The 55,484-nt window shown below is 66.7% G+C and carries 54 protein-coding genes and 1 tRNA gene (2 of these 55 running past the window's edge); 11 read left to right on the top strand and 44 right to left on the bottom strand.

Going from position 1 to position 55,484, the window contains the following annotated elements; translation table 11 throughout:
- The 19 genes from EPD82_RS04815 to EPD82_RS04725 all read right to left on the bottom strand — a co-directional run.
- A protein-coding gene (locus EPD82_RS04815) for a type II toxin-antitoxin system VapC family toxin (protein ID WP_141055841.1) crosses the window boundary here: on the bottom strand, positions 1–44 show its beginning. Its footprint begins 364 nt before the window's first position; 44 of the gene's 408 nt are visible here — the first part of the coding sequence; it begins with the start codon at positions 42–44; its stop codon lies beyond the left edge, outside the window.
- Positions 41–289, bottom strand: coding sequence for a DUF2281 domain-containing protein (locus tag EPD82_RS04810; RefSeq protein WP_141055839.1), 249 nt, complete (start codon positions 287–289; stop codon positions 41–43). The genes EPD82_RS04815 and EPD82_RS04810 overlap by 4 nt, the downstream gene beginning before the upstream one ends.
- A gap of 61 nt (positions 290–350) precedes the next feature.
- Positions 351–1,160 carry a TrmH family RNA methyltransferase gene (locus EPD82_RS04805; RefSeq protein WP_141055836.1) on the bottom strand — a complete coding sequence of 270 codons (810 nt, stop codon included), beginning with the start codon at positions 1,158–1,160 and terminating at the stop codon, positions 351–353.
- On the bottom strand, positions 1,157–1,735 hold the full coding sequence (gene rnhB, locus EPD82_RS04800; RefSeq protein ID WP_055423717.1) for a ribonuclease HII: 579 nt from the start codon (positions 1,733–1,735) through the stop codon (positions 1,157–1,159). Before rnhB ends, EPD82_RS04805 begins: the two co-directional genes overlap by 4 nt.
- Before the next feature lie 3 nt (positions 1,736–1,738).
- On the bottom strand, positions 1,739–2,905 hold the full coding sequence (gene lpxB / locus EPD82_RS04795) for a lipid-A-disaccharide synthase (protein ID WP_141055833.1): 1,167 nt from the start codon (positions 2,903–2,905) through the stop codon (positions 1,739–1,741).
- Positions 2,889–3,671, bottom strand: coding sequence for an acyl-ACP--UDP-N-acetylglucosamine O-acyltransferase (gene lpxA, locus EPD82_RS04790; protein WP_141055830.1), 783 nt, complete (start codon positions 3,669–3,671; stop codon positions 2,889–2,891). Before lpxA ends, lpxB begins: the two co-directional genes overlap by 17 nt.
- Positions 3,668–4,105 carry a 3-hydroxyacyl-ACP dehydratase FabZ gene (gene fabZ / locus EPD82_RS04785; protein ID WP_055423760.1) on the bottom strand — a complete coding sequence of 146 codons (438 nt, stop codon included), beginning with the start codon at positions 4,103–4,105 and terminating at the stop codon, positions 3,668–3,670. The genes lpxA and fabZ overlap by 4 nt, the downstream gene beginning before the upstream one ends.
- A 44-nt stretch (positions 4,106–4,149) precedes the next feature.
- The gene (lpxD, locus tag EPD82_RS04780; RefSeq protein ID WP_141055827.1) at positions 4,150–5,190 is read right to left on the bottom strand and encodes a UDP-3-O-(3-hydroxymyristoyl)glucosamine N-acyltransferase; all 1,041 of its coding nucleotides are present in this window, start codon (positions 5,188–5,190) and stop codon (positions 4,150–4,152) included.
- Positions 5,190–5,717 carry an OmpH/Skp family outer membrane protein gene (locus EPD82_RS04775; RefSeq protein WP_408646107.1) on the bottom strand — a complete coding sequence of 176 codons (528 nt, stop codon included), beginning with the start codon at positions 5,715–5,717 and terminating at the stop codon, positions 5,190–5,192. Before EPD82_RS04775 ends, lpxD begins: the two co-directional genes overlap by 1 nt.
- Positions 5,718–5,774: 57 nt before the next feature.
- Positions 5,775–8,087 (bottom strand): outer membrane protein assembly factor BamA, encoded by a 2,313-nt coding sequence (bamA, locus tag EPD82_RS04770; protein ID WP_141055824.1) that lies wholly within the window; start codon positions 8,085–8,087, stop codon positions 5,775–5,777.
- Positions 8,084–9,448 (bottom strand): RIP metalloprotease RseP, encoded by a 1,365-nt coding sequence (gene rseP, locus EPD82_RS04765; RefSeq protein ID WP_055423712.1) that lies wholly within the window; start codon positions 9,446–9,448, stop codon positions 8,084–8,086. The genes bamA and rseP overlap by 4 nt, the downstream gene beginning before the upstream one ends.
- Positions 9,445–10,635: a 1-deoxy-D-xylulose-5-phosphate reductoisomerase gene (gene ispC, locus EPD82_RS04760; protein ID WP_055423711.1), complete on the bottom strand. Its 1,191-nt coding sequence runs from the start codon at positions 10,633–10,635 to the stop codon at positions 9,445–9,447. The genes rseP and ispC overlap by 4 nt, the downstream gene beginning before the upstream one ends.
- The gene (locus tag EPD82_RS04755) at positions 10,632–11,465 is read right to left on the bottom strand and encodes a phosphatidate cytidylyltransferase (RefSeq protein WP_141055822.1); all 834 of its coding nucleotides are present in this window, start codon (positions 11,463–11,465) and stop codon (positions 10,632–10,634) included. Before EPD82_RS04755 ends, ispC begins: the two co-directional genes overlap by 4 nt.
- Positions 11,462–12,193 carry a polyprenyl diphosphate synthase gene (gene uppS, locus EPD82_RS04750; protein ID WP_055423709.1) on the bottom strand — a complete coding sequence of 244 codons (732 nt, stop codon included), beginning with the start codon at positions 12,191–12,193 and terminating at the stop codon, positions 11,462–11,464. The genes EPD82_RS04755 and uppS overlap by 4 nt, the downstream gene beginning before the upstream one ends.
- A gap of 72 nt (positions 12,194–12,265) precedes the next feature.
- The gene (gene frr, locus EPD82_RS04745) at positions 12,266–12,826 is read right to left on the bottom strand and encodes a ribosome recycling factor (protein WP_055423708.1); all 561 of its coding nucleotides are present in this window, start codon (positions 12,824–12,826) and stop codon (positions 12,266–12,268) included.
- 9 nt (positions 12,827–12,835) lie between these two features.
- Positions 12,836–13,552: a UMP kinase gene (gene pyrH / locus EPD82_RS04740; protein ID WP_055423707.1), complete on the bottom strand. Its 717-nt coding sequence runs from the start codon at positions 13,550–13,552 to the stop codon at positions 12,836–12,838.
- A 15-nt stretch (positions 13,553–13,567) separates the two neighbouring features.
- Complete coding sequence (tsf, locus tag EPD82_RS04735; protein ID WP_141055907.1) at positions 13,568–14,458, bottom strand: translation elongation factor Ts; 891 nt, start codon at positions 14,456–14,458, stop codon at positions 13,568–13,570.
- A 72-nt stretch (positions 14,459–14,530) separates the two neighbouring features.
- Positions 14,531–15,313, bottom strand: a complete 783-nt coding sequence (gene rpsB / locus EPD82_RS04730; protein WP_055423706.1) for a 30S ribosomal protein S2 — start codon at positions 15,311–15,313, stop codon at positions 14,531–14,533.
- Positions 15,314–15,489: 176 nt separating this feature from the next.
- Positions 15,490–16,728, bottom strand: a complete 1,239-nt coding sequence (locus tag EPD82_RS04725; RefSeq protein WP_055423705.1) for an aspartate kinase — start codon at positions 16,726–16,728, stop codon at positions 15,490–15,492.
- A gap of 246 nt (positions 16,729–16,974) precedes the next feature.
- Between EPD82_RS04725 and EPD82_RS04720 the strand changes: the two genes are divergently transcribed.
- The 3 genes from EPD82_RS04720 to EPD82_RS04710 all read left to right on the top strand — a co-directional run bounded on the left by EPD82_RS04720 (position 16,975) and on the right by EPD82_RS04710 (position 18,880).
- Complete coding sequence (locus EPD82_RS04720) at positions 16,975–17,313, top strand: helix-turn-helix domain-containing protein (RefSeq protein ID WP_055423704.1); 339 nt, start codon at positions 16,975–16,977, stop codon at positions 17,311–17,313.
- A 94-nt stretch (positions 17,314–17,407) separates the two neighbouring features.
- Entirely contained in the window at positions 17,408–17,851 is a 444-nt protein-coding gene (gene queD, locus EPD82_RS04715; protein WP_055423703.1) for a 6-carboxytetrahydropterin synthase QueD, read from the top strand.
- Between the two features lie 63 nt (positions 17,852–17,914).
- The gene (locus tag EPD82_RS04710; protein WP_141055818.1) at positions 17,915–18,880 is read left to right on the top strand and encodes an HDOD domain-containing protein; all 966 of its coding nucleotides are present in this window, start codon (positions 17,915–17,917) and stop codon (positions 18,878–18,880) included.
- 4 nt (positions 18,881–18,884) lie between these two features.
- Here the strand turns inward: EPD82_RS04710 and EPD82_RS04705 are convergent, their stop codons facing one another.
- The 8 genes from EPD82_RS04705 to EPD82_RS04670 all read right to left on the bottom strand — a co-directional run bounded on the left by EPD82_RS04705 (position 18,885) and on the right by EPD82_RS04670 (position 27,268).
- Positions 18,885–20,804, bottom strand: a complete 1,920-nt coding sequence (locus EPD82_RS04705; RefSeq protein ID WP_141055815.1) for an ATP-binding cassette domain-containing protein — start codon at positions 20,802–20,804, stop codon at positions 18,885–18,887.
- 21 nt (positions 20,805–20,825) lie between these two features.
- A tRNA-Arg gene (locus tag EPD82_RS04700) sits at positions 20,826–20,897 on the bottom strand.
- An 11-nt stretch (positions 20,898–20,908) separates the two neighbouring features.
- On the bottom strand, positions 20,909–22,237 hold the full coding sequence (rimO, locus tag EPD82_RS04695) for a 30S ribosomal protein S12 methylthiotransferase RimO (protein ID WP_141055812.1): 1,329 nt from the start codon (positions 22,235–22,237) through the stop codon (positions 20,909–20,911).
- Positions 22,227–22,826 (bottom strand): polyhydroxyalkanoate synthesis repressor PhaR, encoded by a 600-nt coding sequence (gene phaR / locus EPD82_RS04690; protein WP_141055809.1) that lies wholly within the window; start codon positions 22,824–22,826, stop codon positions 22,227–22,229. Before phaR ends, rimO begins: the two co-directional genes overlap by 11 nt.
- A gap of 167 nt (positions 22,827–22,993) precedes the next feature.
- Positions 22,994–23,737, bottom strand: a complete 744-nt coding sequence (phbB, locus tag EPD82_RS04685; RefSeq protein WP_141055806.1) for an acetoacetyl-CoA reductase — start codon at positions 23,735–23,737, stop codon at positions 22,994–22,996.
- 48 nt (positions 23,738–23,785) lie between these two features.
- Positions 23,786–25,489: a PHA/PHB synthase family protein gene (locus EPD82_RS04680; RefSeq protein WP_206202189.1), complete on the bottom strand. Its 1,704-nt coding sequence runs from the start codon at positions 25,487–25,489 to the stop codon at positions 23,786–23,788.
- Positions 25,490–25,508: 19 nt separating this feature from the next.
- Positions 25,509–26,297 (bottom strand): peptidoglycan editing factor PgeF, encoded by a 789-nt coding sequence (gene pgeF / locus EPD82_RS04675; RefSeq protein ID WP_141055800.1) that lies wholly within the window; start codon positions 26,295–26,297, stop codon positions 25,509–25,511.
- Complete coding sequence (locus EPD82_RS04670) at positions 26,294–27,268, bottom strand: RluA family pseudouridine synthase (RefSeq protein WP_141055904.1); 975 nt, start codon at positions 27,266–27,268, stop codon at positions 26,294–26,296. The genes pgeF and EPD82_RS04670 overlap by 4 nt, the downstream gene beginning before the upstream one ends.
- 19 nt (positions 27,269–27,287) lie before the next feature.
- Here EPD82_RS04670 and EPD82_RS04665 point away from each other — a divergent pair, with 19 nt between their 5' ends.
- The 4 genes from EPD82_RS04665 (at position 27,288) to EPD82_RS04650 (ending at position 30,751) form a co-directional block, all read left to right on the top strand.
- On the top strand, positions 27,288–28,088 hold the full coding sequence (locus tag EPD82_RS04665; RefSeq protein ID WP_141055798.1) for an outer membrane protein assembly factor BamD: 801 nt from the start codon (positions 27,288–27,290) through the stop codon (positions 28,086–28,088).
- Positions 28,089–28,206: 118 nt separating this feature from the next.
- On the top strand, positions 28,207–29,127 hold the full coding sequence (locus tag EPD82_RS04660; protein ID WP_055423693.1) for a branched-chain amino acid transaminase: 921 nt from the start codon (positions 28,207–28,209) through the stop codon (positions 29,125–29,127).
- Between the two features lie 11 nt (positions 29,128–29,138).
- Positions 29,139–29,354, top strand: coding sequence for a zinc-finger domain-containing protein (locus tag EPD82_RS04655; RefSeq protein WP_055423692.1), 216 nt, complete (start codon positions 29,139–29,141; stop codon positions 29,352–29,354).
- A 20-nt stretch (positions 29,355–29,374) separates the two neighbouring features.
- The gene (locus tag EPD82_RS04650; protein WP_055423691.1) at positions 29,375–30,751 is read left to right on the top strand and encodes a phosphomannomutase/phosphoglucomutase; all 1,377 of its coding nucleotides are present in this window, start codon (positions 29,375–29,377) and stop codon (positions 30,749–30,751) included.
- A gap of 3 nt (positions 30,752–30,754) precedes the next feature.
- On the opposite strand, the gene EPD82_RS04645 is transcribed toward EPD82_RS04650, so the two are convergent.
- The 8 genes from EPD82_RS04645 to EPD82_RS04610 all read right to left on the bottom strand — a co-directional run bounded on the left by EPD82_RS04645 (position 30,755) and on the right by EPD82_RS04610 (position 41,163).
- Positions 30,755–31,009: a hypothetical protein gene (locus EPD82_RS04645; protein WP_055423690.1), complete on the bottom strand. Its 255-nt coding sequence runs from the start codon at positions 31,007–31,009 to the stop codon at positions 30,755–30,757.
- Positions 31,006–31,308 (bottom strand): DUF4258 domain-containing protein, encoded by a 303-nt coding sequence (locus EPD82_RS04640; RefSeq protein ID WP_055423689.1) that lies wholly within the window; start codon positions 31,306–31,308, stop codon positions 31,006–31,008. The genes EPD82_RS04645 and EPD82_RS04640 overlap by 4 nt, the downstream gene beginning before the upstream one ends.
- Before the next feature lie 72 nt (positions 31,309–31,380).
- Positions 31,381–34,008 carry an alanine--tRNA ligase gene (gene alaS, locus EPD82_RS04635; protein WP_141055797.1) on the bottom strand — a complete coding sequence of 876 codons (2,628 nt, stop codon included), beginning with the start codon at positions 34,006–34,008 and terminating at the stop codon, positions 31,381–31,383.
- Positions 34,009–34,073: 65 nt separating this feature from the next.
- Positions 34,074–36,071 (bottom strand): sodium:solute symporter family protein, encoded by a 1,998-nt coding sequence (locus tag EPD82_RS04630; protein WP_141055796.1) that lies wholly within the window; start codon positions 36,069–36,071, stop codon positions 34,074–34,076.
- 13 nt (positions 36,072–36,084) lie between these two features.
- The gene (locus EPD82_RS04625) at positions 36,085–38,241 is read right to left on the bottom strand and encodes a 3'-5' exonuclease (RefSeq protein ID WP_141055794.1); all 2,157 of its coding nucleotides are present in this window, start codon (positions 38,239–38,241) and stop codon (positions 36,085–36,087) included.
- Positions 38,241–38,618 carry a response regulator gene (locus EPD82_RS04620; RefSeq protein ID WP_141055792.1) on the bottom strand — a complete coding sequence of 126 codons (378 nt, stop codon included), beginning with the start codon at positions 38,616–38,618 and terminating at the stop codon, positions 38,241–38,243. Before EPD82_RS04620 ends, EPD82_RS04625 begins: the two co-directional genes overlap by 1 nt.
- 36 nt (positions 38,619–38,654) lie before the next feature.
- Positions 38,655–40,100 carry a M48 family metalloprotease gene (locus EPD82_RS04615; protein WP_170210788.1) on the bottom strand — a complete coding sequence of 482 codons (1,446 nt, stop codon included), beginning with the start codon at positions 40,098–40,100 and terminating at the stop codon, positions 38,655–38,657.
- Positions 40,101–40,131: 31 nt separating this feature from the next.
- Positions 40,132–41,163, bottom strand: coding sequence for an NAD-dependent epimerase (locus EPD82_RS04610; protein WP_141055901.1), 1,032 nt, complete (start codon positions 41,161–41,163; stop codon positions 40,132–40,134).
- Positions 41,164–41,242: 79 nt separating this feature from the next.
- On the opposite strand from EPD82_RS04610, the gene aat reads away from it, so the two are divergent.
- The 3 genes from aat to EPD82_RS04595 are packed head-to-tail and all read left to right on the top strand — an operon-like array spanning position 41,243 to position 43,766.
- Complete coding sequence (aat, locus tag EPD82_RS04605) at positions 41,243–41,974, top strand: leucyl/phenylalanyl-tRNA--protein transferase (protein WP_055423682.1); 732 nt, start codon at positions 41,243–41,245, stop codon at positions 41,972–41,974.
- The gene (locus EPD82_RS04600; RefSeq protein WP_055423681.1) at positions 41,971–42,720 is read left to right on the top strand and encodes an arginyltransferase; all 750 of its coding nucleotides are present in this window, start codon (positions 41,971–41,973) and stop codon (positions 42,718–42,720) included. The genes aat and EPD82_RS04600 overlap by 4 nt, the downstream gene beginning before the upstream one ends.
- Positions 42,720–43,766 (top strand): quinone-dependent dihydroorotate dehydrogenase, encoded by a 1,047-nt coding sequence (locus EPD82_RS04595; RefSeq protein ID WP_055423757.1) that lies wholly within the window; start codon positions 42,720–42,722, stop codon positions 43,764–43,766. Before EPD82_RS04600 ends, EPD82_RS04595 begins: the two co-directional genes overlap by 1 nt.
- Here EPD82_RS04595 and motD read toward each other — a convergent pair.
- From motD to clpB, 8 genes are all read right to left on the bottom strand, one after another.
- Entirely contained in the window at positions 43,708–44,586 is an 879-nt protein-coding gene (motD, locus tag EPD82_RS04590; protein ID WP_055423680.1) for a flagellar motor protein MotD, read from the bottom strand. The genes EPD82_RS04595 and motD overlap by 59 nt on opposite strands.
- A gap of 13 nt (positions 44,587–44,599) precedes the next feature.
- A complete protein-coding gene (locus tag EPD82_RS04585; RefSeq protein ID WP_055423679.1) occupies positions 44,600–45,376 on the bottom strand; it encodes a flagellar motor protein in 777 nt (258 codons plus the stop codon).
- Complete coding sequence (locus EPD82_RS04580; protein WP_055423678.1) at positions 45,376–46,182, bottom strand: RNA polymerase sigma factor FliA; 807 nt, start codon at positions 46,180–46,182, stop codon at positions 45,376–45,378. Before EPD82_RS04580 ends, EPD82_RS04585 begins: the two co-directional genes overlap by 1 nt.
- A 116-nt stretch (positions 46,183–46,298) precedes the next feature.
- Entirely contained in the window at positions 46,299–47,084 is a 786-nt protein-coding gene (locus EPD82_RS04575; RefSeq protein ID WP_141055788.1) for a MinD/ParA family ATP-binding protein, read from the bottom strand.
- A gap of 14 nt (positions 47,085–47,098) precedes the next feature.
- Positions 47,099–48,547, bottom strand: coding sequence for a flagellar biosynthesis GTPase FlhF (gene flhF, locus EPD82_RS04570; protein ID WP_055423676.1), 1,449 nt, complete (start codon positions 48,545–48,547; stop codon positions 47,099–47,101).
- 133 nt (positions 48,548–48,680) lie between these two features.
- A complete protein-coding gene (gene flhA, locus EPD82_RS04565) occupies positions 48,681–50,792 on the bottom strand; it encodes a flagellar biosynthesis protein FlhA (RefSeq protein WP_055423675.1) in 2,112 nt (703 codons plus the stop codon).
- A gap of 24 nt (positions 50,793–50,816) precedes the next feature.
- Positions 50,817–51,986 (bottom strand): flagellar biosynthesis protein FlhB, encoded by a 1,170-nt coding sequence (gene flhB / locus EPD82_RS04560; RefSeq protein ID WP_055423674.1) that lies wholly within the window; start codon positions 51,984–51,986, stop codon positions 50,817–50,819.
- Positions 51,987–52,147: 161 nt separating this feature from the next.
- Positions 52,148–54,727: an ATP-dependent chaperone ClpB gene (gene clpB / locus EPD82_RS04555; protein WP_141055775.1), complete on the bottom strand. Its 2,580-nt coding sequence runs from the start codon at positions 54,725–54,727 to the stop codon at positions 52,148–52,150.
- 205 nt (positions 54,728–54,932) lie between these two features.
- On the opposite strand from clpB, the gene EPD82_RS11905 reads away from it, so the two are divergent.
- A complete protein-coding gene (locus EPD82_RS11905; RefSeq protein WP_170210786.1) occupies positions 54,933–55,454 on the top strand; it encodes a phasin family protein in 522 nt (173 codons plus the stop codon).
- Positions 55,455–55,481: 27 nt separating this feature from the next.
- Here the strand turns inward: EPD82_RS11905 and moaE are convergent, their stop codons facing one another.
- On the bottom strand, positions 55,482–55,484 hold the end of the coding sequence (gene moaE, locus EPD82_RS04545) for a molybdopterin synthase catalytic subunit MoaE (RefSeq protein ID WP_141055771.1). 435 nt of this gene lie beyond the right edge of the window; only the last 3 of its 438 coding nucleotides appear in the window; the start codon falls outside the window, past its right edge; its stop codon occupies positions 55,482–55,484.

The raw sequence follows: 55,484 nt of genomic DNA, 5'->3' as shown, positions 1-55,484 counted from the left end.
AGCAAGGCGATCCAGACGTTCGTATCCAAAAGGTAGCCGTTCATTCCAGAGGCTCGCGCGGCGTATCTGCGCCAAGATCGGCATCGTCGATGTCATCGGGGAAATCCTCCCCCAGACATCCTGCCATCTTCTCCAGAAAGACTTCGGTCCGCTGGGACACGGTCCGGGGCGGCTTGGGGAGACGCACCCCATGTCGCCGTTCGAGCCAGGAGATGAAATCCAGCGCCTCTTGCTGCAAGGGGGGCGGCAAGCGTTTCGCGTGATCGAAGATGATCTCGGACAAGTTCATGTGCATTTCTCCGGCGGGCACGGGGATCAGACATCCGGTCTGGCCGACTCCGACTCAAGAATTATGCGCGAATTCCCGCGCTGACGCGCTGCCGCACCGCCTCGAACAGGCACACGGCAGCCGCTGCGGCGACGTTGAGCGACTCCATCGCCCCTGGCATGGGGATGCGCACGCAGGCATCCGCCACGGCCAACCACTCGGGACGCACCCCGGCCCCTTCCGCACCGAAAAGCCACAGCGCCGGCGCTTTCAGACCGAGCGCGTAGAGCGGCACGGCCTTCTCGGCGAGCGCCGTGGCGAAAACCCGGCCGCGACGTGCGGCGAACCAGGGCTCGGGATCGTCGATCGCGGCAATCGGCAACACGAAGTGCGCGCCCATCGCTGCACGCAGCACTTTGGGCGCCCAATGATCGGCGCAGCCCGGCCCGAGCAGCACCGCGCCCACGCCCGCGGCGGCGGCGGTGCGCAGGATCGCGCCGACGTTGCCCGGCTCCTGCACCCCATCGAGCAGCACGAGATCGCGCCCGGCGAGTTCTTCCGGCGTGACTTCCAGTGTACGGCGTGCGAACCGCGCCACGATGCCAGACGGCGTCTCGGTGGCGGCAAGCGCGCGAAAAACCGGGGCAGCGACGCGAACACGCGCGCACGTGGGCGGCAGCGCCTCGAGCACGGCCGCGAAACGCGCTTCCCGTCCCTCCTCGACGAACACCGCCTCCGGCATCCAGCCGGCCTGCAGCGCCGCGGTGAGCAGGTGATCACCCTCGAGCACGAGCCACGGCTCGCGCCTGCGAAAGGATGCCTCGTTCAGCCAGCGCCGGATCGCGCGCACCTGCGGGTTGTCGCGCGAGCGGATCTCCTGCCAGGAACTCATCGCCCCATGCGCTCCAGCGCCGCACGTACCGGGGCGAAACTGCGACGATGCTCGGGACAGGGACCGAGCCGCGCGAGCGCCGCCAGATGCGCGGCCGTGCCATAGCCCTTGTGCCGGGCAAAGCCATACCCGGGATGGCGGGCTTCCAACGCCACGAGCCGCGCGTCGCGATGCGTCTTGGCAAGGATAGAGGCAGCCATGATGGCCGGTTCGAGGGCGTCGCCGCCGATGATCGTGCGCACCGGCACCTCCAGCGCCGGTGCCTGGTTGCCATCGACCAGCACCTCGTCGGGCGTCAAGGGCAATGCCGCCACGGCGCGCGCCATCGCCCGCAGCGTCGAGCGCAGGATGTTCCAGGCATCGATCTCCGCGGCCGACGCCTCGGCCACTGCCCAAGCGAGCGCGGTGGCGCGGATTTCCGCCGCAAGCCGCTCGCGCTGGCGCGGACTCAGTTTCTTCGAATCGTTCAGCCCTGAGAGCGACGTTCCGGGCGGCAGGATCACCGCCGCGGCCACCACCGGCCCGGCGAGCGGTCCGCGACCTGCCTCATCCACCCCGCAGGTGAGCGTCGACATCGTCTATCCCCTCCCGAGTTTCGGGCCGAACCGCGTCAGGATCGCCTCGCTTGCACGCTGGGCGGTGTCCTGGCGCAGCATGAGGTGCAGTTCGGTGAAGCGCTCGGCGAGCCGCGCACGCGCCGGTGCGTCTTCGAACCAGCGCAACACCGCCGCGGCCAGATCGGCGGGGTTCGCCTCGTCCTGCAGCAGCTCTGGCACCACCGTCTCGCACAGCAGGATGTTGGGCAAACCCACCCATGGCAGATAGGCCATGCGCCGCAGCAGGCGATATTGCCACGGATTCATGCGGTAGGCGATCACCATCGGGCGCTTGAGCAGCGCCGCTTCCAGCGTGGCCGTGCCGCTGGCGAGCAGCACCACGTCGGCCGCCGTCATCGCCTCGTGCGCCCGGCGCGGCAGCACGTGCACCCCGAGCTCGGGCGCCTCGGCCAAGGCTTCGGCCACGAGGGCATCGCCCAAGGCGTTGGCCGTGGGCAAGAGCAGCACCAGATCGGGCAGCGCCTGCCGCAGGCGCGCCGCCGCGGCGAGAAAGACCGGCAAGAGGTGCCTCAACTCCCCCTCGCGGCTGCCTGGCAGCAGCGCCAGCACCGGCGCCTGCGGTGCGATTCCCAGCGCGGCCCGGGCCCCCGCCTGGTCCGGTGCGAGCGGCAGCCGGTCGGCAAGCGGATGGCCGACGAAGCGCGCTTCGATCCCGGCCTCGGCATAGAGCGCTGGCTCGAAAGGAAAAAGGCACAGCATCAGATCGACCGCGCGGGCGATCGTCTTCACTCGCCGGCGGCGCCAGGCCCAGATCGAGGGGCTGACGAAGTGCACCGTGCCGATACCGGCGCGTTTGAGCTGCGCCTCGAGCCCGAGGTTGAAATCCGGCGCGTCGATGCCGATGAAGAGATCCACCGGCGGCGCCGCGAGCGCGTGCACGAGCGCGCGGCGAAAGCGCGCGAGCCGAGGATAGCGCTTGAGCGCATCGACGAATCCGTGCACCGCCAGGGGCTCGTAGGACCAACGCGCATCGAACCCCTGGGCCTGCATCGCCTCGCCGCCCACGCCCCAGAAACGAACCCCGGGCAGCGCCAGGCGCAAACCCTCGAGGAGCAGCCCGCCCAAGAGATCGCCCGAAGCCTCACCGGCCACGAGCGCGACCGAAGGCGTTTCAGCGGACGATGCCACGGCCCGGTTGTGCGAGGAAGTCGATGAGCGGTTGCAGCTCCGGCTGCTCGACGGCCAGTTCCGCGATGCGCTCGCGCGCCTCGGCCAAAGTAAGCCCGCTGCGATAGAGGAGCTTGTAGGCGCGCCGGATGGCGGCGATCGCCTCGGGCGAAAACCCCCGACGACGCAACCCCTCGGCGTTGATGCCGTGTGGCGCGGCCGGGTTGCCCGCCACCGTCACGTAGGGCGGAAGATCTTGCAGCAGCACCGTGCCCACGCCGCAAAAGCTGTGCGCCCCCACGCGCACGAACTGGTGCACGCCGGTGAATCCGCCGAGGATCGCCCAGTCCCCCACGACGACGTGGCCCGCGAGCGTAGCGTTGTTGGCGAAAATGGTGTGATTACCCACCGTGCAGTCGTGCGCCACGTGCACGTAGGCCATGATCCAGTTGTCGTCGCCCACGCGCGTCTCGCCGCCGCCCTGCACCGTGCCGACGTTGAAGGAACAATACTCGCGGATGGTGTTGCGATGCCCGATCGTCAGACGCGTGGGCTCCCCCGCGTACTTCATATCCTGCGGCACCTGCCCCAGCGAGCAGAAAGGAAAGACGTGGTTGTCCTCCCCCAGCGCCGTGTGCCCCTCGAGCACGCAGTGCGCCTCGATCCGCGTGCGCGCGCCGATCTTCACGTGCGGACCGATCACGCAGTAAGGGCCGATCTTCACCCCCTCGGCCAGCTCCGCGCCGGCAGCGACGATCGCGCTCGGGTGGATGTCGACCGTGCTCATTTCAGCCCTTTGAGCGCGCACATGAGCTGCGCCTGGGCCGCCACCTCTTCACCGACGCGGGCCGTGGCCGAATACTTCGAGATGCCGCGCACGTTGCGCAGCAGCTCCACTTCCAGCAGCAGCTGATCCCCCGGCACCACCGGGCGGCGGAACCGCGCCTCGTCGATGCCGGCAAAATAGACGATGGAATCGGCATCGGGGCGCGTGCCCATGGTCTCGAAGGAGAGCACGGCTGCGGCCTGGGCGAGCGCCTCCAGGATCAGCACGCCCGGCATCACCGGCGCATGCGGGAAGTGTCCGGGGAAAAACGGCTCGTTGATGGTGACGTTCTTCAACGCCAGGATGCGTTTGCCCACTTCCATCTCGAGGACGCGGTCGACGAGAAGGAACGGATAGCGGTGCGGCAGATACTGCAGGATCTGTTCGATGTTCATCATGTCGCAGGGCTCGCGGCAGGAAATCGGGAAAGCGACGAGGATCAGTCCTCGTCGGCGAGTTCGGCCAGGCGCTTTTCCAGGCGGCGGATGCGCTCGGCCATCGCGTCGAGATGGCGCAGGTGGGCGAAGTTGCGCCGCCACTCCTCATAGGGCTGCAGCGGGATGCCAGCGCCATAGACGCCTGGCCTGGTGATGGGCTTCATCACGCCGGAACCGGCCATGATGGTCACGTCGTCGCAGATCTCCACGTGCCCGGCAATGCCGACCTGCCCGCCCAGGCGGCAGCGGCGCCCGATGCGGGTGCTGCCGCCCACGCCGACGCAGCCGGCCATGGCCGTGTGCGCCCCGACGTGGCAGTTGTGCCCGATCTGGATTTGGTTGTCGAGGATCACGCCCTCCTCGATCACCGTATCTTCGAGCGCGCCGCGGTCGATCGAGGTGTTCGCCCCGATCTCCACGTCATCGCCGATCACCACGCGGCCCAGTTGCGGGATCTTCACCCAGCGCTCTTCCCCACCGTCCCAGGCGAAGCCGAAGCCGTCGGCGCCGATCACCGCCCCGGAATGGATGCGCACACGCGCGCCGATCACACATCCGGGGTAAATCGTGACGTTGGCGGCGATGCGGCATTCCGGTCCGAGGCTGCTACCGGCGCCGATCACGCTGCCCGCGCCGATCACCGTGCCTGCTCCGACCCGCGCCCCGGCTTCCACCACCGCGTTGGGCCCGATGGCGCAGCTCGGATCGACCTCACCCAGCACCACCGCGCTGGGATGCACCCCTGGGCACACCTCGGGTTCGGGGTGCAGCCACTGCGCTGCCTTGGCATAGAGCAGGTAAGGATCGGGCGCCAGCACCAAGGCAAGGTGGGGCGGCGCGCGATCGGCGAATTTCGGCGCGAGGATCACGGCGCTCGCGCGGCACTGCGGCAGGCGCGCGAGATACTTCGGCTGTGCCACGAAGGTGAGATCGCCCGGCTGCGCCGATTCGAGCGAGGCGACGCGGCGCAGCACGAGCGCGGGATCGCCGCGCACCTCGACGCCGAAGCGCTCGGCGAGCGCCCCTAGCGTACGCTCAGCCATCACTGCCCCGCCGACTCGAGCGCTTTGATGACCTGGTCGGTAATGTCGATGCGCGGGCTAGCGTAGACCGCGTCCTGCAACACGAGGTCGTATTTGCCGTCTTCCGCGACTTTCTTGATCGCCTTGTTGGCCTGGTCGAGCACGCGCGCGAGCTCCTCGTTGCGCCGCTGGTTGAGATCCTCACGGAATTCACGCTGCTTGCGCTGGAAGTCGCGACTCATCTCGGCAAACGCCCGTTCCTTGCGGCTGCGTTCGCTCTCGTTCATCGACGAGCCCTTGCGCTCCAATTCCTGCTGCAGCGCCTGCAGCTCGTCGGCCATGCGCTTCAACTCCCGGTCGCGCGGCTCGAACTCCTTCTCCAGGCGTTTTTGCGCCGCCACCGCCGGCGGAGCCTCGCGCATCAGGCGCTCCGAATTGACGAACCCGATCTTGGCCTCCGCCCAGGCCATCGCGCTCGTCAGGCCCAGCGACAACGCCACCAACACCGCCACGGATTTTCTCTTCACGCTGACCTCTCTCGTCGTCATTGCACAACCCACCTTCCGGCATCCTCACGCCGACGCCGGAAAAACCGGGACATAGGCTCAGAACATGGTCCCAAACTGGAATTGGAAGTTCTGCGTATCGTCTTTGTAATTCGAACCTCCGACGTCCTTGCGCAGCGGCACCGCGAAGCTGAATTTCAGCGGCCCCAGCGGCGAAGACCAGGAGAAACCGACCCCCGTACTCACGCGCATGTCGTTGAGCTGGATGGGATCGTCCTGATCCCACACATAGCCCGAATCGACGAAGACCGACATGCGGAAGGTCTTGTCCATCCCCATGCCTGGCAAGGGGAAATAGTACTCGGCGTTGAGCACGATCTTGCGCGTGCCGCCGTAGGCGTCGTCGTTCTCGTCCTTGCGCCCGAGGCTACCGGCCTCGAACCCTCGCACGGAACCGATGCCGCCCACGTAGTAGTTGCGGAAGAAGGGGACGTCTTTGTCGCCGTAGGACTCGATCCAGCCGATGTCGCCGTTCAACATGAGCGCCTGGCGCTCGGTGATCGGGATCCACCATTGATGCTGGTAGGAGAGCTTGACGATCTCGATGTCGCCCGGCGGCAGGTCCACTTCGGCCGAGACGCGCTGATAGCGCCCTTTCATCGGGTAGATGCGCGAATCGCGGGTGTCGCGCGCCCAGCCGGCCGTAAATGCCAGCGACGAGACACCATCGCAGTCATAGTCACTGCCCGGACCGCAGAACTCGATGTAGCGCAGCGGGCTATCCCAATAGACGTCGATCTTGGTGAGATCGTAGGCCAGACCGAACTGGATGTTGTCGTCCTCGCCGATCGGCCAGCCCATGCGCAACCCACCGCCCATCGAACGAGTCTTATAGCGGGATATGTTGTAGCTTTCCGAGGGATCGAAGGTGCGGTAGTAAAGGTCGTAGCCGAGCGAGACGCCATCGATCGTATAGTACGGATCGGTGAAGGAGAGCGAGGCGGTGCGTTTCGACTGGCTGGTGTCGAGCTGCAGGCCCAGCGACTTGCCGCTGCCGAAGATGTTGTCCTGCGTGACCGATCCCGAGAGCACGACGCTATCCGAACTCGAGAAACCCGCCCCGACCATCAGGTTGCCCGTGGGCTTTTCCTTGACGGTGAAATTGACGTCGACCTGGTCGGTGGTGCCGGGCACTGGCTGAGTCTCTACTTGCACGTCGTCGAAGTAGCCCAGACGGTCGATGCGCTGCTTGGACTTGTTGATCTTCTCGGCGTCGTACCACTCGCCCTCCATCTGCCGCATCTCGCGGCGGACCACTTCGTCGCGGGTGCGCACGTTGCCGCCCACGTTGATGCGATGCACGTAGGTACGCCGGCCCGGATCGACGAAGATGGTGAAAGCCACCTGGCGCTTCTCGCGATCGATCTCGGGGGCGGCATTGACGTTGGCAAAGGCGTAGCCTTCGTTGCCGAGCCGGTCGGTTACCGCCTTCACCGTGGCATTGAGCTTCTCGCGCGAGAAGACGTCGCCGGGCTTGAGCTGGGCGAGCTTGCGGTACTCCTCTTCCGGCAGAATGAGATTGCCGGCAAAGCGCACCGCCGAAACGGTGTAGCGCTCCCCTTCCTTGACCGAGATCGAAATGTAGATGTTCTGCTTGTCCGGTCCGATCGACACCGAAGCCGACTCGATCTCGAAATCGAGGTATCCCTGGTTCATGTAGAATGAGCGCAGCGATTCCAGATCCTGCTGCAGTTTCTCGCGCGAATAGCGGTCGGATTTGGTGTACCAGGTGAGCCAGCCCGGGGTGGTCAACTGGAACTTTTTCAGGAGTTCTTTTTCGGAAAAGGCCTTGTTGCCGACGATCTTGATCTCGGCGATCTTGGCCGGCTCCCCTTCGGTGATGTCGAAACGGATGGCCACCCGGTTGCGCGGCAAGGGCGTGATGGTCGTTTGGATATCCACCGCATAATAGCCGCGCGAGAGGTATTGGCGCTTGAGCTCCTGCTCCGCTTGCCGCAGCAGCGAGCGGTCGAAGATGCGCGATTCGGCCAAACCAACGCCGCGCAGCGCCTGCTTGATGGAGTCGACGTCGAATTCTTTCATGCCGACGAACTGGAGCTCGCCGATGGCGGGCCGCTCATCGACGAGGACCACCAGCACGTCGCCGTCGGCCTCGATGCGCACGTCGCTGAAAAATCCCGTCTCGAAGAGCTTGCGCACCGCCTCGTCGGCCTGCTCCTGGGTGATGCGCTCGCCCACCTTCACCGGCAGATAGCTGAAGATGGTCCCGGCCTCGACGCGCTGGATCCCTTCGACGCGGATGTCCTTGACCACGAACGGCTCGAACGCCTGGACCGACCCCACGAGCAAAGCTCCGATCAGGGCCACCGTCGCCGCCAGTTTTTTCTTCATCCGCTCACACTCGACCAAATCCGGGACACATCGTTGAACAGCGCAATCGCCATCAACGTCATCAACAGCGCCAAGCCAATCTGCTGGCCGATCTCCATCGCCCGCTCGGAGAGCGGCCGGCCGCGCACGGCTTCGAGCGAATAATACAGCAAATGCCCGCCATCCAGAATCGGCACCGGCAGCAGGTTCAACACCCCCAGGCTGATGCTCACCAAGGCGACGAAGCGCAGATAGTGCTCCAGACCCATTTTCGCCGTCTGACCGGCATAGTCGGCGATGGTGAGCGGCCCGGAGAGGTTCTTGAGCGAGGCCTCGCCGATGAGCATGCGCCCGAAGAGGCGCAAGCTCATCGCGCTCACTTCCCACGTCTGCCGCAACGCCAGATTCAGCGCCTGCAGCGGCGGATAGCGCACGGATACGAGGAATTCCTCGTCGGGAACGGGGCGTACCGCCACGCCGATGCGTCCGATCGTTCCCCCTTGGCCATCGTCGGCGGACTCGGCGAACACCTCCCGTTCGAGCGTCCGGCCCTCCTGCTCCAGGGTGAAACGCAAGGTCTTGCCGGGATTCGCACGCACGATCTCGACCAGATCCCGCCAATCGGCGATCGGCTTGCCCTCGATGGCGCGCACCCGCATCCCGGGCACGATGCCGGCGCGCTCGGCCGGGCTGCCCGGAGCGACGCTGCCCACCACCGGCTCCAGGGGCGGACGCCAGGGCTTGAGCCCCAGCTGTACCATGACGTCGTCGCTGCCGTGATCGACGACGACCCCGGCGAGCGGCAAAGAGATCGTCAGGCGCTCGCCGGCGCGCTCCACCTCCAGCGTCGCCGCATCGCGGCGCAGGGCCGCGGCGAGCACTTCCCAACGCAGCTGCGGCAGGCTCAGCACCTCGCGCCCGTCGACGGCCATCACCCGGTCGCCCGGCTGCAACCCTGCCTGCGCCGCGATGCTCTCGGGCGGCGGATCGATTCGCGCCACCGGCTCGCGCACTCCCACCGTATAGAGCGCCGCATAGAGAACGATCGCCAACAAGAGGTTGGCCAGGGGGCCGGCGACCACGATCAGCATGCGCTTGCCCACCGGCTGACGGTTGAACGCACGGGCGAGATCCTCGGGCGCCACCGGGCCTTCCCGCTCATCGACCATTTTCACATAGCCGCCCAAGGGGACGGCGGCGAGCACCCATTCCGTGCCATCGCGCCCGAAACGGCGCGACCACAGCGCTGGCCCGAAACCAATGGAAAAACGCAGCACTTTCACGCCACAGGCCCGGGCGACGAGGTAGTGCCCCAGCTCGTGGAAGAAGATGAGGCCACCCAGGGCGATCACGAAAGGAATGAGGTAGGAGAAGACGTTCATGCGCCCTCCCCCGCGAGCAAGGATTCGGCCCGGTCTCGCGCCAGGCGGTCGAATTCCAGCACCGCCTCGATCGTGTCGAGCTCGCGCTTCGGCAGCTGCGCGAGCGTGGCTTCGATCAGGGCCGGAATGCGGTCGAACCGCAAGCGCCCCTGCAGGAACGCAGCCACCGCCACCTCGTTGGCCGCATTGAGCGCGGCAGGGGCCGAGCCGCCTTCGCGCAGCGCCTCGTAGGCGAGCCGCAGGCAAGGAAAACGCTCCAGGTCGGGCGGTTCGAATTCGAGCCGGCCCACGCGCACCAGATCGAGTGGCCTCACCCCCGCCTCGAGCCGCTGGGGAAAGCCCAAGGCATGGGCGATCGGCGTGCGCATGTCGGGCGTGCCCAGCTGCGCGAGCAGCGAACCGTCGCGGTATTCCACCAGCGAATGCACCACGCTCTGGGGATGGATCAGCACGTCGATGCGCGAGGGTGGCAGGCCGAAAAGCCAGTACGCCTCGATCACCTCCAGCCCCTTGTTCATCATCGTGGCCGAGTCGACCGAGATCTTGCGCCCCATCGACCAGTTGGGATGGGCACACGCCTCTTGCGGCGTAATGGCAGGAAACGTCTCCTGCGGCCGCTCGCGAAACGGCCCCCCCGAAGCGGTGAGGAGGATCCGCCGCACGCCGAAATCGTCCGGCCGGCTGCGGTCGTAGTCCGGCGGCAGCGCCTGGAAGATGGCGTTGTGTTCGGAATCGAGCGGCAGCAGCCGCGCCCCGTGACGCGCCACCGCCTCCATGAAGAGTCCGCCGGCGAGCACCAGGGCCTCCTTGTTGGCGAGCAGGATCTTCTTGCCCGCACACGCGGCGGCCCAGGCAGGGGGCAGCCCCGCCGCGCCAACGATGGCGGCGATCACCGTATCCACTTCGGGATGGCGGGCGACTTCGGCGAGCGCAGTCGCTCCTTGACGCACTTCGGTCGGAATGCCCTCACGGCGCAGTGCCGCGCGCAAGGCGTCCGCAGCGTCCGCCTCGCCCAGCACCGCCCAGCGGGGTTCAAACCGCCGGCACGCTTCGAGCAACTCTTTCCAGCGGCGCTGCGCCGTGAGGGCTACGACTTCGAAGCGCTGCGGGTGGCGCGAGACCACGTCCAACGCGCTCGCGCCGATCGAACCGCTCGCGCCGAGGATCGCCAAGCGTTCCCGCTTCATTGCCGCTCCAGCCACCACAGGGCGAGAAAAGGCATCGTCGCCGTCAGACTGTCGATGCGATCGAGCACCCCGCCATGCCCGGGCAAGACATCGCCGGAATCCTTCACGCCGGCGACACGTTTCATCCAGGATTCGAAGAGATCCCCTTCGATCGCCACCGCCGTCAAGGCCAACAGTACAACGAAGAAATGCCCAAAGGGCGTGCCCGCGGGAGCAAGGCCGAGCAAATACAAAAGTGTGGCATACCCCCCCACGGCGACGAATGCGCCCAACGCACCTTCGATCGTCTTGCCCGGGCTGATCGTCGGGGCAAGCTTGTGCCGTCCCCAACGACGCCCGACGTAGTAGGCGGCGGCATCGGCCACCCACACGAGCGCCATCATCGCCAGCAGGTGCAAGGCAGAGAACTCCCGTAGCGCCACGACCGCCAGAGCAGCGGGCCACAGCACCAGAGCACCCACCGCAGCCCACAACGAACGGCTGCGGCAGCGCCAACCCGCGAGCAGCGTCCAGGGCGCGAGGCTCAGCCAGAAAGCAGCCCCGGCGATCATTACTGCCTCGAGCACCGGCAGCACGGGTTCACCCAGGCTCACGCCGCTTACCCGCCACAAGAAGGCATACCCGACCACGTAACCCAGAGCCCCGCCCCAGGCGGGCACCTCGGCCCAACCGATGAGCCGGCACCACTCACGGCCGGCGAGGAACACGACGAACGCGACGGCCACCGCCCACAAAGTGGCCGGCGCAAAAAAAAGCAAGAGGAGCAAACCGGCGATCAAGGCCGCCGCAGTGAGGAGCCGGCGCGAGGCATTCCCGAGAGGGGCGATCATGGAGAGGCGGCGAGCTGCTCGCTCGTGCGGCCGAAGCGCCGTTCGCGGCACTGGTAGGAGCGAACCGCCTCGTCGAGTGCCTCCTCGCGGAAATCCGGCCAGAGCATGTCGGTGAAATAGAGTTCGGTGTAGGCGAGCTGCCAGAGCAGGAAATTGCTCAAGCGCTGCTCGCCGCCAGTGCGGATGAAGAGATCTGGTTCGGGTGCCCAACCCAGGGCGAGCTCCGCCTGCAGCTCGGCCTCGGTGTAACCGCCGGCGCGCTCGGGATGTTTGCTGGTGAGCCGGTTCATCGCCTGCACGATGTCCCAGCGACCGCCGTAATTGGCGGCGATGTTGAGGCAGATCTTGGTGTTGGCCGCGGTCTTCGCCTCGGCCCTGGCGATGAGCGCCTGCAATTCCGCATCGAAGCGGCTGCGATCGCCGATGACGGTGAGCCGCACGCCGTTGCGGTGCATGCGCGCGACCTCGCGCTGGAGCATCATGCGAAAGAGCCCCATGAGAAAGCCCACCTCTTCCGCCGGACGGCGCCAGTTCTCCGAGCTGAAGGCAAAGAGGGTGAGATGCTCGACCCCCAGCTCGGCGCAATGGCGCACGACGCGGCGCACCGCCTCCACGCCCTGACGGTGCCCCTCCATGCGGGGCAGTCCGCGCTGCTTCGCCCAGCGACCGTTGCCATCCATGATGATGGCGATGTGCCGCGGGATCGGGCGCACTTCGGGGATGCCCATCGTCGATGTCAGGGGAAGTTCGGCCACGGTGCCTCGCGCAGCCCCGCCGGACGCTGCGGCGGGGGAATGGGATCAGATCTGCAGCAGTTCCTGCTCTTTCTTCTCGATAAGCTTGTCGATCTCGCCGATGTAGCGGTCGGTGAGTTTCTGGACGTCTTCCTCGGCCCGGCGCGCCTCGTCCTCACTGATCGTTTTCTTCTTCAGGGCTTCCTTGATCTCATGGTTTACGTCGCGGCGCACGTTGCGCACCGCCACGCGCGCCTGCTCCCCTTCGTGCCGGACCACCTTGCCCAGCTCCCGGCGGCGCTCCTCGGTGAGCGGCGGCATGGGCACGCGCAGGATCTCGCCCATATTGGAAGGGTTGAGCCCCAGATCGCTCTCGCGGATCGCTTTTTCGATCTTGGAGAGCATGTTCTTTTCCCAAGGCTGCACGCCGATGGTGCGCGAATCGATCAGGGTGACGTTGGCCACCTGCGACACCGGAACCATGGAACCGTAATATTCGACCATGACGTGGTCGAGCAGGCCCGTGTGGGCGCGGCCGGTACGAACCTTGGCGAGATCGACCTTGAGCACCTCGACGGCCTTGGCCATGCGCTGCTCGGCGTCCTTCTTGAGTTCAGCGACGTTCATCTCGACTCCTTACGAATGCACGAGCGTGCCTTCGTCCTCGCCCATGACGACGCGGCGCAAGGCCCCCGGCTTGAAGATCGAAAACACGTTGATGGGCAGCTTGATGTCGCGGCACAAGGCGAAGGCGGTGGCATCCATCACCGCGAGATTGCGCCCGATCGCCTCATCGAAGCTGATGCGGTGATAGCGCTTGGCGGTGGGGTCTTTCTGCGGATCGGCGGTATAGACCCCGTCGACCTTGGTCGCCTTCAACACGATCTGCGCCCCGATCTCGGCGCCGCGCAGCGCGGCCGCCGTGTCGGTGGTGAAGAAAGGATTCCCCGTACCGGCAGCGAAGATGACGATGCGGCCTTCTTCCAGATGCCGGATGGCGCGGGCGCGGATGTAGGGTTCGACCACCTGCTCGATGCGCAGCGCCGAGAGCACGCGCGACTCGACCTCATGCCGCCGGAAGGCGTCCGACAGCGCCATGGCATTCATCACCGTGGCGAGCATGCCGATGTAGTCGGCGGTCGCCCGGTCCATGCCACTCGCCGCCCCTTGGATGCCGCGAAAGATGTTGCCCCCGCCGATCACGATCCCGATCTGCACGCCGAGCCCGGAGACTTCGGCGATTTCACCGACGATGCGTTCGACGACCTTCTCGTTGATGCCGTAGGGGTCGTCGCCCATCAGGGCCTCGCCCGACAGCTTCAAGAGGATGCGGCGATAGGCAGGGGTGGACATGGGCTCGCCTCGTCTTCAGGACTTGGCCGCGGCCGCTGCCTGCGCCGCCACTTCGGCTGCGAAGTCGGTCTGTTTCTTCTCGATGCCTTCGCCGACGACGAAGAGTGCGAAAGAGGCGACCCTGGCGTTGCGCTGCTTCAGGAGCGCCTCGACGCTGAGCTTGTCGTCCTTGACGAAGCCTTGCCCCAGCAGGGTGACCTCCTTGAGGTATTTCTGCGCCGCGCCTTCGGCGATCTTGTCGAGGATCGCCTCGGGCTTGCCCGATTCGATCGCTTTCTGCCGCGCGATGCGCCGCTCGGTCTCGATGAGCTCGGCGGGCACCTGATCGGCCGAAAGGGCCTTCGGCTTGCACGCGGCGATGTGCATGGCCAGATCCTTGCCCAGCGCCTCGTCGCCGCCGACGAGATCGACGAGCACTCCGATCTTGGCGCCGCCGTGCACGTAGGAGTACACCTTGCCCTGGGCCTCGATGCGGACGAAACGGCGAATGGTGATGTTCTCGCCGATTTTGCCCACGAGTTCGGTGCGCACCTGTTCGACCGGCTTGCCGTCGAGCTCGAACTGGGAGAGCGCGGCCACGTCGGCCGGATTGCGCTCGGCTACCAGCTGCGCCAGGCGGTTGGCGAAGGCGATGAATTCGTCGTTCTTCGCTACGAAGTCGGTCTCGCAATTGACCTCGACCATGGCCGCGAGCTTGGCATCGGGCGACACCCAGATGGCGACGATGCCTTCGGCGGCCACGCGGCTGGCGGCCTTGCTCGCCTTGTTGCCGAGCTTGACGCGCAGGATCTCCTCGGCGCGCGCCATGTCGCCGCCGGCCTCCGCGAGCGCTTTCTTGCACTCCATCATCGGCGCATCGGTGCGCTCGCGCAGCTCCTTGACCATGCTTGCGGTAATTTCAGCCATCATCCGTCCTCACGAAAGATTGTCGGGCGGACGCGCCCGAAGCGCGCCCGCCGCATGCACACTGCTTCTGCCTTACTCGGCCGCCGGCGCTTCGCCTTCCTCGGAGGCCGTCTCACCTTCGGCGCCTTCGACTTCCACGAACTCGTCGGAAGCCGCAGCGACCACTTCCTGCAGCGCCATGGCCTTGCCTTCGAGCACCGCGTCGGCGATCGCCCGGGCGTACAGGCGCACGGCGCGGGCCGAATCGTCGTTGCCCGGGATCACGTAATCGATGCCCTCAGGCGCATGGTTGGTGTCGACCACCGCCACGACCGGAATGCCCAGCTTGTTCGCTTCGGACACGGCGATCTTGTGGTGCCCCACGTCGATGACGAAGAGCGCGTCGGGCAGACGATCCATCTCCTTGATTCCGCCCAGGCTGCGCTCGAGCTTGTCGAGCTCGCGCTGCAGACCCAGTGCCTCGCGCTTGGGCAACTGCTGCACCGAGCCGTCGGCGAACGCCGCTTCGAGCTCCTTCAAGCGCGCGATGGACTGGCGCACCGTCTTGAAGTTGGTGAGCATGCCACCGAGCCAGCGTTCATTGACGAAAGGCATGCCGCAGCGCTGGGCTTCCTCGGCGATGATGTCACGCGCCTGGCGCTTGGTGGCGACGAAAAGGATCGTGCCGCCCTTGGCCGAGAGCCGGCGCACGAATTCGACCGCTTCGCGCAGCTTCGCCAGCGTCTTCTCGAGGTTGATGATGTGGATCTTGTTGCGCTCGCCGTAGATGTAGGGGGCCATCTTGGGATGCCAGAAACGGGTCTGGTGCCCGAAATGGACGCCAGCCTCGAGCATTTGACGCATCGTGACGTTCATGAAGACTCCAATGGATAAGGGTTGAACCTCCGCCCGCGACCCACCGTGCGCGAACACGGACCCTCGTCGCTTGCGGGCGTGTGGAATGGCCTGCCGCGTACGGCAGGCCCGGCATTATAACGAAGGCAAGAGCGTCCGTCAAAAAAGGCGGGACGGCGCAATCCCCGGCTCGGGCGTCAAGCGACGTCCGGCTCGGGCTGATCGAGTCCGAAAGCCTTGTGCAGCGCGCGCACGGCGAGCTCGAGGTACTTCTCGTCGATCAGCACCGAAATCTTGATCTCGGAGGTGGAGATCATCTGGATGTTGATCCCCTCTTCGGCAAGCGTGCGGAACATCTTGGCCGCCACGCCGGGGTGCGAACGCATCCCGACGCCCACCAGCGAGACCTTGCACACCGACTTGTCGCCGATCACCTGACGCGCCCCGAGATCGTTCTTCACCCGCTCGAGGATCTCCATCACTTTCTTGAGGTCGTTCTTCGCCACGGTGAAGCTGAAGTCGGTGGTGCCGTCATGGCCGACGTTTTGCACGATCATGTCGACGTCGATGTTCGCATCGGCCACCGGCCCCAGGATCTGGTAGGCGACTCCCGGCTTGTCGGGCACGCCGAGCAACGTCACCTTGGCCTCGTCGCGCTGAAAGGCGATGCCGGAAATGATGGGCTGTTCCATGTTCTTTTCTTCCTCGACCGTGATCAACGTCCCTTCTCCCTCTTCTTCGAAACTGGAAAGCACCCGCAGCTTGACCTTGTACTTGCCGGCGAATTCCACCGAGCGGATCTGCAGCACCTTGGAGCCGAGGCTGGCCATCTCGAGCATTTCTTCGAAGGTGATCTGCGACAAGCGCCGCGCCTCGGGCACGATGCGCGGGTCGGTCGTGTAGACGCCGTCGACGTCGGTGTAGATCTGGCACTCGTCGGCCTGCAACGCCGCCGCCAGTGCCACGGCGGTGGTATCGGAGCCGCCGCGCCCGAGCGTGGTGATGTTGCCTTCGCCATCCACCCCTTGAAAGCCGGCCACGACCACGACCTTGCCTGCGGCCAGATCGGCGAGCATGCGCTCCGGCTCGATCTCCAGGATACGCGCCTTGGTGAAGGCGCTGTCGGTATGGATGGGCACTTGCCAGCCGGTATAGCTCCTGGCCGGGATGCCGAGCGACTGCAGGGCGATCGCGGTGAGTCCGATCGTCACCTGCTCGCCAGTGGCGAGCACGACGTCCACCTCGCGCGGATCGGGTGCGTCGGACAACGCCTGGGTGAGTGCCACGAGCCGGTTGGTCTCACCGCTCATGGCCGAGACCACCACCACCACCTGGTGCCCCTGCTGGCGGTATTTCGCCACGCGGCGCGCGACGTTCTGAATCCGCTCCGGCGAGCCCACGGAGGTACCGCCGTATTTCTGCACGATGAGCGCCATCTTCCCCTCGGAAACGATCTGAAACTTCGAATTTTATCAACGATCGCGTGTTCACGCCACGCGGCGAACTCCTCGCACTTCCGCCGCGGCACTTTCGAGACGATGATAAAGAGCGATACAAAAAATTCGTATTCGCTATCGAAAAATGGTTGTCTTACAATTTGCCTCGTTATATGATTATGCCTCGCTCAGGCACGACATGAGCGAGGCATGATCTCCTATCCACGAGTAATGGAGCCAATCTCGATGAAAAACCTTACCGGCGGCGACATCCGCGAACTGCGCAAGAAACTGGGCCTCAACCAGTCCCAGTTCTGGTCCAAACTCGGCGTCACCCAGAGCGGGGGCTCCCGCTACGAGAGCGGGCGCAACATCCCTCGCCCCGTGCAGGCGCTGCTGCGCCTCGTCCACGTCGAGCAGATCGACGTGAACAAGATCAAGCGGGAAGACTGGGAAGTCGCGCAATATCTCAAGGCAACCGATGCCGAGCGCTTCAAGGAACTCAAGAAAGAAGCGCGCGCCTGGCTGAAAAACCAGGGAAAGACGTCCGCCCCCGTCGAAGAAGGGGAAACGGTGGAAGACTGAGCCTCCTGGCTCGGCCGCGATCGACGGGATCACGGCGACCGCCGCGACCTTGCACCCTGCAGGCCGCGGCGGTTTTTTCCGCTAGAATCCTCCCATGCAGATCACCCGACGCTTCGAATTCGACGCCGGGCACCGCATTCCCAACCATGAAAGCCGGTGTCGCCACCTGCACGGCCATCGCTATGCACTCGAGGTGACGCTCATCGGTGAGCCGGTCCCAGAGGCCGGACGCAGCGACGAGGGAATGGTGCTCGACTTCTCCGCCCTCAAGGCCCTCGTCCACGAAACCGTGGTCGATCCTTGGGATCACGCCTTCCTCGTGCATCGCGACGACGCCTTGGTGCGCTCGCTCCTCGAGCGCATCCCGGACCATCGAACGGTCGTGCTCGACGCCGTTCCCACCGCCGAAAACCTCGCGCGCATCGCCTATGAGCTCCTGTCCGAGCGCTTGCACCTCGCCCATGGCGATCGGCTGCGACTGCGCCGGGTGCGCCTCTACGAGACGCCCAACTGTTGGGCGGATTACCCCGACGACTGAGCGCCTCTTGGCAAAACCCCGGCCGCTGGGGATAATCGCGGCGTCCCCGGCCGGAGAAAGGCGATGGAACGACTCGAACACCCGCTACCGGATGCGGCCGCCTGGATCCGGTTCTTCGCCGAGCGCGCCGACAAGGTCCCCATCCTCAGGCATACCAAGCGCCGCCTCGAGGAACTGCGCCCGGCGGCGGAAACGCTCAATGCCCACGTCCTCTCGCAGGTGGTGCTGCAGGATCCACTCCTCACGCTGCGGCTGATGGTGACGCTGCAAAAGCGCCGCCCGCCCGACCTGCGCACGCGCGAGCTCACCACCATCGACCGCATCCTCCTCATGCTGGGCATTCGCGCCTTTTATGCCGAATGCGACCGCATGGCGCTGGTGGAAGAAGAACTCGCCGATCTGCCCGACGAGCTCACCATGCTGCTGCGGCTCATCGCCCGGCTGCGGCGCGCGGCGCGTTTCGCCCGTGAATGGGCGCTGCTGCGCCGCGACATCGAAGTCTCGGAAGTGGTGGTCGCGGCGCTGTTGCACGACATCACCGAAGTCCTGATGTGGCTCTACGCGCCCCGGCTCATGTCGCTGCTCATCCGCCTGCGCCGCACCTACCCTGCCATTCCGCTCGAGCAGCTGCAGCGCAAGGTGTTCAACGCCACCGAAGTCGAGATCCGCAACGGCCTCATCGACGCGCTGGAACTACCCGAGATCCTGAAAAAGCTGCTCGACGACCACCTCCTGGAGAATCCGCGCACGCGCACGGTATGGCTCGCCACGCGGCTTGCGCGCCACCTCGCCCACGGCTGGAACGATCCGCGCATCCCGGCCGACCTCGACGCCATCCAGGAACTGGTGCACGTCAATCGCGAGATCCTGCTCAAGCAGCTCGGCGCGCCGGAAGAGGCGATGGCGCGCTTGCTCGGCCCCGCAGGCGAGACGACGCCGCCCACCCAAACGAGCGGCGAAGCGGCGGCCGCCGTTTCGGCGGATGCGTCCAAGCCCTCCGGGCCGGACGCCCCCTCCGGCGGCGAATGAGCGCTCACCCCTCGCCGGCGGCGAGCACCTCCAACTCCGACCAGCGTTCCAGGAGCGCCTCGATCTCTTCCTGCAGCGCCGCGAGCCGCGACTTCAGGCCGGCCACTTCCTGCGCCCGCTCGCTGTAGAGCCGCGGATCGGCGAGCGCCTCGGTGAGCGCCGCCTGCTCGGCCTCCAGGGCCTCGATGCGCTGCGGCAGCGCCTCCAGTTCCTGGCGTTCGCGGTACGACAACCGCCGCGGTCGGGAAGACCGAGGTTCCTCCGGCGCGGCAACCTTGGCTTTGACAGGGGCCTTGGTCGGACCCGGAGCCGCGGATACCGATGCGACCTCTCCCTTCAGCCGCAGCCAGTCGCTGTAGCCGCCGACGCACTCTTCCCAGCGCCCGTCACCGGTCGAGGCGATCACCTGCGTGACCACGTTGTCGAGGAAGCGCCGGTCATGGCTCACCAGCAGCAAAGTCCCCGAATAAGAGAGCAGGCGCTCTTCGAGGAGCTCCAGCGTGTCGAGGTCGAGGTCGTTGGTGGGCTCGTCGAGCACCAGCACATTGGCCGGCTGAGCGAAGAGGCGCGCGAGCAGCAGCCGGTTGCGCTCCCCGCCCGAGAGCGTCTTCACTGGCGAGCGTGCCCGCTGCGGCGAGAAGAGGAAGTCCTCGAGGTAGCCGACGACGTGGCGCCGCTGCCCAGCGATCTCCACCGTATCCGAACCGGGACTGACGACGTCGATCAGCCGCGCCTCGGGGTCGAGCTGGGCGCGCATCTGATCGAAATAGGCGACGTTGCGGCGCGTGCCGTGGCGCACCAGACCCGCATCGGGTTCGATCTCGCCCAGAATGAGTTTGAGCAAGGTCGTCTTGCCGGCCCCGTTGGGGCCGATGAAGCCGATGCGATCCCCGCGCAGGATGGTGGTGGAGAAGTCGCGCACCACCGTCCTCTCCCCCCAGGACTTCGTCACGCCCACGAGCTCGGCCACCAGCCGACCGCTCTGCTCGCCCGCCTCGAGCTGCAGGCGCACCCGCCCGAGCCGCTCGCGGCGCGCCTCGCGTTCCTCGCGCAAGCGCTCCAGCCGGCGCACCCGGCCCTCGTTGCGCGTACGCCGCGCCTCCACCCCTTTGCGGATCCACGCCTCTTCCTGGGCGTGGAACTTGTCGAAGCGCGCCTGCGCCTGCGCCTCGGCCGCGAGCTGCTCGGCCTTGCGCCGTTCGTACTCGGCGAACGACCCGGGAAAGCTCGCCAGCCGCCCCCGGTCGAGCTCGACGATGCGGGTGGCGACCCGATCGACCAGAGCCCGGTCGTGCGTCACCAGCACGACGCTGCCACGAAAGGTGAGCAGCATCTGCTCCAGCCGCTCGATCGCGGCGATGTCGAGGTGGTTGGTCGGCTCGTCGAGGAGCAGCACTTCCGGCTCGGCCACCAGGGCGCGGGCGAGCGCCACGCGTTTCACCCCGCCGCCCGAGAGCGATGCGATGCGCGCCTCGGCCTCCAACCCCAGCGCCGCGAGCGCGGCGTCGATGCGGTGCTGCCACTGCCAGCCGCCTTCCCGCTCCAGCGCCTGCTGGACGGCGTCGAGTTCGGCAAGGAGCGCCGGCTCGGGAGTGGCCGTCACGTGGCGCGACAGCGCCTGAAACCGCCGCAAGAGGCCTGCCGCCTCGCCCAGCCCCTCGGTGAGCACCTCGGCCACCGTGGCCTGCGGCGGGAAGTCCGCTTCCTGCGGCACGTAGGCCAGACGCAGGCCCGGCTGGCGCCACAGGAGCCCGTCGTCGAGCGGCTGCTCGCCGGCGAGCACGCGCAGCAGGCTGGATTTGCCCGCACCGTTGCGCCCGATCAGCACCACCCGCTCACCCTCGTCGAGCTGAAAGGACGCGGCGTCGAGCAGAGGAACGTGACCAAACGCAAGATGGGCGTCGTCGAGGCGGAGCACAGGCATGACAAAAACCTTGAAAGGGAGTCCCCCCGCCAGGAATCGAACCTGGATCTAGCGCTTAGGAGGCGCTCGTTCTATCCATTGAACTACGGGGAGAGAGGGGTGATTCAGCGCGACGGCACTTCCGCATAGAGGTCGTGCACGTCGCAGTCGGTGACGAGGACTTCGGCGAATTCGCCCGGCTGCAAGTCCTCGCCGTTGGGAATGATGACGAGACCGTCGATTTCGGGCGCGTCGGCGCTCGAACGCGCGAGCGCCCCCTCTTCGTCGACCTCTTCCACCAGGACCGTGATCCGGCGCCCGATCCAGCGCTCCAGCCGCTGCGTGGAGATGTCCTCCTGCCACTGCAGCAGGCGCACGCGCCGTTCCTCGCGCACCTCCTCGGGCACGGCACCGGGAAGCGCATTGGCCGCCGCGCCCTCGACGGGGGAATAGGCGAAGGCGCCGACCCGGTCGAGCTGCGCCTCTTCGAGGAACTGCAACAGCAAGTCGAAATCCTCCTCGGTCTCACCAGGGAAGCCGGTGATGAAGGTCGAGCGGATCGTCAAGTCGGGGCAGATCTCGCGCCAGCGCCGGATGCGCTCGAGCACCCGTTCGGTGGCCGCCGGCCGCTGCATCGCCTTGAGGATGCGGGGGCTGGCGTGCTGGAACGGGACGTCGAGATAGGGCAGGATCTTGCCCTCGGCCATGAGCGGGATGAGCTCGTCCACGCTCGGATAGGGATAGACGTAGTGTAGCCGGATCCATACGCCGAGCTCACCCAGCAGACGGGCGAGCTCGGTGAGACGCTGGCGTACCGGCCGACCGTCGACGAAGCCCGTGCGGTACTTGAGGTCCACCCCGTAGGCGGCGGTGTCCTGCGACACGACCAGGATCTCCTTGACGCCGGATTCGACCAGCGCCTCGGCCTCGGCCATGATCTCGTGGATGGGGCGGCTGACGAGATCGCCGCGCAGCGACGGGATGATGCAGAAGGTACAGCGGTGGTTGCAGCCCTCGGAGATCTTCAGGTAGGCGTAGTGCGGCGGCGTGAGCCGCAGTCCCTGCGGGGGGACGAGGTCGGTGAAGGGGTCGTGCGGCTTGGGCAGATGGCGGTGCACCAGATCGAGCACCTCGGCCTCCGCATGCGGACCGGTGATCGCCAGCACCTGGGGGAATTCTTCGAGGATGCGCTGCGGCCGGGCGCCCAGGCAGCCAGTGACGATGACCTTGCCATTCTCCGCCAGCGCCTCGCCGATCGCCTGCAGCGATTCTTCCACCGCCGCGTCGATGAAGCCGCAGGTATTGACGATGACCAGATCCGCCCCTTCGTAGTCGGGGCTGAGCGCATAGCCCTCGGCCCGCAGGCGTGTAAGGATGCGTTCGGAGTCGACGGTGGCCTTGGGGCAGCCCAGGCTTACCATGCCCACGCGGGGCGCAGCAAACTCAAGTTTCATCAGGCTTGGTCGGTGAGGTCGTGCCGCCTTGGGCGGATTCGTCCGCCTGCGGCCGCAGGCCGGAGAACATGGCGCCGAAGAGCCCGCGCGTCTGGCTCTCCGCCTGCTTCTGCATCTGGGTGAGCAGCTGGCGCGATTGCTCGAGATAGGCGTTCATCATCGATTGTAGCGCCGGAGCCTGCAGCGAAAGAAACTGCGCCATCCAGTCGGTGCCGAGCGGCGCCTTGTCCCCGTAGAGCGAGCGCAGCTGCTCCTGGAACTTGTTCTGCATCTCGACGAAGGCGGCGATGCTGTTTTCCAGATAGCGCCCCATCAGGTTTTGCGACGCCTGGCCATAGAAACGGATGATCTGCGCGAGCAGCTCGGAAGAAAAGAGCGGCTGGCCGCAGGCTTCCTCTTCGAGGATGATCTGCAGCAGCACGCTGCGCGTGAGATCTTCCCCCGTCTTCGCGTCGACGATACGGAAAGGCTCGTGTGCGAGCACGAGATTCTTCACGTCGCCGATCGTGATGTAGGCGCTGCTGACGGTATCGTACAAACGGCGATTGGGGTACTTCTTGATCAGGCGGATCTGCTGCGCATCGGTCATTGCCGATCTTTCCCACAAGGAGGTCGCGACGAAACATTATACCGTAGCAAAAGGCAGAGGTTCCCCGCGGCCGAAAAATGCAGGGTCCGCAGGGTGACACCGACAAGGCATCGCCTCTGCAGACCCGGTGACCGTAGCCCCTCTTCCAAGGAGGGAGGTGCCGATCCTCAATACATGTGCTGGCCGCCGTTGATGGCGATGTTGGCCCCGGTCATGTAAGCAGCCTCATCGGAGGCGATGTAGGCCACCAGTCCGGCGATCTCTTCGGGCTTGCCCAGACGTCCCATGGGGATCTGCGGCAGGATCTTGGAGTCCAGGATCTCCTGCGGAATGGCAAGCACCATCTTGGTGCCGATGTAGCCCGGCGAGACGGTATTGACCGTGACGCCGTAGCGCGCCACTTCGAGCGCCAGCGATTTGGTGAAGCCGTGCATCCCGGCCTTGGCCGCGGCATAGTTGGTCTGGCCGAAGGCGCCTTTCTGGCCGTTGACCGAAGAGATGTTGATGATGCGGCCCCACTTGCGCTCGACCATGCCGTCGATGACCTGCTTGGTCATGTTGAAGACGCTGTCGAGGTTGGTGCGCAGCACCGCGTCCCAGTCGGCCTTGGTCATCTTGCGCAGGGTCATGTCGCGGGTGATGCCGGCGTTGTTGACGAGCACGTCCACCGGGCCGACCTCCTGCACGATCTTCTCCACGCAGGCCTTGCAGGAATCGAAATCGGCCACGTCGGCCGGATAGGCGGCAAAGTCGAACCCCTTGGCTTTCATCTCGGCGAGCCACTGCGGGGCCTTGGTGTTGCCGAGCGAGTGGGTGGTCACGACGCGATAGCCCATCTGGGCGAGCTTGATGCAGATCGCCTCGCCGAGTCCTCCCATGCCTCCGGTCACCAATGCGATGCGTGTCGTCATTTCCCTTCTCCTCTTCGATGGTTGAATGGCGCCGCTGGCGGCGCCGGCTTACACAACGGGTTCGCGCACGAGCGGCAGCGCGGGTTCTTTCACGTAGCGGCCGGGGGCCGGTTCGATCGGACGGTAGCGATCGTTGCCCAGGGCGGTGCGTGCCGGCACGAGCTTGCCTTTGTGCGTTTCCAGCCAGCGGGCCCAATCCCACCACCAGCTGCCGGGCTGCTCCTGCGCCCCGGCCAGCCACGCTTCCGGCTCTTCGGGCAGGGAATCGTTGGTCCAATAGCTGCGGCGGTTCTTGCGCGCCGGGTTGATGGCCCCGGCGATGTGACCGCTCGCCCCCAGCACGAAACGGCGCGGACCGCCGAGCAGCCGCTGCGACAAGTAGGCTCCACGCCAGGGCACGATGTGGTCTTCGCGCGCCGCCATCACGTAGGCGGGCATGTCGAGGCGGGTGAGGCTCACCGGCTCGCCGAGCATCGTCAGCTTGTTGGGCACGCGCAGGTTGTTTTCGAGATACATGTTGCGCAGATAGTAGGTGACGAACGGCCCGGGCAGGTTGGTGCTGTCGCTGTTCCAGAAAAGCAGGTCGAAGGGCTTGGGGGCCTCGCCCTTGAGGTAGTTGTTCACCACGTAGTTCCAGACGAGGTCGTTGGCACGCAGCGCCGAGAAGGTGTTGGCGAGTTCCGAGCCCAGCATCAATCCGCCCTTGCCGATCGCCGCCTCGCGTGCGGTGACGCTCGCCTCGTCCACGAGGCAGCCGAGATCGCCGCTCTCGGCATAATCGAGCAGGGTCGTCATCAGCGTGAGGCTGCGCACCGGAGTCTCACCCCGGGCGCGCGCCACCGCGAGCGCACAGGAAAGCATCGTGCCGCCGACGCAGAACCCCAGCACGTTGGGGTCGGTCACGCCGGTGAGCTCGCGCACGATCTCCAACGCCCGCAGCGGCCCCAGTTCCAGGTAATCGTCCCAGCCATAGCGCGCCTCGGTGATGCCCGGATTCTTCCACGAGATCATGAACACCGTGTGACCCTGCTCCAGAGCGAAGCGCACGAGGGAATTTTCCGGCTGGAGGTCGAGGATGTAGAACTTGTTGATGTTGGGCGGAACGATGAGGAGCGGCCGCTCGCCCACCTTCTCCGTGAGCGGCGCGTACTGGATGAGCTGCATGAGGGGGTTTTCGGCGATCACCGCGCCGGGAGTGACCGCAAGGTTGCGTCCGACTTCGAAGGCGGACTCGTCGGTCATCGAGATGTGACCTTTGTGCAGGTCTTCGAGCAGGTTGGCGATGCCGCGCCGGATGCTCTCGCCCTGGGTTTCGAGCGCCTGACGGATGAATTCCGGATTGGTGGCGGCGAAGTTCGACGGAGCGAGCGCATCGACGATCTGGCGCACGAGGAAACGCGCCCGCGCCTTGGTCTTGCCGTCGGGGAAGTCGCTCTCTTCCACCCAGCGGGTGAGCATCTGCGCGTTGATCCAGTAGGCCTGGCGGAGGTAGTCGAAGATGGGACTTTCCTGCCACGCAGGCGAGGAGAAGCGCTTGTCGCCGCGCACCTGCGGCACCACCGGCTCGGCGGGCTCGCCCGGCCGACGATGCAGCAGCTGGTCCCACAGCTGGGCGTGCTGCGCCAGCCACTGCTGCTGCCACTGGCGCAGCTTGTCCGGATCACCGGCCATGAGCTGCCAGTACTGCTGCCATGCCTGCAAGGGATGCCCCGGAGGAAGCGAAACGCCGGGCGGATTGGGGAAAGACGTCATATTTTCTCCTTGGTCGAATTCATTGTGGCACGAAAGGTGCATGGCGACAATCATGCGCTGCAGCATGCGTCATGTACCCCGAGGCGCGCCAGAGGCACAAAGCGAAGCGGCCGGTACACCTCCCTTCACGGCGGTAGGAATAGAACGCCTTGTCATGAAATGTACATATACCGCCCAGACTGACTGCGGCCGCTCCCGCGGCGAGCAGCTTCGCCCGCGCAATGCCGACGAGGTCGGCGAGCCAATGCGCACCGTCGCGGCCGGGTACGAAAAACCGGGCAAGCGACGGGGTCTGGTCGAGAAAAACTCCGCGCACTTCCTCCCCCACCTCGTAGTGCGCCTGCCCGATTCCCGGGCCAATCCAGGCAACGAAGCCCTGGGGCGGAAAATGCGCCGCCACCGCTTCCAGCACCCCGCCGGCGAGCCCGCGCCAGCCGGCGTGCGCTACCGCCACTCGGGCACCGTCGCAGGCGGCAAAAGCCACGGGCAGGCAGTCGGCAGTGAGCACGGCAAGCGGCAAGTTCGGCCGGGTCGTCACCGCCGCATCGGCCTGCGGCGGCGTTCCCTCCCAGGGCTCGCGATCGGCATCGAAGACGCGCGCGCCGTGCACCTGCTCGAGCCACAACGGCATGGCGGGAAGGAGCCGCGCGAGGCGCAGGCGGTTCTCCACCACCGCCGCGGGGTCGTCGCCCACGTGCGTGGCGAGGTTGAAGGAGGCATACGGCTCACGGCTCACCCCGCCCTCGCGGTCGGTGAGCCGCAGCACCACGTTGCGCGGCGCTTCCGGCCAATGGATCCGGCGAATCATCGCTTTTCTCCCCGCAGGGTCTCGAGCAGCCGGGTCATGTCCTCGGGCAGGGGCGATTCCCAACGGCATGGCTCGCCGCTTGCGGGATGCACGAGGGCAAGCCGCCGGGCGTGCAGCGCCTGCCGGGAAAAACGCGCCGCCACCGCCCGCGGGGCGTAGAGAGGGTCTCCCAGCAAAGGGAAACCGAGGTGGGCCAGATGCACGCGGATCTGGTGCGTGCGCCCGGTTTCCAAGCGGCACTCGACGAGCGTGGCCTCGGCGAAGGCTTCCAGCGGGCGATAGTGCGTTACCGCGGGTTTGCCCTGCGGTACGACCGCCATGCGCGTGCGCACCCGGGGATGCCGTCCGATGGGCGCTTCCACCGTTCCGGCCCGCTCCAGATGCCCCGCCACCACCGCCCAGTATTCACGGCGCACCGTGCGCGCCTGCAGCTGACGCACCAGCGCCGTCTGCGCTTCCAGGGTGCGCGCCACCACCATGAGGCCGCTCGTGTCCTTGTCGAGCCGGTGGACGATGCCGGCCCGCGGCAGCGCCGCCAGGCCGGCATCGAGCGCGAGCAGCCCGTTGAGCAAGGTCCCCTCCAAGTTTCCCGCGCCGGGATGAACCACCAGGCCGGCCGGCTTGTCAATGACGAAAATCGATTCATCGGCATAGAGGAGAGACAATGACATCGCCTGTGCCCGCGGGACTTCCCCCAATGCGAATGGCGGCGGCGCGAGCACCAGCCGCTCTCCGCCCAGCAGCCGGCGCCGCACCGAGCCGGCGGGCAGCCCGTCTACGCGCAGGAAGCCTTGCTCGATCCACTGCTGCAGGCGTGAGCGGGAATGCTCCGGCCACAGCGCCGCGGCGACGCGGTCGAGCCGCTCGCCCGCGAGCGCGACCGGCACGAGGCGTGCCTCTTCTTCGGCCGTGATCGCCTCTTCGTCGTCGCCATCCCATTCCGCCTTATAATCGGTCACCGAGTCACTCATGCCCAGATCGTCATCCGCCATGATCCTGCGTTCGCTCACCGCGCTCTTCCTCGCCCTTTCGCTCACGCTCGCCGGCTGCAGCCTCATCCCCGAAAAAGAGGACGAGACCCGCGGCTGGAACGCGCAAAAACTCTATTCCGAAGCCAAGGATGCCCTGAACGAAGGAAATTATCAACGGGCCGTCGAACTCTACGAAAAGCTCGAAGCGCGCTATCCCTTCGGGCGCTACGCCCAGCAGGCGCAGATCGAAACGGCCTATGCCCACTACAAGGCGGGCGAGCCTGAAGAGGCGATCGCCGCCGCCGATCGCTTCATCCGGCTGCACCCCAACCACCCCAACGTCGATTACATGTACTACCTCAAGGGCTTGGCGACCTTCAACGAAGACCTCGGCCTGCTCGGGACGATCTCCAACCAGGATCTCTCCGAGCGCGACCCCAAGGGCATGCGCGAATCCTACGAGACGTTCCGCGAGCTCATCGAGCGTTTCCCCGACAGCAAGTACGCCGACGACGCGCGCCAGCGCATGGTCTATCTCACCAACGCCATGGCCCGCTACGAAGTCCATGTGGCCGACTACTACCTGCGCCGCGGAGCGTATCTGGCCGCCGCCAACCGGGCAAAAGCCGTGCTCGAGCAATTCCCCGATTCCCCGGCGCAAGAAGACGCGCTGTGGATCCTCATGCAGGCTTACGACAAGCTCGGCCTGCAGGATCTGCGCGCCGACGCCGAGCGCGTGCTGCGCCACAACTTCCCCCAGTCGGCCTACTTCAAGGGCGGAAAGAAAGGCCCGGACAAACCCTGGTGGCAACTGTGGTGAGCGCGCGGCGCAGCGGTTTTCTCCGAAGTCGCGGCGGGTCCTGATCCCTCGGCGCTTTGCGCTACAATCTGCGGTTACACGGCGCAAACGCCGAGCCCATCCACCCGAGGAGAACCCCATGTCGATGTCCGACCGCGACGGCTTCATCTGGTACGACGGCAAGCTCGTGCCCTGGCGTGAAGCCACCACCCACGTGCTCACCCATTCGCTGCACTATGGCCTGGCCGTGTTCGAAGGCTTGCGCGCCTACGCCACCGAGCGTGGCACGGCGATCTTCCGCCTGCGCGAGCACACCCAAAGGCTCCTCAATTCGGCCAAGATCTACATGATGCCGATTCCCTGGCCGCTCGAGGAGCTCATGGAAGCGCAGAAAGAGGTGGTGCGCGCGAACAACCTCGAATCCTGCTACATCCGCCCCATCGCCTTCTACGGCTCGGAGAAGATGGGCGTCTCGCCCAAGGGCGCCAAAGTGCACGTGGCCATCGCCGCCTGGCCCTGGGGCGCGTATCTGGGCGAAGACGGCCTGGAGCGCGGCATCCGCATCAAGACCGCTTCCTTCCAGCGCCAGCACGTCAACGTGACCATGCCGCGCGCCAAGCTCTCCAGTACCTACGCCAACTCCATCCTCGCCAACATGGAAGCCACCAGTCAGGGCTACGACGAAGCGCTGCTGCTCGACACCCAGGGGTTCGTGGCCGAAGGCGCCGGGGAAAACCTCTTCGTGGTCAAGGATGGGGTGTTGTATGAGCCCGAAATCGCCGCGGCGCTCACGGGCATCACTCGCGACACGGTGATCCGCATCGCCGAGGAACTCGGCATCCCCTTCGTGTCGCGCCGGCTCACGCGCGACGATATCTACATCGCCGACGAAGCCTTCTTCAGCGGCACCGCCGCCGAGATCACGCCGATCCGCGAGCTCGACGACCGCGTCATCGGCGAGGGCAAGCGCGGCCCCGTCACCGCTCGCATCCAGCAGCGTTTCTTCGACATCGTCGCCGGCCGCGCGCCCGAGTACGACCACTGGCTCGCCTACCTGTAAGGAGCGCATCCATGAGTGTCCCCAATCCGCTCGAGACCGTGCGCAAGGAACACGAGATCGCTGTGCGCGCCGAAGATCTGCCGCTGCACTGCCCCCTTCCCGGCGAACCGGTCAATCTGCTGCATCCGCGCGTCTTCCTCGACCCCACGGCCGAAGGCGAAGCCGTCTGCCCCTATTGCAGCCGGCGCTTCCGCTTCGAAGGCCCCCTGCCCAAACACCACCACTGACCCCCGTGCGAGCCCCTGCGATGACGCTTCCCGACGCCAGCATCTTCAAAGCTTACGACATCCGCGGTATCGTCGACGAGACCCTCACCGAAGACGCCTCCCGTGCCATCGGCCGGGCGATCGGCAGCGAAGCGCGCCGGCGTGGCGTGGAGGCGATCGTGGTCGGGCGCGACGGGCGCCTGTCGGGCCCACGGCTTGCCGCGGCGCTCGCCGAAGGGATCATGGCTGCGGGGGTGGACGTCATCGATATCGGCGCAGTCCCCACGCCGGTCACCTACTTCGCCGCCGAGCATCTCGGCACGCGCTCCTGCGTCTCGGTCACCGGCAGCCACAATCCGCCGCAGTACAACGGCTTCAAGATGGTGCTCGCCGGCGAGACCCTCTTTGGGCCGCTCATCCAGGATCTGCGCCGGCGTCTGGCCGAAGGCGACCTGGAAAGCGGCGCGGGGCAGCTGCGCCGGGCCGACGTGCGCGAAGCCTACTTCACGCGCATCACCTCCGACGTCAAGCTCTCCCGCCCCATGAAGGTCGCGGTCGACTGCGGCAACGGCGTAGCCGGGGCCTTCGCCCCGGAGCTCATCGAACGGCTCGGCTGCCGGGTCGACGCGCTCTTTTGCGAAGTCGACGGCACGTTTCCCAACCACCATCCCGATCCGTCCAAACCCGAGAACCTGCGGGATCTCATCGCGCGCGTGGCCGCCAGCGACGCCGAGCTGGGACTCGCCTTCGACGGCGACGGCGACCGACTGGGCGTGGTCACCAAAAGCGGCAAGATCATCTTCCCCGACCGGCAGATGATGCTCTTTGCCGCCGACGTGCTCTCGCGCCATCCTGGCGCCCAGATCCTTTTCGACGTCAAATGCTCGCGCAAGCTCGCCGAGGTCATCCGCGCGCACGGCGGCGTGCCGCTCATGTGGAAGACCGGGCATGCGCTTATCAAGGCGAAACTGCGCGAGACGGGGGCGCCGCTCGCCGGCGAGATGAGCGGGCACATCTTCTTCAAGGATCGCTGGTACGGTTTCGACGACGGCCTCTATGCCGCCGCGCGCCTGCTGGAAATCCTCTCGCGGCACGAAAATCCGAGCGCCGTGCTCGAGGCGCTGCCCGACAGCATCGCCACGCCCGAGCTCAATGTCAAAATGAAAGAAGGTGAGCCGTTTGCCCTCATCGAACGGCTGCAAGGCTACAGCGGTTTCACCGGTGCGCGTGAGATCATTACCATCGACGGCGTGCGCGTCGAATACCCCGACGGCTTCGGCCTCGCGCGCGCCTCCAACACCACCCCGGTGGTGGTGCTGCGCTTCGAGGCCGACACGCCCGAAGCGCTCGCGCGCATCCAGGAAGACTTCCGCCGCGCCCTCACGAGCGTGTGGCCGGGGGTGGAACTGCCGTTTTGAGACTCAATCCTCGACATAGCGATGGATGATCTGAGCGGCTAGTGCCTCGTAGGGGATGCCCACCTCCTGCGCTTTCTGACGCAGACGCAGCATATCGCGTTCAGAGAGACGCAGGCGGATCAATCGTTCCCGACCAACCATTTCTCTCGCATAACTTTGATGGCGGGACTTGAGCTGATCCGCCTGTGGCGTCCGCTTGAGCGCCCCCGCATCGAAGGCTTCGAGGATTTCCCGTTCTTCCGGATCCAACCCATTCATGCCTTTCGCTCCAGATAGGTTTTGGTCGCCTTACGGCTCGGGATGATCGTCTTCAAAAAAATCTCGTCTTCGGACTCTACGAAAGGGACGAGATAGGCATACCCATCGATGTCGACGACGTGGATTTTCTGATCAGGATAGCGGTCCTGATTGGGATGATCGAACGTATCGAGAATGGCACCGTTCGCCATGGCGTAGACCACGTCTTGAAAAGAAACATTCCGCTCTCGACGCAATTTTTCGTTCTTTTCCGCATTCCACGAGATGCGCCCGACTTTGGTGAGTGCTTTATGCCCCATCACGCCACTCCTTTGGCGGGCAAAACGCCCCGACACGATGAGGCATGCAGCGCTCCACCGGGCTCGTCACGCTCAGTGTTTCAGCCGCTCCAGCGCCCACGCCTTGCCCTGCGCGAGCGCCTCGTCGAGCTTGGCGGCATCGCCGCCGCCCGCTTGGGCGAGTTCAGGGCGACCGCCGCCGCGCGCGCCCATTGCCTCGGCCGCGACCTTGACCCAGTCGCCGGCCTTGAGGCGGGACGTCACTTCCTTGCTCACCGCAGCGAGCACCACGGCCTTACCCTCGATCACGGCCCCGAGCAGCACCGCGGCCTTGGGCAGGCGGGAACGCAGCGCGTCGGCGAGTTCGCGCAGCGTCTCGGGCGAGTCGGCCTCCACCCGGCGCACCAGCAGTTTCGCCTCGCCCGCGGTCTCGGCCGCGGCGGCAAGCGCCACTGCCTCGGCCTGGGCGAGCCGCTGCACGAGCCGCGCCCGCTCGCGCCCGGCTTCCTTGACCTGCTCGAGCAACGCTTCCACGCGCGTCGGCACCTCCTCGCGCGCCACCTTGAGCGCCTGGGCGAGCCGCCCCAGGCTGCGATCCATGCCTTGCACCCAGCGCAGCGCCACTTCGCCCGCCACCGCCTCGATGCGGCGCACGCCGGCGGCGATCGCGCTCTCGGCCACGATCTTCACTAGGCCGATGTCGCCGGTGCGCGTCACGTGCGTGCCGCCGCACAGCTCCTTCGAGCTGCCGATGGTGAGCACCCGGACCGTCTCGCCGTATTTTTCGCCGAAGAGCATCACCGCCCCGCTCGCCTTGGCCGCTTCGAGCGGCATCACCTCGGCGCGCGTGGGAACGTTGGCGAGCACCTCGCGATTGACGAGCCATTCGATGCGCTCGATCTCTTCCTGGCTGAGCGGCTGAGGGTGCGCGAAGTCGAAGCGCAGGCGATCGGCATCGACGAGTGAGCCTTTCTGCTCCACGTGCGGCCCCAACACTTCGCGCAAAGCCTTGTGCAAGAGGTGCGTGGCGGAATGGTGCCGCGCGGTGGCGGCGCGGGCCTCGGCATCGACACGGGCGCGCACGCGCTGCCCCAGCGCGAGCCGCCCCGTGCGCACCACGCCGTAATGGCCGAACACCTCGGCCTGGATCTTCTGCGTATCCTCGACGGCGAAGATCCCCTCCGGAGCGCGCAGCTCGCCGCGATCGCCCGCCTGGCCGCCGGATTCGGCGTAGAACGGCGTGCGATCGAGCACCACCACGCCCTCCTCGCCCTCGGCGAGTTCCTCGACCGGCGCGCCGTCGCGATAGAGCGCCACGATCTCCCCCTCGTCTTCCAAGGTCTCGTAGCCCTCGAAGCGCGTCGTCGGCCCTTCGTATTCGAGCACCGCCTGCATCTTGAATTTGCCTGCGGCGCGCGCCATGGCCTTTTGCCGCGCCATGGCCGCGTCGAACCCCGCCACGTCTACGGTGAAGCCGCGCTCGCGCAGCACGTCGGCGGTCAGATCCAGCGGAAAACCGTAGGTGTCGTGCAGCTTGAAGGCGATCTCGCCGTCGAGCTCGCTCTGGCCGTTGGCCTGCATCTGCGCGATCACGGCTTCCAGCAGCGACATGCCGTGCTCGATGGTGCCGAAAAAGCGTTCCTCCTCCTGCTTCAGCGTCGCCTCGATCACTGCCTGGCGCGCCACGAGCTCGGGATAGGCCTCGCCCATCTCGGCCACCAGCGCCGGGACCAGTCGGTAGAAGAAAGGCGCGCGCACGCCGAGCTTCCAGCCGTGCCGAATGGCGCGGCGGATGATGCGGCGCAGCACGTAGCCTCGCCCCTCGTTGCCGGGAATGACCCCATCGGCGATGAGAAAAGAAGCGGCGCGGATGTGGTCGGCCAGCACCTTGAGGCTGGGCTGATCGCGGTCGGCGCAGCCGGTGAGTTCCATGGCTGCGGTGATGAGCCGCTGGAAGAGGTCGATCTCGTAGTTCGAATGCACGCCCTGCAGCACTGCGGCGATGCGCTCCAGCCCCATGCCGGTGTCGACGCTGGGCTTGGGCAGGGGATGCATCTCGCCCTGCTCGTCGCGGTTGTACTGCATGAACACGAGGTTCCAGATCTCGATGTAGCGATCCCCGTCCTCGTCGGGCGATCCGGGCGGGCCGCCGGGCACTTCGGGGCCGTGATCGTAGAAGATTTCGGTGCACGGTCCGCAGGGGCCGGTGTCGCCCATCATCCAGAAATTATCGGAAGCGTAGCGCGCCCCCTTGTTGTCGCCGATGCGCACGATGCGCTCGCGCGGCACACCGATCTCCTCGGCCCAGAGGCGATAGGCTTCGTCGTCTTCGGCATACACCGTCACCCACAGCCGCTCGGGCGGCAGCTTGAAGACCTCGGTGAGCAGCTCCCAAGCGTAGGCGATGGCCTCGCGCTTGAAGTAGTCGCCGAAGCTGAAGTTGCCCAGCATCTCGAAGAAAGTGTGGTGCCGCGCGGTGTAGCCGACGTTTTCCAGGTCATTGTGCTTGCCCCCGGCACGCACGCATTTCTGCGCCGTGGTGGCACGCTTGTAGGGGCGTTCTTCCAGACCGAGGAAGACGTTCTTGAACTGGTTCATGCCGGCGTTGGTGAAGAGCAGCGTCGGGTCGCCCTGGGGCACGAGCGAGCTGGAAGGCACGATCGTATGCCCCTTGCTCGCGAAGAAGTCGAGGAAGGTTTTGCGGATGTCGGATGTTTTCATGGGATGGGCGTCGAATGGGACGAAAAAGCGAACTGTTTAGTTTAGCCGAAAAGGGCGACCCCGGCTCAGGAAGGACGGCGCAGGAAATCCACCAGGGCTTGCTGCCGTGCGCTCGGCGCCGGCCCGACGAGGCTCACCACGACGTGCGCCGCCAGGCCCACGAGTACGCCGAAGATGCCGCAAGCCACCGGCTGGATGCCGAAGAGCTGCAGGTCGACCCGGCCGCCGAAGGACTCGTGCGTCAGGAAATAATAGCCCAGGCTCGTTCCCAGCCCCAGCACCATCGCCAGCAGCGCGCCGGCAGGAGAGGCCCGGCGCCAGAAGATGCCCAGGATGAGCGTGGGAAAGAGGAGCGAGGCCGCGAGCGAAAAAGCCAGCCCCACCAGCAAGAGGATGCTGTCGAAGCGCAGCGTCGCCACCCAGGCGGAAATGATCGCCACCGCCAGCAGCAGCATCTTGCTGACCACCAGGCGCCGCTGGGTGCTCGCCTGCGGCGCGAGGTGCCGGTAATAGAGATCGTGCCCCAGCGCGTTGGAGATGGTCAGAAGCAGCCCATCGGCGGTAGAGAGCGCCGCGGCCAGGCCGCCGGCGGCGACCAATCCGACGAAGAAGGCGGGCAGGCCCCCCATCTCCGGCAGGGCCAGGACGATTCCGTCCGGGTCGAGCGCGAGTTCGGCCAGCTGCAGCTTGCCGTCGCCATTGATGTCCTCGAAGGAAACGAGGCCGACGCGATACCAGGACACGAGCCAGGCCGGCAATTCATCGAAGGAGTGTCCGACGACGTGCTGCAGCACCTCGATCTTGGCCAGCATGGCGTAGATCGGTGCGCCCAGATAGAGGAGTGCCACGAAGAAGAGCGTCCAGGCGGTGGACTTGCGCGCCTCCGACACGGTGGGCGTGGTGTAGTAGCGCATCAGGATGTGCGGCAACGCCGCCGTGCCACACATCAGCACGAAGAGCAGGGCGAGGAAGTTGATCCGGGCATGCTGGCGCGCCGCCGGCGTGTCGCCATGCCAGGCCCGACTGAAATCGCGTGGCGGCCGGGCCTGGGCGAGCGCCGCATCGCGCAGCCGCCGCCAATGGGCGCGTGCCGCTTCCGGCGTCGTCGGCAGGAGCTGCCGCTGACGCTCCAGATGGTAGATGGTGCGCGGATCGCCGCCCTCCTGCCGCAAGCGGGCGAGCTCACGCTCGAGCGTCTCGCGCTCCTCGGCGAGCGAGGCGGGCAGAGCGTCGATCTTGTGCTGATATTGCTCGGCCCGGGCCCGGTAGAGCGCACGGGCGAGCTGCTCGTCGGGGCGGTCTCGCCGCTCGGCCACGCCCTGCGCCACCGTCTGCACCATCTCGCCCATCGCCAGATGCGGCAGCGGCACGCCGTAGCGCTCCACCGAGAGCACGAGGATCGGTGCGAGGTAGGCGACGATGAGGATCAGATACTGCGACACCTGCGTCCAGGTCACCGCGCGCATGCCGCCGAGAAAGGAACACACGAGGATGCCGGCCATGCCGATGAGCACGCCGAGCCCGAAATCCACGCCGACGAAGCGGCTGGCGATGAGCCCGACGCCGTAGATCTGCGCCACCAGATAGACGAAGGAGGCGAGCACCACCGCCGCCACGCCGGCGAGCGCCACCGCGCTGCCGTAGCGCTCGTCGAGGAACTCCGGAATGGTGAAACGCCCGAACTTGCGCAGGTAAGGGCCGAGCAGGAGCCCCACCAGCACGAAGCCGCCGGTCCAGCCGGTGACGTAGGCCAGTCCCTCGAAGCCCTGATGGTAGATGATTCCCGCCAGGCCGATGAAGGAAGCCGCGCTCACCCAGTCGGCGGCGGTCGCCATGCCGTTGGCGATGCCCGGCACGCCGCGGCCGGCGACGTAGAATTCGAGCAGGTCGGAGGTCCGCGCCAACACCCCCACGCCCGCATAGAGGGCGATGGTGGCGAAGAGAAAAGTGAAGCCGATCGCGCGCGCCGACATGCCGAAGGATTCCCCCAACGCGAGCGCGGCGCAAAAGAGGGCAAACCCGATGAAATAGAAGAAGTAGAAGCGCCCGGCCGAAGGATTCATCGCCCTCCCCGACTCAATACCGCAGGCGCGCGTAATAGGTCTGCTGCGACGCCTCCCGCGCCTGGCGCAGAGTGATCACGCCTTTCTCGGCAAGGAGCGGAATCATCTTGAGGAAGATCTCCGCCGTCACCAGCGCATCGCCCAGCGCCGTGTGCCGGCCGAAGACCCTCACCCCGAAATAGAGCGCCAACGCTTCCAGCGAATGCTCCTGGTTCGGCAGGAGAAAGGCCGCCAAGAGCAGCGTGTCGAGCACGGGCTGATCGAAGCGGATGCGGAGCTTTTCCTCCTTGAGCTGGAGAAAACGCATGTCGAAAGCGGCGTTGTGCGCCACGAGCACGGTATCGTGGGCAAAGCGATGGAAGGCCGGCAGCACCTCCGCGATCGTCGGGTGCCCTTCCAGCATCTCGGGCGTGATGTGATGCACGGCAATGGAGGCCGGATCGAGGGGACGACGCGGGTCGATGAGCTGCTCGAAGGATTCGTGCTTCAGCAGCCGGCCGTTGACGATGCGGGTGGCGCCGATCTGGATGATTTCGTCGCCGCCGGTCGGGTCGAGCCCGGTGGTTTCGGTATCGAACACGGTGTAGCTCAGCTCGGTGAGGGGACGGTCTTCGAGCGCGCCTGCCTTGTCCGACCAGGCGAAGAGATCGAAATCGTAGAATTCGGGCCGTCCCTCCTCCAAAGGGGGCATGGTGGGCGCCGCCGCCGGCGGGAGGCGAACGGACTGCTTGCGCGGCAGGGCCAGGCGCACGAAGGCGCGATGGCGCGCTTTCTCGCGGTCGAACCACATGGCCGCGCCGTGGCGCTCGAGCACCTCGCGCAGGGTGAGCGGCGAGCGCGTCCCGCCCAGGCTCAGGGGTTCCAGCTCCCAACCGGTGACGATCTCGTTGCTGAGGCTGCCGCCCGACCACATCAGGTCGAGGTAGACCAGGCGCTCGTCGCCCGACAGGCGCAGGCGCAGCGTGCGCACGCCGTAATCCTCCACCAGACGCCCGGCGAGGAAGGCGAGCGCCTGCAACAGCGAGAAATGATCGGCGTCGAACCACAGCTCCTCGTCGAGGATCTCGAGCTTGAGCGCGACCTCGAGCCGGCGCTGCAGATAGGCCGCCGCCGCGCGCACCAGATCGGCGCCGCGCATCGGCTCGAGCGGCCAGCGCGCACGCAGCGCGTCGGCGAAAGCGCGCGAGGCCGCCTCCAGGCGTTCGCTCACTGCCTCGACCTCGCGGGCGATGACGGCGTGGAAACGCGCGCGCATCGCCTCGTCCACGTCGGGCAGGTGCAGCATCTCGGCGGCGAGCCGGATGTTGGCAATGGCCGCGCGGTTGCCCTCGGTGAGTTCGAAGAGCAGCTCGTTGCGCGCGGCTTCGCGCTCGATCTGCTCGGTGACGTCTTCCAACATCAACACGTAGCCGCTGATCTCCTCTCCCGCCGCCTCCCCGGCGATCGGCGAGACGCGCACCCGGATGAGCGAGCCGGCCGGTGTCGCCGTCACCACCTGCAGCTGCGGATGCGCCTCGCCCCCTCCTCGCCGGGCCTCGAGCGCATCGAAGACGTAGGCCACCAGGTCGGGATCGAGCAGCGCGTGGATCGAGCGCCCCAGCCCGATCCAGCCGCTCGCCGCCGTGGCCGAGGTGCCGAAGGCCCGCTCTAGCCGCCGCGCCGCCTCGTTGTAGAGGATGATTCGCCCCTCGGCGTTGCACACGATCACCGCCTCGGCCAGTTGCGCCATCAGCGCGGCCAGGCGGTTGCGCTCCTCTTCGACGGCGCGGCGCGCCTCGCTGACCCGCGCATCGAGCTCGGCGAGCAAGCGGTCGCGGTCATCGGCGAGGCGATTGATCGCCTGGGCAAGCGACACCACCTCGCGCGGCCCCTCTTCCGGCACGCGAAAACCGGAGTTGGCGCGGCGCAGCACGTCCAGGCCCTCGGCCATGCGCAGCAGCCCTTGGACATAATGGCGAAAAAGCCGGCCGAGCAACGCGATGCCCACGGCAAAGCCGGCCAGCGTCGTCAACACCCCCAACGGCAACCAGCGGTCGGCGAGCAGATGTAAGGCGGAGCGCGTCTCGGCGGGCGTGTCGGCCCAGACCATGACGGCCGTGAGCACGAAGGGGCCGGTCATCAGGGCGGCGAGCACCGCCACCGCCAGGGCGAAACGCCAGCGCGCCTGCATCAAGCCGCTCCCGGCGCCAGCAGCCGTTCCATATGCTCGAGCAGCTCGCGCGTGGAGAAAGGCTTGGTGAGATAGCCGTCCGCGCCCAGGGCCAGACCCTTGGCACGGTCGATGTCGCGCCCGCGCGCGGTGAGGAAGAGGATCTTGCGTCCGGCATGGCGCGGATCCTGTCGCAGACGGCGGCAGAGCTCGAAACCATCCATCTTGGGCAGGACGGTCTCGAGCAGGATCAGGTCGGGGGCGAAGGAATCCGTCAGCGACAAGGCCTCCTCGCCATCGCGCGCCACCGCGACTTCATAGCCGGCCCGGCGCAAGAGGAAATCGAGGGCGATGACGATGTTTTCATCACCGTCGACCACGAGGACTTTCTTCGCCATCTCCCCTCCCTGACATGTTTTTGATAGGTTTTCGACTCAGCGCGCCAGATTGCCTCCCTCGCGCTTGCGCTGGCGCACCTCGTCCTTGAGCGCCCGGATCTTCGCATCCAGCTCCGCCTCCCAATAATAATCCCCACGCCGGGCTCGGCGCGCCTGCTCGAACTGGTCGATGGCCGCTTCCAACCGATCATCGAGCACGAAGCTCTCACCCTGCGCCCGATGCACCCAGGCCTCGTCCCCCTTGGCCGCGGCCACCTTGCCCAGCGCCTGCCAATAACGCCGTTCGTCCTTGTCACGGTCGACGGCTTCGCGCGCGAGCCGTTCGGCCCGCTCCGTCTGCCCCAGGCGCAAGGCCACGTCGATTGCCTCGAGGCGCGGCGCCACCGCCTCGGGCGCGCGTTGCATGGCCCGTTCGAGCTTCGCTAGGGCTTCTGGCAGACGTCCCTCGGTGGTGAGCACCTCCGCTTCCAGCAGGTCGCGCCAATGCTCGTCGGGCCAGCCTTTGGCGTACTGATCGAAGGCCGCGCGGGCACGCTTGACGTCGTTGGCGCGCAAGGCCGCACGCACCCGCGCCATCTGGCGGTCGATCCCGGTGGCGCTGCCGTCGAACACCCGCGTCAAGGCCTCGGATGGGGTGCCGTTCATCGCCATGAGCTTTGCCCGTACCGCCGAAAAGCCGAGGGAATCGAGCCGCGGACGCAGGGAATACTTGAAATTCGGCGAGGAGATGCGGTTTTCCAGATCCGAGATCCGGTCGGTCGTCAGCGGGTGCGTGCGCATATACACCGGCGCGTTGTTCTCGTAGAGGCGGCTTTCGCGCAGCAGCCGACCGAAGAAGCGCGGCGCGGCGCTCGGATCGAACCCCGCCTTGGCGAGGATATCGAGCCCGGTGCGATCGGCGTCGTGCTCGAATTCGCGCGAGAACCCGAGCTGCTGCTGCACGGCGAAGGCCTGCCCCCCTACCGCCGCGGCCTCCGAGACCTGTGAGCCGCTGCGCGCGGCGAGGATCGCCAGGATCATCGAGCCGAGCATCACCGCGCTCGTCGTTTTCTGCTTGTCGATGAGCTGCGCGATGTGACGATGGATCACGTGCCCCATCTCGTGGGAGAGCACCGCTGCGAGCTCCGATTCGCTCTCGGCGGTGAGGATGAGGCCGCTGTGCACGCCGATGTAGCCGCCGGGCAGCGCGAAGGCGTTGATGGTCGGATCGCGCAGCACGAAGAAGCGGTAGCGGCGGAACGGCTGGTCGGAAGCCTCGGCGAGCTTGCGCCCCACGGCGTTGAGGTAATCTTCGAGTTCGGGATCGTCGATGTAGCTGGGCTCGCGCTCGCGCACCTGCACCATGACCATGCGGCCGACGTCCTCTTCCTCCTGCGTACTGAAGGCATCGGTGGCCACCGCGCCCAGGTCGGGCAGCTGGTAGGCCCAACCCTGGGCGGTGAAGGCGGCAAGCGAGAAGGAGAGAAGGAGGCGGCGCCACATGCCGCCTATGATAGCGAAAAAGGCAGGGAGTTCACTCCCGCCCATAATAGTCGAGATACCACGCCACGAACTTGGCGATGCCCTCGCGCACGCTGGTCTTGGGGCGGTAGCCCACAGCTACCTCCAGCTCGCTCGTGTCGGCGTAGGTGTCGGGCACGTCGCCCGGCTGCAGGGGAAGGTACTCGCGTTTGGCCTTTTTGCCGAGCGCCTCTTCGAGCGCCTCGACGTAGTCGATGAGCGGCACCGGACGGCTCGCCCCGATGTTGTAGATGCGCCAGGGGGCGCGGCTCGACTGGGGGTCGGGCGCATCGCCCGACCAGTTCGGGTCGGGTTCGGCCGGCTTGGCGGCGAGCCGCAGCACCCCTTCGACGATCTCCTCGACGTAGGTGAAGTCGCGCGTGTGCCGCCCCTCGTTGAAGAGCGGGATGGGCTCGCCGGCGAGGATCTTGCGCGTGAAGATGAAGAGCGCCATGTCCGGCCGTCCCCAGGGGCCGTAGACGGTGAAGAACCGCACCCCCGTCGTCGGAATGCCGAAGAGATGGCTATAGGCGTGCGCCATCAGTTCGTTGGCGCGCTTGGTGGCGGCATAGAATTGCAGCGGATGGTCGGCCGGCTGGTGTTCGGAAAAGGGCAGCCGGGTGTTGGCACCATACACGCTGGAGGTGCTCGCATAGACGAGGTGCGGGTGCGGGTCGGCGGCGCGGCAGCATTCCAATACATTGACGAAGGCGTCGATGTTGCTGCGCACGTAGGCGCGCGGGTTCTCCAGCGAGTAGCGCACGCCCGCCTGGGCGGCCAGATGGATGACCGCGTCGAACCGGTGCGCGGCGAAGCAGGTTTCCAGCACTTCGCGCTCGGCCAGATCCGCCCGGTAGAACGTGTAAGGCGTGCCGGTACGCGCGGCCGTGGCTTCGAGCTCGCGCAGCCGCGCGTCCTTGAGCGCCGGATCGTAGTAGTCGTTTACGACGTCGATGCCGACCACGCCCACGCCCCGTTCGAGCAGGGTGCGCGCCGTGTGAAAACCGATGAAGCCGGCGTTGCCGGTGACGAGGTAGGTGGGCATGGGAGCATCGTTTCCGTCGTTGCGATCCACGAAATTATAAGGTAATCTCATTTTCATCCTCGCCGTTTCGTGCGATTCCATGATCCCCTGGCTCGATCCACGCTTCCCTCCGCGTTTCCCTCCGCCGCAGCAGGCGCTGCCCGAACCCAACGGTCTGCTCGCCGCCGGCGGCAGCCTTGCGCCTTCCTGGCTGCTGGAAGCCTACCGGCAAGGGATCTTCCCCTGGTTCGCGGAAGGGCAGCCCATCCTCTGGTGGAGCCCGGCGCCGCGCCTGGTGCTCGAACCGCAGCGGCTACGGGTGCGCCGTTCGCTGCGCAAGGTGCTGCGCCACCGCGGTTTCGTCACCACGCTGGACGTGGACTTCCCGGCGGTGATCGCCAACTGCGCCCGGCTGCGCTCCGAAGGGACCTGGATCACGCCGGAGATGATCGACGCCTACGTCCGGCTGCACGAGCTCGGCCACGCGCATAGCATCGAGACCTGGCACGAAGGCCGCCTCGTGGGGGGACTCTACGGCGTCGCCCTGGGAGGGGTTTTCTTCGGCGAGTCGATGTTCCACCTCGTACCGGATGCCTCCAAGGTGGCGCTGGTGCGCCTGTGCGCCGAATGCCGTGCGCGCGGCATCGCCCTCATCGACTGCCAGATGAGCACGCCGCACCTTCGCTCGCTGGGAGCCGAGGAGATCCCGCGCGAGGAATTCCTCGCCCGCCTTGCCCGGCTCGTGCCCGAGCGTCCTGAGCCGCAGCACTGGCAGGGGGAGATGCCAGCCGCCGCGCTCGCCGAGGAAAAATCAGGAGGAGCTTGCGCATGAGACACGTCACCCCGCCGGAGATCCTGCGGTTCTACCCTTCCCAGCCCTACCCTTGTCCCTATCTGCCCGAGCGCACGGCGCGCTCCTGCGTGGCCACGCCGGCGCACCTGGTCGATGCCGCCACCTACAGCCGCCTGGTGCGCGAAGGGTTCCGGCGCAGTGGCCATTTCTCCTACGGCATGATCTGCACCCAGTGCGAAGCCTGCGTGTCGGTGCGCGTGCCGGCGGCGCGCTTTCAGCCGGACCGCTCCCAGCGCCGTACCTGGCAGCGCTGGGCCGGCAAGCTCAGCGCCGCCGAGCAGCCGCTCGTCTTCATTCCCGAGCACTTCCGGCTCTACCGCCGCTACGTGATGGCGCGCCACGACGAAGCCGACGAAGACGCCTCGCCCGAGAATTACGAGCAGTTCCTGCTGACCTCGCACATCGACACGCGTCTGGTCGAATTCCGCGACCCCGAAGGGCGGGTGGTGATCGTGAGCCTCGTCGACGTGCTCGACGACGGGCTTTCCTGCGTCTATACCTTCTATGATCCCGACGATCCCCGGGCGGGGTTCGGCACCTGGTCGATCCTATGGCACATCGCCCAGGCCCAGGCGAGCGGTATGCCCTATGTCTATCTCGGCTACTGGATTGCCCGCTCGCGCAAAATGGCGTATAAAGCGCGCTTCCGCCCGCTCGAAGGCTACTGGCGGGGCCGCTGGCTGCCCTTCGAGCGCATCGAACCGCTGTTTCGGACCCTGCCATGATCCCCTACTGCCTCGCCCGGCCGGCGCTCTTCGCCCTCGATCCGGAGACCGCCCACGACCTGACGATCCGCGCCTTTGCCACCCTGGGGCGGATGCTGCCCCCACCAGAGCCGCCACGCCGCGCCCCGATCACCCTCATGGGGCTGGAATTTCCCAACCGCGTCGGGCTCGCCGCCGGACTGGACAAGAACGGCGAGGCGATCGACGGTCTGGCGCGACTAGGCTTCGGGTTCATCGAGGTGGGCACCGTCACGCCGCGGCCGCAGCCGGGCAACCCCAAACCGCGGCTCTTCCGCCTGCCGCAAGCGCGTGCGCTCATCAACCGCATGGGGTTCAACAACGACGGCGTGGATGCCCTGGTCGAGCGGGCGCGCGCCCGCCGCTGGCGCGGCATCCTCGGCATCAACCTCGGCAAGAACGCCGACACGCCCATCGAGCGCGCCCTCGACGATTACCTCCTGGGGCTGCGCCGCGTGTGGACCACGGCCGACTACGTGACGATCAACGTCTCCTCACCCAACACGCGCGCCCTGCGCGAACTGCAGCGCGGCGACTCGCTCGATGCCTTGCTCGCAGGGCTGCGCGAAGAAGCCGAGCGGCTTGCGGCGAGCCAGGGCAAGCGCACGCCGCTCGTGCTCAAGATCGCCCCCGACCTGGAAGAATCCGAGCTCGACCTCATCGCCGAGAAAGTGCTCGCATACCGCATCGACGGCGTGATCGCCACCAACACCACGGTCTCGCGCGAGGGGGTGGCGCAGCTGCCGCATGGCCAGGAAACGGGAGGGCTCTCGGGCGAGCCGCTGCGCGAGCGCGCCACCGCCGTGCTCGCGGCGCTCGCCCAGCGCCTGCAGGGGCGGGTGCCGCTCATTGCCGCCGGCGGCATCCTCTCGGGCGAAGATGCGCGCGCCAAGCTGCGCGCCGGCGCGTCCCTCGTTCAGCTCTACACCGGGCTCATCTACCGCGGCCCGGCGCTGGTGGAGGAATGCCTCAAGGCGACGGAGGAAGAATGCTGCCGATCGACCCACTCGCCGGGGCAGCCTGGCTAGCCGGTGCGGCCGCATTCGCGCCGCTCACGGGAACGCGCGACTCCAGGCGGATGGTGACGCGCCGGTTCTTCTGCCGCCCCTCTTCGGTGGAATTGTCGGCGATGGGACGCTGGTCGGCGTAGCCCACGGCCGCCAGGCGCGAAGGGGCCACGCCTTCCTGGATGAAGAGCTGCACCACCGCCGCCGCGCGCGCCGCCGAGAGCTCCCAGTTGGAAGCGTAGCGCGCGCCGGGACGCAGGGGAACGTTGTCCGTGTGCCCCTCCACCCAGATGGGCGCATCGCCCGTGAAGGCGAGCACGCGCGCCATCTGCCGCAGCGCGGCGATCGCCATCGGCCCGAGCGTGGCCTCGCCGCTGGGAAAGAGGATGCCGGCGTCCATCTCTACCGTCACCCCGAAGGCACCGTCGTTGATCGAGACCTTGCCGGCCTCGATGAGGGGAGAGAGCGCCGAGCGCAGCGCCGTCGCCGTCTGGGCCGTGGTCTGGAGCACCTGACGCACCTGCTCCTCCCCTTCGCGGGGACCTCCTTCCCCCTCGCTCTTGCGCTCGGGCGCCGCGCGGCGCTGCACCGCCAGGGGCAAGCCCTGCACCACCGAAGGCACGACGGTGTCCTTCCCCTCCTGCACCTGGGGCGTGACCAGACCGGCGCGGAACGCCTGGCTCAAGGATTCGGAAATGACGCGGTATTTGCCCTCGTTGGCCGACGTCAGGGCGTACATGACGACGAAGAAGGCAAAGAGCAGCGTGATGAAGTCGGCGTAGCTCACCAGCCAGCGCTCCAGGTTCTCGTGCTCTTCTTCCTTTTTGCCGCGCCGCGCCATGGCACGTCCTCCTTCAGGATTTTTCTTCGGACGGCGCTTCCTCGCCACTTTCGGCGAGATAGGACTGCATGCGGCTCTCGATCAGGCGCGGGTTGTCCCCCTGGGCCACGCCGACGAGGCCATCGACCAGCATCTGCCGCTGGATGACGATGGAACGGATGTAGGTGGTGAGTTTCTTCGAGATAGGGATGAAGATGAGGTTGGCCGAACCCACGCCGTAGATGGTGGCGACGAAGGCCACGGCAATCCCCGCCCCGAGGCGGGCAGGATCGGCGAGGTTCTCCATGACGTGGATGAGCCCCATCACGGCGCCGAGAATGCCGATCGTCGGCGAATAGCCTCCGGCCGATTCCCACACTTTCGCCCGCAGCTTCATCTGCTCCTCGCTCATGTCGATCTCGGTCTCGAGCACCTCCCGCATCCGCGTCGGCTCGATGCCGTCGACGAGCAGCTGCAGCCCTTTCTGCACGAAGGGATCGGCCTCGGCGGCGATGCGCGCCTCCAGGGCGAGCAGACCGTCACGCCGGGCGGTGCGCCCCCAATCGACCACCTTGCCGATCAGTTCCTGGGGGTTGGACGCCGGCGGACGGAAAATCCAGGCCAGCATCTTCACCGCACCGACGAAGACACGCAGCGGCGTTTGCAGCAGCACCGCCCCCGTCGTCCCCCCGATGACGATCAGAAACGCCGTGGGCTGCAGCAGCGAGGAGAGATTCCCCCCTTCGAGGAACTGGCCGACGACGATGGCCGACAAACCAAGGGCGAGGCCGATGAGGCTGGTGACATCCATCAGCGCCCCGTCTCACCGGCAGGCGCCTCGCCGCAGGTCGGCGCATTCTTGGGCGGGCGCCCGCGCCGTCCTCTCGGCAGATGGCCTTCTTCCCCGCCAAGCAGGCGCGCGCGCATGCGCAGGATCGCCTGAGTGTGCAGCTGGGAGACGCGCGACTCGCTCACCCCCAGCACGGCGCCGATCTCCTTGAAATTGAGCTCGTGCTCATAGTAGAGTGAGAGTACCAGTTTCTCTTTCTCCGGCAGACTCTCGATGGTGCGAACGAGCTGGGCGCGCAGCTCGGCCGACTCGGTGAGATCCTGCGGACCGGGTTCGTCGTCGCCCAGATGCCGTTCCAGGAAATCCTCGCCGTCTTCCGGCTCCCGCATCAGATCGTCGAAGTAGAGGATCTGGTGCCCCTTGGCCTGGGAAAGCAGCCGTTGATAGGCTTCCAGGTCCAGGCCCAGCGCCTCGGCCACCTCCCCTTCCGTCGGATGACGGCCGAGGGATTGCTCGAGCGCCGCAATGGCCTCCTCGACGCGGCGCATCTCCTTGCGCACCTGGCGCGGCACCCAGTCGGTCTCGCGCAGGGCATCGATCATCGCCCCGCGGATGCGGGCAAGCGCATACGTCTCGAATTCGGCGCGATCGTCGTCGCGGTAGCGCTCGATCGCCTCGATCAGACCCATCATGCCGCACTGGATGAGATCGTCGAGCTCCACGTTGGGCGGCAGGCGGCTCACGAGGCGCAGGGCGAGGCGCTTCACCATCGGCGCATACGCCTGGACCAACGCCGCCACGTCCGGTTTCCCCGTCTCGTCCACCATCCACGCGATCCTAGGTTTCGACGGATTGCGCGCTACCGCGCCGCGCACCAGCCCCGCCCATAAAGGGGATTTTCCCTCAGCCCGGATTTTTTTGCCAGGGGGGGGAAGGGTGGAAGTCAGCATGATCGCGTCCTTGCCTTCGCACGACCAACTTCCGTCGGCGGCCACCCCTTGGGCAAGGCCATTCCTCCATCGTCCCCCGTCATCGCCTGCCAGCCCGCGGCATCGAGCGCTTCGAGCCGGCACCACCCGGCCAAGCGCAGGGACACCTTACGCCACCACACCCCCTGCAGTTCGCGCACGAAGGTCTCCGCCTCGGCCGCATCGCGTCCGCCCACCGTCACCACGCCCAGGCGAGAGCGCCCGTGCAGGGCGGCATCCTGCGCCCGGGCCAGCGACTCGCGCACGCCATCGGCCGACAGTTCAGCGAGCACCACGGCGCTCGGGGCGCTCGTGAGAAAAGGCGAGGCATCGGCCGTCTCGCCGCGACCGGCGTGCACCAGCACCGTCTCGAAGGGGCGCAGCAAGGTCTGGAACAGGCGCAGGAGGCGCTCGCGCCGCATCTCGTCGAGCAGCGGCAAGGCGAGCGCCGCCGCCTTGACGTTCAAATAGCTCACGCCGCCGGGCAGCGCCACGATGAGACGGATCGCCCGCTCGGTCGAGCCCAGGGCGCTCAGCAGATCGGCGGTGCGGCCGGCACCCGCCGCCTCGGGCAAGGTGGGGCTGGAGACCGCCTCGTCGACCACGAGCACCGGGCCGCTCGAACGCGCGAGCCGCCGCGCGAGCCGCATCGTATGATCCGCCCACCCATTGCCGGCAGGAAACACCGCGCACACGGCGGGTGGGCGCTGCCGGAACAGGCGCCGCAGGGTTCCTGCCTGGTCTCCAAGCATCTCACGCATGATGTTCTCCTTGCTCACGCTCCGACCGCCGCCGCCAGCCACAGCGCCGCCTCGTCGGTGGCCATCGTCACCCGTTCGGCCCCTGCACCGCGAAAGGCCCGCTGCAGCAGCCAGGCGCGGTTGGGCAAATGCAGATCCTCCGGCACGCGCTGCCCATTGGCGACGTAGTGCACGCGCAGCCGGTGCCGGATCGCCACGTCCAGCGCCGCAGCGATGGTGGCCGCTTCATCGACCTTGGTGAAAATGCAGCCAGCGAGCCCTTCGCCGCCGAAGGCGCGGGCGACGTCCTCGAGCGTATCGCCGCGGCTGGTGGCGTTGAGGCACACGAGCCGGCGCACCGGCCCCGCGCCCATGAGCATGGCCACCTGCTCGGACACCGCCTTGTCGCGCTGACTCATGCCGATGGTGTCGATGAGCACCATGTGCCGGCCGCGCAGCTCGCTGAGCGTGGCCCGCAAATCGTTCGCGTCGCGCGCGGCGAACACCGGCACGCCCAGGATACGCCCATAGATGCGCAGCTGCTCGTGGGCGCCGATGCGGTAGCCGTCGGTGGTGATGAGCGCCACCCGAGCCGCGCCGTGGCGTACCACGCAGCGGGCGGCGATCTTGGCGGTAGTGGTGGTCTTGCCCACGCCCGTCGGGCCGACGATGGCGTAGACGCCGCCGCGGTCGATCAGGTCGTCGTCGCTGCCGACCACCTCCAGCCGCGCCCCCAACCGCGCCATGGCCGCTTCGCGCGCCGCGTCCCAGTCCTCGGTCGCCTCAATGCGGTCGCACACCTCGCGCGCGAGCGCCGGCGAGAACCCCGCTTCCAGCATCTCACCGAGCAGCCGCGCGCGGGCCGGGGCCTTGCGCACCGCCTCGTTCCAGGCGAATCCGGCCAGCTGCCGCTCGATCATTTCCTGGATCTTGCCCAGTTGCCGCGCGAGCAGGACGTTTTGCTCCTGCAGCGCCTCGATGCGCGCCTCCACCGCCGGCGCAGACGGCGGCGCCACGCTCGCCGCGCCGAACCAGCCCGGTTCGCGCAGAGGCTCCGGTGCCGGCGGCTCCTTGCGCGCCGCTTCCATCGCCCGACGGATGCGCTCGGCCTCTTCCTCTTCCTTGCGCACGACGTATTCCGGCGTTTCCATGCGCGGTGGCGCGAACGGCTTGATCTCGGGGGCGCTGCGCCGCTGCGGACCGCGCGAGGAGAGCGTCACCACCGGCTCCTCCTCGGAGGAAGCGGCCTGGGCATAGGCGGCCGCGGCGCGATGGCCCCCTTTTGCCGGTTCCGGAGGACGCGCCGCCGCAGGGGCGGACGAACCGCCGGGCAGCGCCCCCACCGCCTCGGCGGGCAGCGCCAGGATCTCGACTCCCCCCTCGACGGGGCGGTTTGCCAGAACGATCGCATCCGCCCCCAGTTCCTGCTTGAGCTGGCGCAATGCCTCCCGTGCCGTCGGTGCGAAATACCGTTTGACATCCATCTGGCTGCTCCCCGATCCGCGGGCCGTCCGGTCGGCCCCTCGATCCCATTATCGGGTGAATGCCCCTTTTGCCGTCGCATGAAAAAAGCGGGGTAAACCCCGCTTTTCTCCGAGCGCCCGTCTTCTGCCGACCTCACCCCGCAGGCGAGCCGATCATCTCCACGATCTCGATGGAGCGCTCCTCGGGCATCTCGCTGGTGGAGATCACGCGCAGACTCGGTACCGAACGGCGCAAGAAACGCGCGAGCAGCCAGCGCAGCTGCGGCGGCACGAGCAGGATGGGCGCCTGCCCCTGCTGCTCCAGACGCTGCGCCGCCGCGCCGGTCTGACGCAGCAAGGCATCGGCCAGCCCCGGTTCGATCGCCCCGGGCTTGCCGCCGCCCGCGCCCACCGCCTGCATCAGGATGCGCTCGAGCGCCGGATCGAGCATCAGTACCGGCACCTTGCCGCTGCCGGGGGCGAGCGACTGCACGATGGCGCGTCCCAGGGCTTCGCGCACCCGGCTGGTGAGCTCGATCGGATCCTGCGTCTTCGGCGCCCACTCGGCGAGCGTCTCGAGGACGGTGCGCATGTCGCGAATCGCCACCCCCTCTTCCAGCAGATATTGCAGCACCTTCTGCACCGTGGTCACTGGCACCACCGTGGGCACCAGATCCTCGACGAGCTTGGGCGACTCCTTTTTGATGCGATCGAGCAGCGCCTGCGTCTCCTCGCGACCCAGCAATTCGGCCGCGTGCTCGACCAGCACCTGGTTGAGGTGCGTGGCGATGACCGTGGCGGCATCGACCACCGTATAGCCCAGCGCGTGCGCCCGCTCACGCAGCGCGGCGTCGATCCACTGCGCCGGCAGGCCGAAGGCCGGATCCGTGCCGGGGCGCCCCTCGATGGTGCCGAGCACCTGCCCCGGATTGATCGCCAGATATTGCCCTGGATAAACCTCGCCGCTGCCGATCTCCACCCCCTTGAGCAGGATACGGTAGGCGTTGGGCCGCAGCTCGAGGTTGTCGCGAATGTGTACCGGCGCCGGCAGAAAACCCACTTCCTGGGCAAAGCGCTTGCGCAAGCCCCGGATCCGCTTCAGGAGCTCGCCGCCCTGCGATTGATCGACGAGCGGAATCAGGCGGTAGCCCACCTCCAGGCCCAAGACATCCACCGGCTGCACGTCGTCCCAGCTCGCCTCCACCACCTCTTCCTTCGGCGGGGGCGGCGCCGCCGCGGCCGCCGCCGGCGCCGCCGTCTCTTCGCGCTCCTGCGCCCAACGCTTCCAGGCAAGCCACCCCAGGCCGCCGCCGATGAGCAGGAAGACGAAGTTCGGCATCCCCGGGATCATGCCCAGCAGCACGAGGATGCCCGAGGAGAGCGCCAGCACCCGCGGGTTGGTGAACACCTGCTGGATCATGAGATCGCCCAGATCCATCGACTCCTCGCCCACCCGGGCCACCACCATGCCCGAGGCGATCGACACCATGAGCGCCGGGATCTGCGCCACCAGACCGTCGCCGATCGTCAGGATCACGTAGGAGTCGATCGCACGCGACAGATCCATGCCGTGTCCGGCCACGCCGACGATGAGCCCGCCGATGATGTTGATGAGCAGGATGAGGATGCCGGCCACCGCGTCGCCGCGCACGAATTTCGACGCACCGTCCATCGCGCCGTAGAAATCCGCCTCCTGCGCGATCTCCTTGCGCCGGCGCCGCGCCTCCGCCTCGTCGATGAGGCCGGCGTTCAGATCCGCGTCGATCGCCATCTGCTTGCCGGGCATCGCGTCGAGCGTGAAGCGCGCGCTCACCTCGGCGATGCGTCCCGCGCCCTTGGTGATCACCACGAAGTTGATGATCACCAGGATCACGAACACCACGATGCCGATGGCCATGTTGCCGCCAACGAGGAAATGCCCGAAGGACTCGATCACCCGCCCGGCCGCATCCGGCCCCGTGTGACCGTGCAACAGCACCACCCGGGTCGAAGCCACGTTCAGCGACAGGCGCAACAAGGTGGTGACCAAGAGCACCGTCGGGAAGACCGAAAAATCCAACGGGCGCACGGTGTACATCGCCACCAGCAGCACCACCACCGACATGGCGATGTTGAAGGTGAAGAAGAGATCGAGCGCGAAGGGCGGCAGCGGCAGCACCATCATCGCCAGCACGGCGAAAATGAACACCGGCGCGGCCAGCAGCCGCAGCTTCGCCGGCACGAACCACGTCCGCCAATCGATCAAGGCCCGCTCACCTGCTGCCATCGCCCCGCTCCATCGCTGCGCTCATCACGCTCCATGCTCCCCGTCTTCATCCGCCGCCGCCACTTCGCCCGGATCGAGCTCCGGCGGCACCGGAACCTCCTGCGGCGGCTGCGGCTTGGGTCCGCCCACGGCCATCCAACGATCCAATTGGAACACATAAGCGAGGATCTCGGCCACCGCCGCGAAGAGCGTAGGCGGAATCGTCTGGCCGATGTCGACGTGCGCATAGAGCGCCCGCGCCAAGGGCGGCGCCTCCACCCGCGGCACCTCGGCCTCATCGGCAAGCTCACGGATCTTCTGCGCGATCACCCCCCGGCCCTTGGCCACCACCACCGGCGCGGCCATGGTTTTTTGATCATACTTCAAGGCCACGGCGAAGTGCGTCGGGTTGGTCACCACCACGTCGGCCTTGGGCACCTCCTCCATCATGCGCTTGCGCGCCATTTCGCGCTGCATCGAACGGATGCGCGCCTTGAGGTGTGGATCGCCTTCCTGTTCCTTGTATTCCTGCTTGACCTCTTCCTTGGTCATGCGCAGGTTCTTGTAGTATTGCCACAGCTGGAACGGGACATCCACCGCCGCGATCAAGGCGAGCCCCGCCACGATCAGCACCGCCCCGAAAACCATCTCGTGCAGGAAACTCGCCGCCGCGTCGTTCACAGGCAACGCCGCGAGCGAGAGCACCGTATCGCGCTCCCGCCGAAAGGTCACCCAAACCATCCCCGCCACCGCTGCCACTTTCAGCAGCGACTTCACCACCTCCATCGCCCCTTGCAGCGAGAACATGCGGCGCAGTCCGTTCATCGGATCGAGCCGCTCCAAGCGGAAACTCAGAACCTTGGGGGAAAACACCAGGCCGCCCAGCAGGAGCGGACCGGCCACCGCCGCCACCAGCAAGACGAGGAAGATCGGGGCAAACGTGAGCAGCGACTCGACGAACACCCGGCGCAGCAGCCATAGCACGCGAACCGGATCGAAAGCCGTATCGTGCTCGAACGCGAATCCGTCGGCGAGCACCCGCACCCAACGCCGCCCCATCCATTCCCCGGCGAGCAAGAGCGTCATCACGCCGGCGAAGAGCACGAGAAAAGTCCCGAGTTCGCGCGAATGCGGGACCTGCCCCTCCTCGCGCGCCTGCTCTAGCCGCCGCGCCGAAGGCTGTTCGGTCTTTTCGAGATCGCTCTCTTCGGCCACGCCGTGGCCCTCCCACTACCCGACCCTTTCATGATCGCAGCCGCGACGACAAGGTCAACGGCAGAAAAACGCCCCCGAAGAACGGCATTTCCCCTGTTTGGACGTAAAAAAGCGGGAACCGGCCCACTTGCCGGTTCCCGCCCTTCTCGGCGCAGGAGCGATCAGGCTTTGTCGAAGCGGAAGATGCCGTTCTCCACCGTGACGCGAATCCTGTCCTTCGGTCCGAAGCGCCCTTCCAGGATCGCCTTGGCGAGCGGGTTCTCGATGAGGTCCTGGATCGCGCGCTTCAAGGGACGCGCACCGTAGACCGGATCGTAGCCCGCCTTGGCGAGTTCGCGCAGCGCCTCTTCCGTCACCTCCAGGGTCATGTCCATGCGCGCGAGCCGCGCCTCGAGCCGGCGCAGCTGGATGCGCGCCACTCCGGCGATGTGCTCCTCGGCGAGCGGATGGAACACCACCACCTCGTCGATGCGGTTGAGGAACTCGGGCCGGAAGAACCCGCGCACCTCGGCGAGCACGGCCAACTTGATCACCTGATAGTCGTCCCCCGACATCTGCATGATGCGCTGGCTGCCGAGGTTGGACGTCATCACGATCACCGTGTTGCGGAAGTCCACCGTGCGCCCCTGTCCGTCGGTGAGCCGACCGTCGTCGAGCACCTGCAGCAGCACGTTGAACACGTCCGGGTGCGCCTTCTCCACCTCGTCGAAGAGGATCACGCTATAGGGCTTGCGCCGCACCTGCTCGGTGAGATAGCCCCCTTCCTCGTAGCCGACGTAGCCCGGAGGCGCACCGATGAGCCGCGCCACGGAGTGTTTCTCCATGTACTCGCTCATGTCGACGCGGATCATGTGATCCTCGGAATCGAAGAGGAAGTCGGCGAGCGCCTTGCACAGCTCCGTCTTCCCGACCCCCGTAGGTCCGAGGAAGAGGAAGGAGCCGATGGGACGGTTCTCGTCGCCCAACCCCGCGCGCGAGCGCCGGATGGCGTCGGAGACCAAGCGTACCGCCTCGTCCTGTCCCACCACCCGCTGATGCAGATGCTCTTCCATCTTGAGGAGCTTTTCGCGCTCGCTCTGCATCATCTTGCTCACGGGAATGCCCGTCATGCGCGAAACCACCTCGGCGATCTCTTCGGCGCCGACCTGGGTGCGCAAGAGCTTGAACGGCGCGCCGGATTTCTCCGCCTCCTCGGCCTGCTTCAGCTCGGCCTCGAGCTGCGGCAGCCGTCCATATTGGATCTCGGCCACTTTGTCGAGCAGCCCCTTGCGCTGATACTCCAGCATCTGCGCGCGCAGCCGGTCGATCTCTTCCTTGAGGTGCTTGGTCCCCTGGATGCGCGCCTTCTCGGCCTTCCACACCTCTTCGAGCTCGCTGTATTCGCGCTGCAACCGCTCGAGCTCTTCCTCGATGAGCTTCAGGCGCCGCTGCGAGGCCTCGTCCTTCTCCTTCTTCACCGCCTCGCGCTCGATCTTGAGCTGGATGATGCGCCGCTCGAGCTTGTCGAGCGCCTCCGGCTTGGAGTCGATCTCCATCTTGATGCGCGCGGCCGCCTCGTCGATGAGGTCGATCGCCTTGTCCGGCAGGAAGCGGTCGGTGATGTAGCGGTGCGAGAGCTCGGCCGCGGCGACGATGGCCGGGTCGGTGATCTCCACCCCGTGGTGGATCTCGTACTTCTCCTGCAGACCGCGCAAGATGGCGATGGTCTGCTCCACCGTGGGTTCTTCCACCATCACTTTCTGGAAACGGCGCTCGAGCGCGGCATCCTTCTCGATGTACTTGCGGTACTCGTCGAGCGTGGTCGCGCCGATGCAATGCAGCTCACCGCGCGCGAGCGCAGGCTTGAGCATGTTGCCCGCATCGAGCGCCCCTTCGGCCTTGCCCGCGCCCACCACGGTGTGGATCTCGTCGATGAAGAGGATGATGCGCCCCTCTTCCTTGGTGATCTCGGTGAGGATGGCTTTCAGGCGCTCCTCGAACTCGCCGCGGTACTTGGCCCCGGCAATGAGCGCGGCCATGTCGAGCGCCAGGATGCGCTTGTCGCGCAGGCTCTCGGGAACCTCGCCGTTGACGATGCGCTGCGCCAGCCCCTCGACGATGGCGGTCTTGCCCACGCCGGGCTCGCCGATGAGCACGGGGTTGTTCTTGGTGCGCCGCTGCAGGATCTGGATGGTGCGCCGGATCTCGTCGTCGCGCCCGATCACCGGATCGAGCTTGCCGCGGCGCGCCCGCTCGGTGAGGTCGATGGTGTACTTCTCCAATACCCCGCGCTGCGCCTCGGCCTCGGGCGTCTCCACCTTCTGCCCGCCGCGCATCTGCTCGATGGCCGCCTCCAGCGCCTTGCGGTTCAGGCCGTGCTCACGCGCGATGCGCCCCGTCTCGCCCTTGTCCTCGGTGAGCGCGAGCAGGAACATCTCGGTGGCGATGTAGGGGTCGCCGCGCTTCTGCGCCTCGCGGTCGGTGAGGTTCAGGAGATTGGCCAGATCGCGCCCGATCTGCACCTCCCCGCCCGTGCCCTGCACCTGCGGCAGCGCATCGATCGCCTGGTGCAAGGCCGCCTTGAGTCCGGCCACATTGACGCCGGCGCGCTGCAGCAGGCTCACGCTCGAGCCGTCTTCCTGCTCGAGCAGCGCCAGCAGCAGATGCTGCGGCTCGATGAACTGGTTGTCGTGCCCCACCGCGATGCTCTGCGCCTCTTGCAGCGCCTGCTGGAACTTGGTGGTGAGCTTGTCGAATCTCATGGAGGACTCCGTCGAAGAAAATTGTCGATGCCTTGTATATAGGCTCCGGCCCGGGGAAATTCAAGACCGACGGAGAAAAATGCCATACAATTTATACGATGGCATTGTGCGCTGCATCACTTTTTTCTTGCACCCCTGCATGAACGATGCTATAGTGAAAAAAACTTTTTGTCGACGTCGCTACATCCTACCTCGGGAGCCAACCATGAAGAATCAGACCAATTTCGCGCAATTGCAGCAAAAACAGCTGGAAAACGCGATGAAATTCACCCAGATGGCCATCGACAATACCCAGCGCCTGCTCGCGCTGCAGATCGAAACCGCCAAGGCGCTCTTCGAAGAAGGTGCGCGCAGCACCCAAGCCCTGCTCGCCGCCCAGGCCCCCGAAGAGCAGCTCAAGCTGCGTCAGGAATTCGCGCAGAAATCGGCCGAGAAAATCATGGGCTGCATCAACGAGATCGCCCAGCTCACCGTCAAGGCCCAGGCCGAGCTCAACCGCCTCGTCTCCGAAGCGATCACCACGGGTTCCCAGGAATGGACGCAGGCCATGCAGTCGCTCGGCACCAACCTGCCGAAAATGGGCAGTGAAGACCCGATGAAAGCCGTGCAGAGCGCCATCGACCAGTCCCGCGCCGTGCTCGAGCAAATGTCGAAGATGACCACCGAAGCCTGGCAGAACATGATCTCCGGCGCCCAGCAAACAACGCAAGGCGGCGCCAAGAAGTAATCGCCCCCTACGAAGCGGGCGGGCCGCTCA

The sequence above is a fragment of the Tepidiphilus succinatimandens genome (genome assembly GCF_006503695.1).
GTDB lineage: Bacteria > Pseudomonadota > Gammaproteobacteria > Burkholderiales > Rhodocyclaceae > Tepidiphilus > Tepidiphilus succinatimandens.
The sequence above is the reverse complement of the archived record's forward strand: the minus strand, read 5'-3'. Positions and strand labels throughout refer to the sequence as shown.

What these genes read in the sequence shown, in the direction of transcription:
- EPD82_RS04580 (WP_055423678.1), bottom strand. Translation starts at nt 46,182, where the DNA reads ATGGTGGACGAGACGGGGAAACCGGACGTGGCGGCGTTGGTCCAGGCG.
- EPD82_RS04625 (WP_141055794.1), bottom strand. Translation starts at nt 38,241, where the DNA reads ATGCAGGCGCGCTGGCGTTTCGCCCTGGCGGTGGCGGTGCTCGCCGCC.
- EPD82_RS04575 (WP_141055788.1), bottom strand. Translation starts at nt 47,084, where the DNA reads ATGCGTGAGATGCTTGGAGACCAGGCAGGAACCCTGCGGCGCCTGTTC.
- EPD82_RS04810 (WP_141055839.1), bottom strand. Translation starts at nt 289, where the DNA reads ATGAACTTGTCCGAGATCATCTTCGATCACGCGAAACGCTTGCCGCCC.
- rimO (WP_141055812.1), bottom strand. Translation starts at nt 22,237, where the DNA reads ATGAAACTTGAGTTTGCTGCGCCCCGCGTGGGCATGGTAAGCCTGGGC.
- EPD82_RS04665 (WP_141055798.1), top strand. Translation starts at nt 27,288, where the DNA reads ATGATCCTGCGTTCGCTCACCGCGCTCTTCCTCGCCCTTTCGCTCACG.
- EPD82_RS04710 (WP_141055818.1), top strand. Translation starts at nt 17,915, where the DNA reads ATGGAACGACTCGAACACCCGCTACCGGATGCGGCCGCCTGGATCCGG.
- uppS (WP_055423709.1), bottom strand. Translation starts at nt 12,193, where the DNA reads ATGGGCATCCCCGAAGTGCGCCCGATCCCGCGGCACATCGCCATCATC.
- EPD82_RS04660 (WP_055423693.1), top strand. Translation starts at nt 28,207, where the DNA reads ATGTCGATGTCCGACCGCGACGGCTTCATCTGGTACGACGGCAAGCTC.
- EPD82_RS04720 (WP_055423704.1), top strand. Translation starts at nt 16,975, where the DNA reads ATGAAAAACCTTACCGGCGGCGACATCCGCGAACTGCGCAAGAAACTG.
- EPD82_RS04610 (WP_141055901.1), bottom strand. Translation starts at nt 41,163, where the DNA reads ATGCCCACCTACCTCGTCACCGGCAACGCCGGCTTCATCGGTTTTCAC.
- rseP (WP_055423712.1), bottom strand. Translation starts at nt 9,448, where the DNA reads ATGAACGTCTTCTCCTACCTCATTCCTTTCGTGATCGCCCTGGGTGGC.
- EPD82_RS04655 (WP_055423692.1), top strand. Translation starts at nt 29,139, where the DNA reads ATGAGTGTCCCCAATCCGCTCGAGACCGTGCGCAAGGAACACGAGATC.
- EPD82_RS04725 (WP_055423705.1), bottom strand. Translation starts at nt 16,728, where the DNA reads ATGGCGCTCATCGTGCAGAAATACGGCGGTACCTCCGTGGGCTCGCCG.
- lpxD (WP_141055827.1), bottom strand. Translation starts at nt 5,190, where the DNA reads ATGGCTGAGCGTACGCTAGGGGCGCTCGCCGAGCGCTTCGGCGTCGAG.
- EPD82_RS04630 (WP_141055796.1), bottom strand. Translation starts at nt 36,071, where the DNA reads ATGAATCCTTCGGCCGGGCGCTTCTACTTCTTCTATTTCATCGGGTTT.
- phbB (WP_141055806.1), bottom strand. Translation starts at nt 23,737, where the DNA reads ATGACGACACGCATCGCATTGGTGACCGGAGGCATGGGAGGACTCGGC.
- rpsB (WP_055423706.1), bottom strand. Translation starts at nt 15,313, where the DNA reads ATGAACGTCACGATGCGTCAAATGCTCGAGGCTGGCGTCCATTTCGGG.
- EPD82_RS04755 (WP_141055822.1), bottom strand. Translation starts at nt 11,465, where the DNA reads ATGATCGCCCCTCTCGGGAATGCCTCGCGCCGGCTCCTCACTGCGGCG.
- EPD82_RS04680 (WP_206202189.1), bottom strand. Translation starts at nt 25,489, where the DNA reads ATGACGTCTTTCCCCAATCCGCCCGGCGTTTCGCTTCCTCCGGGGCAT.
- fabZ (WP_055423760.1), bottom strand. Translation starts at nt 4,105, where the DNA reads ATGAACATCGAACAGATCCTGCAGTATCTGCCGCACCGCTATCCGTTC.
- EPD82_RS04805 (WP_141055836.1), bottom strand. Translation starts at nt 1,160, where the DNA reads ATGAGTTCCTGGCAGGAGATCCGCTCGCGCGACAACCCGCAGGTGCGC.
- EPD82_RS04600 (WP_055423681.1), top strand. Translation starts at nt 41,971, where the DNA reads ATGAGACACGTCACCCCGCCGGAGATCCTGCGGTTCTACCCTTCCCAG.
- pgeF (WP_141055800.1), bottom strand. Translation starts at nt 26,297, where the DNA reads ATGATTCGCCGGATCCATTGGCCGGAAGCGCCGCGCAACGTGGTGCTG.
- clpB (WP_141055775.1), bottom strand. Translation starts at nt 54,727, where the DNA reads ATGAGATTCGACAAGCTCACCACCAAGTTCCAGCAGGCGCTGCAAGAG.
- EPD82_RS04615 (WP_170210788.1), bottom strand. Translation starts at nt 40,100, where the DNA reads ATGTGGCGCCGCCTCCTTCTCTCCTTCTCGCTTGCCGCCTTCACCGCC.
- flhA (WP_055423675.1), bottom strand. Translation starts at nt 50,792, where the DNA reads ATGGCAGCAGGTGAGCGGGCCTTGATCGATTGGCGGACGTGGTTCGTG.
- flhF (WP_055423676.1), bottom strand. Translation starts at nt 48,547, where the DNA reads ATGGATGTCAAACGGTATTTCGCACCGACGGCACGGGAGGCATTGCGC.
- EPD82_RS04650 (WP_055423691.1), top strand. Translation starts at nt 29,375, where the DNA reads ATGACGCTTCCCGACGCCAGCATCTTCAAAGCTTACGACATCCGCGGT.
- EPD82_RS04645 (WP_055423690.1), bottom strand. Translation starts at nt 31,009, where the DNA reads ATGAATGGGTTGGATCCGGAAGAACGGGAAATCCTCGAAGCCTTCGAT.
- rnhB (WP_055423717.1), bottom strand. Translation starts at nt 1,735, where the DNA reads ATGTCGACGCTCACCTGCGGGGTGGATGAGGCAGGTCGCGGACCGCTC.
- aat (WP_055423682.1), top strand. Translation starts at nt 41,243, where the DNA reads ATGATCCCCTGGCTCGATCCACGCTTCCCTCCGCGTTTCCCTCCGCCG.
- queD (WP_055423703.1), top strand. Translation starts at nt 17,408, where the DNA reads ATGCAGATCACCCGACGCTTCGAATTCGACGCCGGGCACCGCATTCCC.
- tsf (WP_141055907.1), bottom strand. Translation starts at nt 14,458, where the DNA reads ATGGCTGAAATTACCGCAAGCATGGTCAAGGAGCTGCGCGAGCGCACC.
- phaR (WP_141055809.1), bottom strand. Translation starts at nt 22,826, where the DNA reads ATGACCGATGCGCAGCAGATCCGCCTGATCAAGAAGTACCCCAATCGC.
- EPD82_RS04620 (WP_141055792.1), bottom strand. Translation starts at nt 38,618, where the DNA reads ATGGCGAAGAAAGTCCTCGTGGTCGACGGTGATGAAAACATCGTCATC.
- EPD82_RS04705 (WP_141055815.1), bottom strand. Translation starts at nt 20,804, where the DNA reads ATGCCTGTGCTCCGCCTCGACGACGCCCATCTTGCGTTTGGTCACGTT.
- alaS (WP_141055797.1), bottom strand. Translation starts at nt 34,008, where the DNA reads ATGAAAACATCCGACATCCGCAAAACCTTCCTCGACTTCTTCGCGAGC.
- frr (WP_055423708.1), bottom strand. Translation starts at nt 12,826, where the DNA reads ATGAACGTCGCTGAACTCAAGAAGGACGCCGAGCAGCGCATGGCCAAG.
- EPD82_RS04640 (WP_055423689.1), bottom strand. Translation starts at nt 31,308, where the DNA reads ATGGGGCATAAAGCACTCACCAAAGTCGGGCGCATCTCGTGGAATGCG.
- pyrH (WP_055423707.1), bottom strand. Translation starts at nt 13,552, where the DNA reads ATGTCCACCCCTGCCTATCGCCGCATCCTCTTGAAGCTGTCGGGCGAG.
- EPD82_RS04585 (WP_055423679.1), bottom strand. Translation starts at nt 45,376, where the DNA reads ATGGATGTCACCAGCCTCATCGGCCTCGCCCTTGGTTTGTCGGCCATC.
- motD (WP_055423680.1), bottom strand. Translation starts at nt 44,586, where the DNA reads ATGGCGCGGCGCGGCAAAAAGGAAGAAGAGCACGAGAACCTGGAGCGC.
- bamA (WP_141055824.1), bottom strand. Translation starts at nt 8,087, where the DNA reads ATGAAGAAAAAACTGGCGGCGACGGTGGCCCTGATCGGAGCTTTGCTC.
- EPD82_RS04670 (WP_141055904.1), bottom strand. Translation starts at nt 27,268, where the DNA reads ATGAGTGACTCGGTGACCGATTATAAGGCGGAATGGGATGGCGACGAC.
- lpxA (WP_141055830.1), bottom strand. Translation starts at nt 3,671, where the DNA reads ATGAGCACGGTCGACATCCACCCGAGCGCGATCGTCGCTGCCGGCGCG.
- EPD82_RS04775 (WP_408646107.1), bottom strand. Translation starts at nt 5,717, where the DNA reads ATGACGACGAGAGAGGTCAGCGTGAAGAGAAAATCCGTGGCGGTGTTG.
- ispC (WP_055423711.1), bottom strand. Translation starts at nt 10,635, where the DNA reads ATGAAGCGGGAACGCTTGGCGATCCTCGGCGCGAGCGGTTCGATCGGC.
- EPD82_RS11905 (WP_170210786.1), top strand. Translation starts at nt 54,933, where the DNA reads ATGAAGAATCAGACCAATTTCGCGCAATTGCAGCAAAAACAGCTGGAA.